The organism is Dyella sp. S184, from assembly GCF_009766065.1.
Lineage (GTDB): Bacteria > Pseudomonadota > Gammaproteobacteria > Xanthomonadales > Rhodanobacteraceae > Rhodanobacter.
This window is the reverse complement of sequence record NZ_LMUE01000009.1, coordinates 120,155-177,825: the sequence shown is the minus strand read 5'-3', so window position 1 is coordinate 177,825 and position 57,671 is coordinate 120,155. Positions and strand designations below refer to the sequence as shown.

Here is a 57,671-nt window from a genome sequence, read left to right as displayed (position 1 = left end):
ATACGGCATCATCCTCGCTGGCTGGGCCTCCAACTCGCGTTACGCGCTGCTGGGTGCGATGCGTTCGGCGGCGCAGGTGATCTCCTACGAACTGGCGATGGGCCTGTGCCTCGTCTGCGTACTGGTGCTTGCCGGCTCGTTGAACCTCACCGATATCGTGAATGCGCAGGCGGGTCACAAAGGCCTGTTCGACTGGTTCTGGCTGCCGTTGCTGCCGGTGTTCGTGATCTATTTCATCTCAGGTGTGGCCGAGACCAACCGTGCGCCGTTCGACGTGGCCGAGGGCGAGTCGGAGATCGTCGCCGGTTTCCACGTGGAATATTCCGGCTCGGCCTTCGCGATCTTCTTCCTGGCCGAATACGCCAACATGATCCTGGTCAGCTTCCTGGCCGCGATCCTGTTCATGGGTGGGTGGCTGTCGCCATTCCCCGATACGTGGGGCTTCATCGGTCAGGGTGGTTTCATCTGGCTGTTCATCAAGGCGTTCCTGTTCGCCTTCATGTTCCTGTGGTTCCGCGCCACCTTTCCGCGTTACCGCTATGACCAGATCATGCGGCTCGGCTGGAAGGTGCTTATCCCGATCGCCATCGTCTGGGTGCTGGTCGCCGGCTGCATGAAGTACTTCGGCTGGGTCAGCGTTGGCATGGGGGCATAAAGACATCCAATGAATCGCATATCCGCTTATTTCAAGAGTCTGCTGCTGATCGAACTGTTCCAGGGCATGGGGCTGACGCTGGGCTACATGTTCAAGCCGAAGTACACCGTGCGCTACCCGATGGAGCACATCCCCAAGTCGAACCGCTTCCGCGGCCTGCATGCGCTGCGCCGCTATGCGAACGGCGAGGAACGCTGCATCGCCTGCAAGCTGTGCGAGGCGGTGTGTCCGGCGCTGGCGATCACGATCGATTCGGCACCGCGCGAAAGCGATGGCCAGCGCCGTACCACGCGCTACGACATCGACCTGTTCAAGTGCATCTTCTGCGGCTTCTGCGAAGAGAGCTGCCCGGTCGATTCGATCGTCGAGACCAGCATCCACGAATACCACTTCGAGCATCGTGGCGAGAATGTGGTGACCAAGCAGCAGCTGCTGGCCATCGGTGATCGCTTCGAGCAGCAGATTGCCGCTGACCGCGCACAAGACGCGGCGTACCGCTGAGGCTGACGATGAATCCCCAACTGTTCCAACTCATCTGCTTCTACGCCTTCGGTTTCGTCACCGTGGCAGCAGCGCTGTCGGTGATCACCCTGAAGAACTCGGTGCATGCCGTGCTGGCGCTGGTGCTCACCTTCTTCAGCACCGCCTGCCTGTGGATGCTGGCCGATGCCGAGTTTCTCGCACTGGCGCTGATCGTGGTCTATGTCGGCGCGGTGATGGTGCTGTTCCTGTTCGTGGTGATGATGCTCGACATCGACCAGGAGAAGATGCGCGAGGGTTTCGTGAAGTTCCTGCCGATCGGACTGATCGTGGCGATCGTGATGCTGGTGGAGATGCTCGGGCTGATCGGCGTGCGCGCGATGCATGCACAGGTCATGGGCGCCGATCCGGCAGCCGCAGCGGGTACGTCCAACACCGCATGGCTGGGTCGCGCGTTGTATACGCAATACCTGTTGCCATTCGAGATTGCGGCGCTGATCCTCACCGTGGGTGTGGTGGCAGCCGTGGCGCTGACCCTGCGTCAGCGCAGCGATATGCGCCATGAGTCGGCCAGCCAGCAGGTCAGTGTGAACCCGCGTGATCGCATCCGTATCGTGAAGATGGCCGCCGAGCGTCCCGCAGGGGAATCGCCGGCCTCGCCGCAGGAGTCCAAACCATGATCACGCTATCGCACTACATCGTGCTCGGCGCGGTGCTGTTCTGCATTGCCGTCGCTGGCCTGTTCATCAATCGCAAGAACGTGATCGTGCTGCTGATGTCGATCGAGCTGATGCTGCTGGCGGTGAACACGAATTTCGTGGCGTTCTCGCGCTTCCTCGGCGACGTATCGGGGCAGGTCTTCGTGTTCTTCATTCTCACCGTGGCCGCGGCAGAAGCTGCCATCGGCCTGGCGATCCTGGTGCTGCTGTTCCGCAATCGCAGCACGATCAATATCGCCGACATCGACAGCATGAAGGGCTGATCACATGGGTCTTTCGACATCCATTCTGCTGACGATCGCACTGGCGCCGCTGGTCGGCTGCGTGCTGGCCGGCTTCCTGGGCAAGTTCCTTGGTCGCGCGGGCTCGCATAGCGTCACCATCCTCGGCGTGGCGATCTCCTGCGCGCTGTCGTTCTACGTGCTGTACCAGCTCACCCTTGGTGGGGCGGTTGAGTACAACCAGAACATCTACACCTGGTTCCAGATCGGCCACTTCAACGCCAGCGTCGGCTTCCTGATCGATCGCCTGACCGCGATGATGCTGGTGGTGGTGAGCTTCGTGTCGCTGCTGGTGCACGTGTACACCATCGGCTACATGGCCGACGACGAAGGCTACAAGCGCTTCTTCAGCTACATCTCGCTGTTCACCTTCTCGATGTTCATGCTGGTGATGAGCAACAACTTCATGCAGCTGTTCTTCGGTTGGGAAGCGGTGGGCCTGGTGTCGTACCTGCTGATCGGCTTCTGGTACAAGAAACCGACCGCGATCTTCGCGAACCTGAAGGCGTTCCTGGTCAACCGCGTGGGTGATTTCGGCTTCCTGCTCGGTATCGCGGCGGTGCTGTATTTCCTCGGCACGCTGGATTACGCAACTGCGTTTGGCTCGGCGCCTTCGCTGATCGGCAAGACCCTGCAGATCACCGCGGGCACGCGGTGGGATGCCGCCACGGTGATCTGCATCTGCCTGTTCATCGGTGCGATGGGCAAGTCGGCGCAGGTGCCGCTGCATGTGTGGCTGCCCGACTCGATGGAAGGCCCGACCCCGATCTCCGCGCTGATCCATGCGGCGACAATGGTGACTGCCGGCATTTTCATGGTGGCGCGCATGTCGCCGCTGTTCGAACTGTCGCAGAGCGCGCTCAGCTTCGTGATGGTGATCGGTGCCACCACCGCGCTGTTCACCGGCCTGATTGGCATCGTGCAGAACGACATCAAGCGCGTGGTGGCGTATTCCACGCTGTCGCAGCTGGGCTACATGACGGTGGCGCTCGGCGTGTCGGCGTACAGCGGCGCGGTGTATCACCTGATGACGCATGCGTTCTTCAAGGCGCTGCTGTTCCTCGGTGCCGGTTCGGTGATCATCGCGATGCATCACGAGCAGGACATGCGTTACATGGGTGGCCTGCGCAAGTACATGCCGATCACCTGGATCACCATGTGGATCGGTTCGCTGGCGCTGTGCGGCGTGCCGTTCTTCTCGGGTTTCTATTCGAAGGATGCGATCATCGAGGCGGTCGGCGAGTCGCATCGCTGGGGTTCGAGCTACGCTTATTTCTGCGTGATGGCTGGCGCGCTGGTGACCGGGCTGTACACGTTCCGCCAGATGTACCTGACCTTCCACGGCAAGGAGCGCTTCACCGTCGTCGCGCATCATGGCCACGCCCCCCATCAGGATGCGCATGACGATCACGGCCATCACGAGCCGGGCGTGCTGGAGCATGCGCCGAAGGAATCACCGTGGGTGGTGACGCTGCCGCTGGTGCTGCTGGCGATACCGTCGCTGCTGGTTGGTTTCTTCACGGTCGGACCGATGCTGTTCGGCAAATGGTTTGGCAGTGCGATTCATGTGGATGAAGCGAACGACGTGCTGGCCGAACTGGGTCGCAAGGATTTCCACGGTGCTTTTGGGATGGCACTGAACGGGTTTATCCAGTTGCCGTTCTTCCTGGTGCTGACGGCGTTCGTGATCACCACCTACATCTACCTGTTCAACCCGGCCATGGCTGGGAAGATCAAGTCGGCGTTGAAGCCGCTATGGACCGTGCTCGACCGCAAGTACTGGATCGACGACGTCTATTTCGCGGTGTTTGCCCGCGGTGGCGTCAAGCTCGGCCGCCTGTTCTGGAAGGCCGGTGACACGGCGGTGATCGACGACACCATGGTCAACGGCTCGGTGAGCATGATTCACCGTATCGCCGCCACGATGCGCCGTCTGCAGTCGGGTTATCTCTATCACTACGCCTTCGCGATGATTCTTGGCCTGATCCTGCTGCTAGGCGGGTACTGGTTCTTTGGTACCGGGCTGATCGGTTCCGGCCTGGTCGGGCAATAAGGGAAGCAAGCACACATGTTCACTCACTTGCTCAGCCTGCTTATCTGGCTCCCCGTCGCCGGCGCCATTCCGGTGCTGCTTGCCGGCTCCGGCCGGCCCAATCTGGCGCGCTGGCTATCGCTACTGGTGGCCGTGCTGACCTTCGTGGTCAGCCTGTTCCTGCTGGTGCAGTACCACCCTGACGCGGGCGGCATGCAGCTGACCGAAAGCTATCTGTGGATCGCCTCGTGGGGTGTCCATTACAGCCTGGCGGTCGACGGTATCTCGGTGGCGCTGATCCTGATGACCACCTTTGTCGGCATCCTGGTGATCGCCGGCGCGTGGGAAGTCATCCAGGACAAGCCGCACCAGTACATGGCTGCGATGCTGATCCTGGAAGGCCTGCTGATCGGTGTCTTCTGTGCAACCGACGCGCTGCTGTTCTACGCGCTGTTCGAGGCGATCCTGATCCCGATGTTCATCCTGATCGGTATCTGGGGTGGCCCGCGGCGGGTGTATGCGACGCTGAAGTTCTTCATCTACACGTTCTTCGGCTCGGTCTTCATGTTGATCGCGCTGCTGTACCTGTACCAGAAGGCCGGCACGTTCGACCTCGCCACGCTGGCGGCCTTGCCGCTGACGATGAAGGAACAGACGTGGATTTTCTTCGCGTTCCTGATTGCGTTCGCGATCAAGGTGCCGATGGTGCCGGTGCACACCTGGTTACCGGATGCCCACGTGGAGGCGCCGACCGGAGGCTCGGTGGTACTGGCGGCCGTGATGCTGAAGGTCGGTACCTACGGATTTATCCGTTTCATGCTGCCGATCGTGCCGGATGCGGGCGAACATTTTGCGTGGCTGGTGATCGTGCTGAGCCTGATCGCCATCGTCTACATCGGCTATGTCGCGCTGGTACAGGAGGACATGAAGAAGCTGGTGGCGTATTCCTCGGTGGCCCATATGGGCTTCGTCACGCTGGGTATCTTCATCGCGTTCCTGCTGGTGCGTGAGTCGGGCAATATCGACATGGCGCTGCTGGGCATGCAGGGCGCGATGGTGCAGATGATTTCGCACGGGTTCATCTCGGGCGCGATGTTTACCTGCATTGGCGTGATGTATGACCGCATGCACACACGACAGATCAAGGATTACGGCGGCGTCATCAACGTGATGCCGTGGTTCGGTTTCTTCTACGTGCTGTTCGCGATGGCGAACTGCGGCCTGCCGGGTACCAGTGGTTTCGTTGGCGAGTTCATGGTGATCCTGGCCAGCTTCAGCGCGAATCCATGGATCGCGGTGTTTGCCGCGTTCACCCTGATCATTGGTGCGGCGTACACGCTGTGGCTGGTCAAGCGCGTGCTGTGGGGTGACATCACCAATCCGCACGTGGCCGAGATGAAGGAAATCAACGGTCGCGAGACCTTCGTGCTGGTGGCCTTCGCTGCCGCCGTACTGGCGCTTGGCATCTGGCCGCAGCCGCTGGTCCATCTGATGGACAGCTCGGTGTCGCACCTGGTGCATCAGATCGTCATTCACAAGATTTGATCAGGACTGAATATGCCGAATCTCAATGACATCCTGATCATGTTGCCGGAGTTCTATCTGGTGGCGGCGGCGTGCTTGCTGTTGCTGATGGATGCCTTCATGAAACCGGAGCAGCGCCCCATGCTGCACTGGATTTCGATCGCCGTACTGCTGGTGGGAATCTACCTGCTGATTGTCGGCCAGCCGGAACAGGCGGTCACTGCGTTTGGCGGCATGTTCATACGGGACGAGGCATCCTTGATCCTCAAGATCTTTGCACTGGGCACCACCGTGCTGGTGATGGTGTATGCACGACCGTATCTGATCGACCGCAAACTGCTGATCGGCGAGTTCTACACGCTGATGATCTTCGCGGTGATCGGCATCATGCTGCTGGTGTCGGCTGGCAACCTGGTCACCATCTACCTGGGACTGGAGCTGCTGTCGCTGTCGTCGTATGCGTTGGTTGCATTGAACCGTGATGCAAGGTTGCCGTCCGAGGCGGCGATCAAGTACTTCGTGCTGGGCGCACTCGCCTCGGGCATGCTGCTGTACGGCATGTCGATGGTCTATGGTGCTTCAGGCATGGGCGGTACGCCGAGCCTTGATCTCGCGCAATTGCACAACGTGGCGTCCTACACCACGGCGCCGAATCTGTTGCTGTTCGGGTTGATCTTCATGATTGTCGGCATCGGCTTCAAGCTCGGTGCTGCTCCGTTCCACATGTGGATACCGGACGTCTATCAAGGTGCGCCGACTCCGGTCACTACCTTTATTGCTTCGGGTTCCAAGCTGGCTGCATTCGGCATGGCGTATCGCCTGCTCAGCTCGGGCATGGGCGACCTGTCGCAGCACTGGCAGCTGATGCTGGCGGTATTGGCGGTGGCATCGCTGGCGATCGGTAACCTCGTCGCGATCGTGCAGACCAATCTCAAGCGCATGCTGGCGTATTCGACCATCTCGCACATGGGTTATCTGCTGCTGGGTCTGGCAGCTGCAGGGCCGGAAGGCTATGCCGCGGCGATGTTCTACGCGATCTGTTATGCACTGATGAGCGTGGCTGCATTTGGCGTCATGCTGGCGTTGACTCGTGCCGGTTTCGAGTGCGAGGAAATTGCCGACCTGAAGGGGCTCAACCAGAAGTCGCCGTGGATGGCGTTCCTGATGCTGCTGGCGATGTTCTCGCTGGCCGGCGTGCCGCCATTGTTTGGTTTCTGGGCCAAGGCGCTGGTGCTGGAAGCTGCGATCCATGCGGGCATGCTATGGCTGGCCATCGTCGGCATCGTGTTCGCAATCATCGGCCTGTATTACTACCTGTACGTGATCAAGGTGATGTATTTCGACAAGCCGACAGAAGGCAGCGTGCTGCAGGCCAAACCGGATGTGTCCTTGCGCGTGGTGCTGTCCTTGAATGCGCTGTCGCTGCTGGTGCTTGGTCTTTACTGGGGGCCGCTGCTGAGCTGGTGCCGTCATGCGTTCGGACTCTGATCGATGGATACGCAAATCCAGGCGCATGGCGCGATGATTTGCTGCTTGAAGATGGATTCGTTGATGTTGAGGCTTGCAAGAAACTGGCCATCACGTTAGAATCTTCGGACTCTGATGCGGGGTGGAGCAGTCTGGCAGCTCGTCGGGCTCATAACCCGAAGGTCGCAGGTTCGAATCCTGCCCCCGCTACCAGATCTTTCTTGATGCAAGAAAGCCTCCTCGTGAGGCTTTTTTGTTGGGCGCACGGATGCGTCGCGCCGTGCCTCGGTTGATGGCTTCGGTGTCGGATGGAGCTGCAGGAGAGGGACATCGGCGAGATATGGAAATGGGCCGTCGGAGCCCATTTTTTGTTTCTGCTGTTCTGAAAGTGTGATCGGGTAAAGGTATATCGATGGATACACAGGCACTGGCACAACGCTTCACCGAGGTACTGGCCGATCTGGGCCTGGAATGCCTTGGCGTGGAGTTCACCCCGTCGCATGGTCAGAGTACCCTGCGCGTTTATCTGGACTTGCTTGATAAGAGCAGCACGGGCGAAGGTGAACGTCGCGAGGTCGGTATCGAGGATTGTGAGAGCGCCAGCCGCGAGCTGTCCGCGCTACTCGATGTGGAAGACCCGGTTCCGGGACATTACGTGCTGGAAGTTTCCTCGCCGGGAATCGATCGACCGCTGTTTACTGCAGCACAGTTTGCGCAGGTCAGCGGGCAGGAAGTGAAGTTGCTGCTGAAAGCTTCGCTGGAAGGGCGTCGCCGCCTGCGCGGCAAGCTGGTTCTGGTGGATGGCGAGCGGATCACGCTGGAAGCCGAAGGCAAGACATTCGAATTCGAGCACGCGCTGGTGGAAAGTGCGCGTGTGGTGCCGGACTGGGTGGCGCTGGGTTATGCGCCGCAGCCCAAGCGCGGCGGCAAGCCGGCCGGCAAGAACTAATTAGTGCGGCCATCCATGGCTGCGTTCCAGGTTTTGAGTTCCGGGATGAACTCAACAATTTAACCATCGGTATCCGGACGGGATGCCTACGGAGTTGCTGCAATGAGCAAAGAACTTTTGCTGGTCGTCGAGGCGGTTGCCAACGAAAAAGGCGTGCCGCTGGATGTGATTTTCGAGGCGATGGAGGCTGCATTGGCCTCGGCCGCGAAGAAGCGCTATCCGGAAGAAGAGCCGGACATCCGCGTGTCGATCGACCATGACACTGGCGAGTACCAGACTTTCCGTCGCTGGGAAGTCATTGCCGACGATGGCGAGATGGAATCGCCGTCCTACCAGCTGCGCCTGATGGATGCGCTGGACGAGCGCGCCGACGCCGAAGTCGGCGAGTACATCGAGCAGCAGGTCGAAAATGCCGAATTCGGACGCATTGCCGCGCAGGCCGCCAAACAGGTGATCGTGCAGCGCGTGCGCGAGGCCGAGCGCCAGCAGGTGGTCGATGCCTTCGCCGACCGCGTTGGCGAACTGGTCACCGGCATCGTCAAGCGCGTCGAGCGCGGCAACATCTACCTCGACCTGGGCAGCAATGCCGAGGCGTTCATTCCGCGCGACAAGACGATTCCACGTGAATCGGCCCGCGTCGGCGACCGCGTGCGCGGTTATCTTTACGAAGTGAAGTCGGAAGTGCGTGGCCCGCAGCTGTTCGTGTCGCGTGCCGCTCCGGAGTTCATGATCGAGCTGTTCAAGCTGGAAGTGCCGGAAGTCGGCCAGGGCCTGGTCGAGATCAAGGGTTGTGCCCGTGATCCGGGCGACCGCGCGAAGATCGCCGTGCTGGCACATGACAGCCGCACCGATCCGATCGGTGCCTGCATCGGCATGCGCGGTTCGCGCGTGCAGGCCGTCTCCAACGACCTCAACGGCGAGCGCGTCGACATCATCCTGTGGCACGAGAACCAGGCGCAGTTCGTCATCAATGCGATGGCGCCGGCGGAAGTGCAGTCCATCATCATGGACGAGGAAAAGCACTCGATGGACATCGCGGTGGCCGAGGACAAGCTGTCCCAGGCGATCGGTCGTGGTGGCCAGAACGTGCGCCTCGCCAGCAAGCTGACCGGCTGGCAGCTCAACGTGATGACCCAGGACCAGGTCACCGCCAAGAGCGAGTCCGAGCAGGAGTCCGCGCGCCAGCTGTTCATGGACAAGCTCGAAGTGGATCAGGAAATTGCTGTCATCCTCGTGCAGGAAGGTTTCTCCAGTATCGAGGAAATTGCCTACGTGCCGAGCGCCGAGCTGCTGGCAGTGGAGGGTTTCGACGAGGATATCGTCGAGGAACTGCGTGCCCGTGCCCGTGATGCGCTGCTGACCGAGGCACTGGCGGTGGAGGAGGGCGTCGAGGAGCATCAGCCGTCTGCGGAGCTGCTTGCGCTGGAAGGCATGGATGAGACGACGGCGTATGCGCTGGCGGCTCGCGAAGTGAGCACGGTTGACGATCTGGCCGATCTGGCGGTGGATGACCTGATCGATATCGAAGGTATGGACGAAGAGCGCGCTGCAGCACTGATCATGGCCGCGCGTGCGCCCATGATCGAGCGGCTGGAGAAAGGCGGCTAACCGCGGACGGCAGCACCCTGGATGGGTGCGCCGAGAAAGGCTTTACGGAGCCTTTCAGCAAGGATGGAGGTGGCGGCATGGATAATGTCGCACTGACGATAAGGGCCGAACAGGGGCCCAAGCGCGGGAACGGCGGAGCAAAGAACACGATGTCGGACGTCACGATCAAACAACTCGCCCAGGTGCTGGGCATGCCGGTCGACAAGCTGCTCACGCAGCTTGGCGAGGCGGGCATGAAATTCTCCGATCAGGAACAGGTCATCAGCAGCACCGAAAAGGTGAAGCTGCTGGGGTTCCTGCGCCGTACGCATGGGAAGACCGAAACTGCCGTTGAGGTCGATGACAGCGCACCGCGCCAGATCACCCTCAAACGACGCACGGTCGGCGAACTCAAAGTGGCCACCCCAGGTGGCCGCGGTGCAGCCGGCACGGCCAAGACGGTCAATGTCGAAGTCCGCGCCAAGCGTACCTACGTCAAGCGCAGCACGATTGCCGAGGAAGCGGGCGTCGATGGCGAGCGCGAGGATGCTGTGCGCAAGCTGCAGGAATCGCAGCTGCAGCGTGAACAGGAAGAGCAGGATCGCCTCGATGCCGAGCAGCGCCGCCATGAGGACGCGCAGCAGCGCGCCCAGGACGAGCAGCAGCGGCAGGAAGAACAGAAACAGCATGAGGCCGCCAAGGCAGCGGTACCAGCAGCAGCTGAAGCAGCTGCCGCCGCAGTGGCAGCGCCGGAACCGGCCCAGCCTGCTGAAGTCGTGTCGACCGACAAGGTCGAAGATGACTCCGCCACCGTCCAGCGGATGGATCAGCGCGACCTGGGCATGATCCTGCCCCGCATCCATGAGCCACGCAAACGCGAAAAGCTGGTCAAGCCGGTGGTTGCGCCCGTCGTGGCACCCGTGGCGCCAGTGGTGGCGCCCGTGAAGCCGGCAGCTCGCGTCAGCGCAGCAGCTGGCACCCCCGCAGCGGCGCCGGCACCCGCCAGCGACGCCCGCGGCAAGCCCAAGCATGCCCGTGAGCGCAGCGAGACCACGGGAAGCAAGGAAGAACGCGATGGCGGCAAGCGTTTTGCTGGTGGCCAGATGCATCTGAGCGAGGCTGATCGGGCCCGTCGTTCTTCCAGCAGCAACAAGCGTGGCAAGCCGGGTCGCGGCAATATCCGCGAGATGTCGCGCAGTAGCAGCAATGCCCCGACGGGTCCGCATGGTTTCTCGCGTCCCACCGCACCGGTGGTGCGCGAAGTGGTGGTGGCTGAGACCAACGTCGTCGCCGAGCTGGCGCAGAAGATGGCGGTCAAGGGCTCCGAGGTGGTCAAGGCGCTGTTCAAGATGGGCGTCATGGCGACCATCAACCAGACCATCGATCACGACACTGCAGTGCTGGTGGTCGAAGAACTCGGCCATACGCCGGTAGCCGACAGCCAGAACAATGCCGAGGAAACGCTGGCGGCACATACCCAGAACGTCGAACTGGAAGGCGAGAAGGTTACGCGCCCACCGGTGGTGACGATCATGGGCCATGTCGATCACGGCAAGACCTCGTTGCTCGATTACATCCGCCGCACCAAGGTCGCTTCCGGCGAAGCCGGTGGCATCACCCAGCATATCGGTGCGTATCACGTGGAAACGTCCAAGGGCGTCATCACGTTCCTGGATACCCCGGGCCACGCCGCGTTCACCTCGATGCGTGCCCGTGGCGCGCAGTCGACCGATATCGTGATCCTGGTCGTGGCTGCCGATGACGGCGTGATGCCGCAGACGGTGGAAGCGGTGAAGCATGCGCGCGCCGCCAAGGTGCCGCTGATCGTCGCGGTGAACAAGATGGACAAGGACGGCGCCAACCCGGACAACGTCAAGCAAGGCCTGGTGCAGTACGAAGTGGTGCCGGAAGACTGGGGCGGCGACGTCCAGTTCATCCCGGTATCGGCCAAGACCGGTGCTGGCGTCGAGGATCTGCTCGATGCGATCTCGGTGCAGGCTGAGGTGATGGAGCTCAGGGCTGTGGCCGATGGTCGCGCTTCGGGCGTGGTGATCGAATCCAGCCTGGATCGTGGCCGCGGTCCGGTAGCGACCGTGCTGGTGCAGCAGGGCACCTTGAAGAAGGGCGATTTCATCGTCTGCGGTATCGAATACGGCCGCATGCGCGCGCTGATCGACGAAACCGGCAAGCAGGTACTGGAAGCCGGCCCGTCGATTCCGGTGCAGGTGCTGGGTCTGTCCGGCGTACCGGAAACCGGTGACGACTTCGTCTGCGTCGAGGACGAGCGTCTCGCCCGCGAGGTTGCGCAGGAGCGTGAGCTCAAGCGTCGCGAAACACGCATGGTCAGCAAGAGCAACCGGCTCGAGGACATCATCGCGAAGATGGGTCAGGGCGTGGAGCAGCAGACGCTCAACATCCTGGTCAAGGGCGATGTGCAGGGCTCGGTCGAGGCATTGCGCGAGTCGCTCACCCAGATCGGCAACGAACGGGTCCGGGTCAACGTGGTTTCGTCCGGCGTCGGTGGCATCAACGAATCCGATGCCACCCTGGCGGCGGCTTCGAAGGCGCTGGTCATCGGCTTCAACGTGCGCGCCGATGCGTCGGCACGCAAGGTGATCGAGACCGCTGGCCTCGACGTGCGTTACTTCTCGATCATCTATGACGTGATCGATCAGGTGACCCAGGCTGCGACTGGCCTGCTGGGCATGGAAGTGCGCGAGGACATCATCGGTACCGCGCAGGTTCGCGATGTGTTCCGCAGCTCCAAGTTCGGTGCCGTGGCCGGTTGCATGGTCATCGAAGGTTCGGTCAAGCGCAGCAAGCCGATTCGTGTGCTGCGCGACAACGTGGTGATCTTCGAAGGCGAACTGGAATCGCTGCGTCGTTTCAAGGAGCTGGTCGACGAAGTGCGCAACGGCATGGAGTGCGGCATCGCGGTCAAGCAGTACAACGACGTGAAGCCGGGCGACCAGATCGAATGCTTCGAGCGCACGGAAGTAGCGCGGACCCTTTAAGCAGATACGAGTGCACAGGAGTGAGAAAAGAGTAATGGCCATGGCTTCCTCTCGTTTCTCACTTCTCTCAACTCACAACTCAGGTTTTTTTATGCCATCCCGTGATTTCAAACGCACCGACCGCATCGGTGCCGAGTTGCGTCGCGAACTGGGCCTGCTGGTGCATGCAGCCGTGCGTGATCACGGGCTGCCGTCGGTCTCCGTGTCGGACGTGGAAATCACCCGTGACCTGGACTGGGCCACGGTATGGGTGACCGCGATGCTGCCCGAGCAGGGTTTGCCGACCGTGAAGGCCCTGAACGAGATCGGTCACGAAATCCGTCATTCGCTGGCACACAGCGGCATGCGCATGCGCCGGGTGCCGGAATTGAAGTTCAAGTATGACGACTCGGTCGACAAGGGCGAGCGCATCGAGTCCTTGCTGCGCCAGCAGGCACGTGACCTGGTGCCGCTCAAGGACGACAAATCAACCGACGACAAGCAGGATTGAACCGGAACGTTGGGTAAGAGCCTGTTCCAAGTCCCCGGATACCCCGCGTTGTCATTGAGTGGCCGCCAGGTGGTAGTGCGTGGCGCAGCGCCTGGCTGGCCGTCAGGTCAAGCCGCGCGCTGCCGCATGGCGGCCACTCAATGGCAACCCTTCGGGCTGGGTCTGTTTGCCCGCATGCCGGCGTCATCGCTCAGTCGTGGGCGGACGTCCACTCCTTCGCTCTTCCTTGGCCTGCGCGCAAACAGCTCCCAGCGCGGGGTATCCGGGGACTTGGAACAGGCTCTGCACCGATGAGTCGTCTTCGTCTGCCGCGTATCAAGCACCGTGACCTGCACGGCATCGTGCTGCTCGACAAGCCGATCGGGCTGAGTTCCAACCAGGCGCTGCAAACCGTGCGGCGTCTGCTGCGCGCGTCCAAGGGCGGCCATACAGGTGCACTCGATCCGCTGGCCACCGGCCTGTTGCCGCTGTGCTTCGGCGAGGCGACCAAACTGGCCGGCAGCCTGCTCGGCGCGCGCAAGGCTTATGTGGCCGATTGCCGGCTGGGCATCACCACCGACTCGGCCGATTGTGAAGGCGACATCGTGCAGCAGCGTGCGGTGCCACTGCTTGACGATGCGCGCATCGAAGCGGCGCTGGCCAAATTGCGTGGTCGCATCACCCAGGTGCCACCGGTGTATTCGGCAATCAAGCAGGACGGTGAGCGGCTATATGCCAAAGCGCGTCGTGGCGAAACCATCGACGTGCCGCCGCGCGAGGTGGACGTGCACCGGCTCGACCTGCTGTCGCGCGATGCTGAAACATTACAGCTGTACGTGGAGTGCGGTTCCGGCACCTATGTACGCTCACTGGCCGTGGATATCGGCGAGGATCTGGGCTGTGGCGCCCATCTGACGGCACTACGGCGCCTGTGGGTGGAACCGTTCCGCGGACCACGCATGGTGACGCTGGACGCGCTGCAGCAGGCGGCTGAACAGGGTGACGAAGCCTTGCTGGGGCACCTGTTGCCAATATCGGCGGGTTTGTCCGATCTGCCGGCCGTACAGCTCGATGAACCGCAAAGCATGGCGATTTCACGCGGGCAGCCGATCCAGTTGATTCCCTCGCCGCCGGCTGGCCGCTGCGCGGCGTATGCCAGCGATGGAGCCCTGCTGGCGCTTCTTGAACTCGATGTCGAAGGGCGTACACGCATCCTGCGCGGCTTCAACCTGCCGCCGGACGATAAATTTGTACTGATGGACCACGGCGCACTTGTTGAAACACCACGCCCATCAGTAGAATAGACAGGTTATTTCAACGCTTTCATTCATCTAGGCGAAGCTTGCGCAACGTCATCGTGGTGACGTTGCGCAAGCTTCGCATCGCCTTTTAAGGAAACGATACTCATGTCCCTCACTGCAGAACAAACCGGCAAGATCATTGCTGATTTCGGCCGCGTGCCGAACGATACCGGCTCGTCGGAAGTCCAGGTCGCCCTGTTGTCCGCCCGCATCGACCATCTCACCGGCCACTTCAAGGAACACAAGCAGGATCACCACTCCCGCCGTGGCCTGCTGAAGCTGGTCAACCAGCGCAAGCGTCTGCTCAGCTACCTGAAAGATCGCGATCTTGCGCGCTACCAGACCCTGATCGAACGCCTCGGCCTGCGCCGTTAATCCACCGGACGAGGAGTAGAACAACGTGGCAAAAGTAACCAAGTCATTCCAGTACGGTAGTCACGAAGTCACGCTGGAGACGGGCGAAATTGCCCGCCAGGCGTCCGGCGCGGTGATGGCCAGCATGGGCGGCACCGTGGTGCTGGTCACCGCCGTGGCGGCCACCAAGCAGAAGGAAGGGCAGGACTTCTTCCCGCTCACCGTCGACTACGTGGAAAAGTTCTACTCCGCCGGCCGTATCCCGGGCGGCTTTTTCAAGCGCGAAGGCCGTCCGACCGAGAAGGAGACGCTGACCTCGCGTCTGATCGATCGTCCGGTGCGCCCGCTGTTCCCGGAAGACTTCAAGAACGAAGTACAGGTCATCGCGCAGGTCGTCTCGCTGAACCCGGAAGTTGACGGCGACATCGTTGCGCTGCTCGGCGCTTCCGCGGCACTGAGTTTGGCCGGTATCCCGTTCAAGGGTCCGATCGGCGCTGCCCGCGTCGGTTACGCCAACGGCCAGTACCTGCTGAACCCGACGGCCACCGAGCTGAAGACTTCGCAGCTGGACCTGGTCGTCGCCGGTACCGCCGGTGCGGTGCTGATGGTGGAATCCGAAGCCCAGCTGCTGTCCGAGGACGTAATGCTCGGCGCAGTGATGTTCGGTCACCAGCAGATGCAGACCGCGATCCGTGCGATCGCCGAACTGGCTGCCGAAGCCGCCAAGCCGTCATGGGACTGGAAGGCACCGGCGCGCAATGAGTCGCTGGTCGCTGCGCTCAAGGGCGCCGTTGGCAGCAAGCTGGACGAAGCGTTCCAGGTGCGCGACAAGCTGCAGCGCCGCGACGCGATTTCCGCGATCAAGGCCGACGTGCTGGGTGAGCTGAAGGCGCAGGCCGAGGCGAACGGCTGGGCATCTGCCGAGCTGTCGAAGGAATTCGGCGAGCTTGAATACCACACCATGCGCGACAGCGTGCTGAAGACCAAGGTACGTATCGACGGCCGTCAGCTCGACGACGTCCGCGCGATCACCGCACGCGTCGGCGTGCTGCCGCGTACCCACGGCTCGGCACTGTTCACCCGTGGCGAGACGCAGGCCCTGGTCGTCATCACGCTGGGCACCACGCGTGACGCCCAGATCATCGATGCGCCGGGTGGCGAGTCGAAGGATCCGTTCCTGTTCCATTACAACTTCCCCCCGTTCTCGGTGGGTGAGGCTGGTCGTTTCGGTGCGCCGAAGCGTCGCGAGATCGGCCACGGCCGCCTCGCCAAGCGCGGTGTGCAGGCAGTGAAGCCGACGATCGAGGAATTCCCGTACGTGGTGCGCGTGGTCTCGGAAATCACCGAGTCCAACGGTTCCTCGTCAATGGCCTCGGTGTGCGGTTCCTCGCTGGCGATGATGGATGCGGGCATTCCGCTGAAGGCACCGGTGGCCGGTATCGCGATGGGCCTGGTCAAGGAAGGTAGCGACTTCGTCGTGCTGTCCGATATCCTGGGCGACGAGGATCACCTCGGCGACATGGACTTCAAGGTGGCCGGCAGCGCCGATGGCATCTCCGCATTGCAGATGGACATCAAGATCGACGGCATCACCGAAGAGATCATGAAGGTGGCGCTGGCCCAGGCCAAGCGTGGTCGTCTGCACATCCTCGGCGAGATGGCCAAGGCGCTCACCACCGCCCGCACGGAAATGAGCGAGTTCGCCCCGCGCCTGATCACCATCAAGATCCATCCGGACAAGATCCGTGAAGTGATCGGCAAGGGTGGCGCCACGATCCGTTCGATCACCGAAGAGACCGGCACCACGATCGACATCAGCGACGACGGCACCATCATCATCGGTTCGGTCAATCGTGAAGCAGGCGAAGCGGCGAAGAAGCGCATCGAGCAGATCACTTCTGACGTCGAGCCGGGTCGCATCTACGAAGGCAAGGTCGCCAAGCTGATGGACTTCGGTGCATTCGTCACGATCATGCCGGGCAAGGATGGTCTGGTGCACGTGTCGCAGATCTCCGATGAGCGTGTCGAGAAGGTTTCCGACAAGCTCAAGGAAGGCGACATCGTCAAGGTCAAGGTGCTCGAAGTGGACAAGCAGGGCCGCATCCGCCTGTCGATGAAGGCTGTGACTGAAGACGAGCGCGCCAACGGCGCCACCGCCTGAGTTTCGATGTAACGTGATTCCACAAGGCCCGGCTCATGCCGGGCCTTGTGCGTTTTGAAGCCGATGATTTTGTGCAACAGGCTTTTGCTAGGATGCAGGGAACATTGCACGAGGATGCACCCATGGCTGACCCGGCAAACGATTTCATCAGGGACTATCAGGCACTCGCACAACAGTCCTGGGATGCCTGGGCACGGCAGTTGCAGCAGCAACAGCCTCAGCCTGCCGTCAATCCGTTTTTCACGCCGCCGGCAGCTCCCACTTCCAGCAGCGACACACTCGAACGCACCCTGGCCGGCCTGAAGGGTTATTTCGACTGGATGCAGGGCGCAGCCGCCGGCGGTGCCGCGGCCCAGCCAACCGATTGGCGCCAGCAGCTGCAGCAGATGTTCGGCGGCGCCAGCCAGCCGTTTGCGCAGGCGTTTGGCGGTATCGATAGCGCCGGCGCAGAGGGGTTTTCCCGGCAATGGCAGTCGTGGATGCAGGCGGCGCAGCACAGTGGCTTTGGCGATCTGCCGGGCACGCATGGGCCGACACCGGCCTTCGGCCTGAACCGCGAGCAGCAGATGCAGCAGCAGGCGACGGCAGCGGCGATCATGGAATCGCTGCAGGCTTCGGCGCGCTATCAGGCCCTGATCCAGCGCGCCAACAAGCAGGGCATGGAACGCTTGCAGGACAAACTTGCGCAACATACCGATCTTGGTCGTCAGATCGATTCGCTGAAGGCGTTGTACGATCTGTGGGTGGATTCGGCCGAGGAAGCCTATGCCGAGATCGCGCTGTCGGACGAGTTTCGCGATGCCTACGGCGACATGGTCAACAAGCAGATGCACGTGCGCCAGTTGCAGCAACAGCAGACCGAACAGATGTGCCAGCAGCTGGGTGTGCCGAGCCGCAGCGAGGTGTCGAGTCTCGGTGAACGATTGCAGGCATTGCGGCGCGAGCTACGCGCGAACCAGGTGCCTTCGCCGGAAAACCATTCCGATGAGATTGCGACGTTGCGACGCGAACTGGCTGCACTCAAGCATCAGTTTGCCAGTAGCCCGACACCAGCAGCGCCCGCAGCGAAGAAGCGCGCGACTGCGAAACCGGATGCTGTGGCAGTAAAGAAGGCCATCGCCAAGGCTCCGGTTGTGGCGCCGCGCAAGACCGTCAGCAGCAAGGCTGCTCCCGCCGGTACCAACCCGCGCAAGCGTAAGTAAGGAGACCTCGTCATGCATACGCCATTGCGCATCGATCCGGCCAAGGCCCTGGGCGACATTGCCACCTTCCAGCGCAAGCTTGCCGCCGGCATGGGCCACCTGCGCAGCATGCGCGAGCCCGAATACGCGAATACGCCGCGCAAACTGGTCTATAGCGAGGACAAGCTGAAGGTATGGCACTTCGAGGGCCACAGCAGGCCCACCGCGAAGACGCCGTTGCTGATCGTCTATGCGCTGGTCAACACGGTGTGGATGACCGACCTGCAGGCCGACCGCTCGATGGTGCGCAACCTGCTGGAGCAGGGCGAGGATGTCTATCTGATCGACTGGGGTTATCCCGATGGTGCCGATCGCTGGCTGACCCTGGATGATTACATCAACGGTTATCTCGATCGTTGCGTCGATGTCGTGCGCCAGCGGCACGGACTGGATGCGATCAACCTGCTCGGCATCTGCCAGGGTGGTGCATTCTCGTTGAGCTACACCGCGCTGCATGCGGACAAGGTGAAGAACCTGATCACCATGGTCACGCCGGTGGACTTCCACACGCCGGACAACATGCTGTCGCACTGGTGCCGCAACATGGATGTGGACCTGTTTGTCGACACCATGGGCAATATCCCCGCCGGGCTGATGAACTACGTCTACCTCACGCTGAAGCCGGTGCGACTGAACCAGCAGAAGTACATCGGCATGGTCGACATCCTCGACAACCCGACCGAGCTGGAGAATTTCCTGCGCATGGAGCGCTGGATCTTCGATTCGCCTGATCAGGCAGGTGAAGCGTTCCGCCAGTTCATCAAGGATTTCTACCAGGGCAACAAACTGGTCAAAGGCACGCTGGAGATCGGCGGCAAACTGGTGGATCTGGGCAAGGTGACCCACCCGGTGCTGAACATCTTCGCCGAGCAGGATCATCTGGTGCCACCGGATGCCTCGCGTGCGATGGGCAAGCATGTTGGCACCACCGACTACACCCAGCTGGCGTTCAAGGGTGGCCACATCGGCATCTATGTGTCCGGCCGTGCGCAGCGCGAGGTACCACCGGCTATCCATCAATGGCTGAGTGCGCGAGACTGACGCCTTTCCCGCGGAGATCGTCGATATGGAGAAGCGTTTATACCGCTCACGCAATGACAGAAAACTCGCCGGTGTCTGCGGTGGGATTGCCGAATATTACGGCTGGGACCCGACCCTGGTGCGGGTTGCCTGGATCGTGCTGACCCTGCTGGGTGGGTCGGGCATCCTCATTTACCTGATCATGTGGCTGGTCATGCCTGAGGCGCCGTGAGCACTCATGCTGGGGCAAGCCCTGATCTGATTCGTTTGACTGAATAGCTAAAGACATATCCATGGATTACGACCGTTACGACCGCATCCGTGCCGTGCAATGGCAGGGTGACCATCTGCGACTGCTCGATCAGCGCCTGCTGCCGCGCGAGGAGCGCTGGATCGACTGTGCTGACGCCAATCAGATCACACAGGCGATCAGGGATTTGGCCGTGCGTGGTGCGCCGGCGATCGGGATTGCTGCCGCGTGGGGCGTGGCACTGGCAGCGAAACAGGGCGAGCCGCTCGACGAGGTGCTCGCCACATTGCGTGCAGCGCGGCCCACCGCGGTGAACCTGATGTGGGCGCTGGACCGGATGAAAAGGCGCATCGTCGCCGGCGCTGATGCGGATGCGCTGGTACGTGAGGCGCAGGCAATCCAGGACGAGGATCTGGCCGCCAATCGCAAAATGGGCGAGTTGGGCGCTGCGTTGATCCGAGCACATTCCGGCGTACTGACCCATTGCAACACCGGCTCACTGGCCACGGCCGGCTTTGGCACCGCGCTGGGCGTGATCCGTGCCGGCGTGGCCATGGGTCGGGTCGACCATGTCTATGCCGGCGAAACCCGCCCATGGCAGCAGGGTGCACGCCTCACCATGTGGGAGCTGGTGCGCGATGGCATTCCGGCGCAGCTGATTGCCGACTCCGCGGCGGCACACCTGATGAAATCCTGTGCCGTGCAATGGGTGATCGTCGGTGCGGACCGTATTGCCGCGAACGGTGATACGGCGAACAAGATCGGCACGTACCAGCTGGCGATCACCGCGAAGTATCACGGTGTGAAATTCATGGTGGTGGCGCCGTCATCGACGGTTGACATGGCCACCGGCACCGGTGAGGAAATCGAGATCGAGCTGCGCGACCCGGCCGAGTTGCTCAGCACCGGCGGCCAGCGCACGGTCGTCGAAGGTGCACAGGCATGGAACCCGGTATTCGACGTGACACCGGCCGAACTAATCGACGCGATCGTGACCGAACGCGGCGTGATCGAGCGACCGAACAGCATCGCGATGCAGGCGATGTTCGGATGGTGAAGCTGTCGCGTGAAATCACGCTGTTCGCGATCGGTGGTGTCGGCGGCCTGGTGGTCGACACGGGCATCGTGCAGTTGCTGGTGGGCTTGGCAAACTGGAATCCCTATCTGGCGCGTGTGCCTTCATTCCTGCTGGCGGCCACATTCACCTGGTGGTGGAATCGTCAATACACCTTCGCTGCGCGCCGCAGCGACCGTGCTGCACATGCCGAGTGGCTGCATTGGATAGGGCTGATGAGCTTCGGTGCGGTGATCAATTACGGGATTTATGCGTTGTTGCTGATGGGCTTTCCCGCCCTGCATCCCTGGCCAGCGGTGCCCGCCGCCGCCGGTTCGGTGGTCGCCGCGCTGGTCAATTTTTCGACAGCCCGCGGAATGCTTTTCAAGAGCCCCAAGACGCCAGCGTAAGTTGTTGATTGAGAACAACTAAATCCTGACGTTTTGATGTCATTCGTGCTACACTTCGCAGGTTGATTTCGGGTCGCTCGCGCATGCGCTGGAGGCGCGGTGCCAGCGTCCTTTTTTTGTTATCAAGGAAGCCGATTCATGGCAGAACTCGCCAAAGAAATCATTCGCGTCAACATCGAAGACGAGATGCGCCAGAGCTACCTCGATTACGCCATGAGCGTGATCGTGGGCCGCGCCCTCCCGGATGTCCGTGATGGTCTGAAACCGGTGCATCGTCGCGTGCTGTTCGCGATGAATGAACTCGGTAACGTCTGGAACAAACCGTACAAGAAGTCGGCCCGCGTGGTCGGTGACGTGATCGGTAAATACCATCCGCATGGTGATCAGTCGGTCTATGACGCGATCGTGCGCATGGCGCAGCCGTTCTCGCTGCGTTACCTGTTGGTCGATGGCCAAGGCAACTTCGGCTCGGTCGATGGCGACAACGCCGCCGCGATGCGATACACCGAGGTGCGCATGTCGCGGCTCACGCATGAGCTACTGGCCGACATCGACAAGGAAACCGTCGACTTCGGCCCGAACTATGACGAGAGCGAACACGAGCCGCTGGTCTTGCCGGCGCGCGTGCCGAACCTGCTGATCAACGGTTCGGCTGGTATCGCCGTCGGCATGGCCACCAACATCCCGCCGCACAACCTCAACGAGGTGATCGCGGCGACGATGGCGCTGATCGATGAGCCGACGCTCTCGATCGACGACCTGATGCACTACATCCCGGGGCCGGATTTCCCGACCTACGGCATCATCAACGGTTCGTCCGGCATCATCGAGGCTTACCGCACCGGCCGCGGTCGCATCCTGGTGCGCGCGCGGGCCGAGATCGAAACCGAGCCGAATGGCCGCGAGACGATCATCGTCCACGAGCTGCCGTACCAGGTGAACAAGGCGCGGCTGATCGAAAAGATCGCCGAGCTGGTCAAGGAAAAGAAGCTCGAAGGCATCAGCGAGCTGCGCGACGAGTCCGACAAGGACGGCATGCGCGTCGTCATCGAGATCCGCAAGGATGCGATGGGCGACGTAGTGCTGAACAACCTGTTCCAGCAGACTCAGCTGCAGGTGACGTTCGGCATCAACATGGTGGCGTTGCTGGATGGTCAGCCGAAGCTGCTGAACCTCAAGGACATCCTCGAGGCATTCATCCGTCACCGCCGTGAGGTAGTTACCCGCCGCACGATCTTCGAGCTGCGCAAGGCGCGTGCCCGTGCGCATATCCTCGAAGGCCTGACCGTCGCGCTGGCCAACATCGACGAGATGATCGAGCTGATCAAGACCTCGGCCTCGCCGGCCGAAGCGCGCGAGCGCATGGTCTCCCGACACTGGGAAGCCGGCATGGTGCGCGCGCTGCTTTCGGCTACCGGTGCGCATGCGTCGCGGCCGGAAGAGATGGACCCGCGCGACGGTCTGAAGGATGACGGTTACCAGTTGTCCGAAGCGCAGGCGCTGGAAATCCTGGCGATGCGCCTGCATCGCCTGACCGGGCTGGAGCAGGAAAAGCTGTCCGACGAATACCGGCAGATCCTGGAAACCATCCGCGGCCTGATCGATATCCTGGAAAATCCCGAGCGTTTGCTCGAGGTGATCCGTGGCGAACTGGAAGCGGTCAAGGCCGAGTTTGGCGATGCCCGTCGCACCGAAATTCAGCATTCGCAGGAAGATCTCAACGTCCTCGACCTGATCGCCCCGGAAGACGTGGTGGTCACGCTGTCGCACACTGGCTACATCAAGCGTCAGCCGGCCAGCACCTACCGTGCGCAGAAGCGTGGCGGCAAGGGCCGCTCGGCCTCGGCGCTGAAGGACGAGGATTTCGTCGAGCAGCTGTGGGTGGTCAACACACATGACACCTTGCTCACCTTCACCAGCACCGGTCGCGTGTACTGGCTCAAGGTCTATCAGATGCCGGACGCCGGCCCCGGTGCGCGTGGCAAGCCGATCATCAACCTATTGCCGCTGGGCGCAGGCGAGAAGGTGCAGGCGGTAGTGCCGGTACGTGAGTACCGCGACGACAGCTTCGTATTCTTCGCGACGAAACACGGCACGGTGAAGAAGACGCCGCTGACCGAGTTCGCGTTCCAGCTGCAGAAGGGCAAGATCGCGATCAAGCTCGACGAGAACGATGCGCTGGTCAATGTCGAGCTCACCGATGGCAACAGCGACATCCTGCTGTTCGCCTCGAACGGCAAGGTCAATCGCTTCGACGAGAACACCGTGCGCTCGATGGGCCGTACCGCCACCGGGGTGCGCGGCATGCGGCTGGCCGAAGGCGCACAGGTCGTTTCGCTGATCGTGGCCGCCGAAGGTGACATTCTCACAGCGACGGAACGCGGTTATGGCAAGCGCACCCAGCTAGTCGAGTTCACCAAGAAAGGCCGCGGCACCCAAGGCGTGATCGGCATCCAGTGCTCCGAGCGCAATGGCGCGCTGGTTGGCGCCGTGCAGGTCACCGAGGCACACGAGTTGATGCTGATCTCCAACCAGGGCACGCTGGTGCGTACCCGCGTGGCGGAAGTCTCGCAGCTCAGCCGCAATACCCAAGGTGTCACCCTGATCAAGCTGCCGGCTGATGAAAAACTTGTCAGCGTGATGCGGCTGGATGCGGATGAGGACAACGGCGAGGAAGGTATGGTCGCCGATATCCCGGCACCGGTTGATGGCGAAGGCTCGGACGCGATTGAGCCGACAGCCACGGAAGAATGAGCCTGATGTTGTTTTGAACGAAAAACCCCGGCGCTGCCGGGGTTTTTCTTTGAGGCCTTGGGTGTATTCCTCAATGTCTGCTTTCGGCCAGAGGCGGACATGGCTTCTACTCCGTTTCCTCAGTCTGTTTCTTCGCCTTGGGCGCCCGTGGAAGTCTCGGCTCGTTAAACATCCTCAGCGCAAGGATGAAGAAGTCACCGAGACCAACGAAATCCGATAGTGGCTTGCCATGATCTTCCCTGAATATTTTCAGGCCGTCGAGTTCGGCGCCACCACTTTTCTTGGAGGCGATCTGCAAGCCATGGGCACAGGAATCCCGGATAACCATGGCCATCTGCGCCAGTTCGTGGTTACGTCGACGCGCCCGCTGCTGGTGTTGTTCGAAAAACTCCACAAAGCCGGCCGCCACTGTAAGCCACATCCAGCGGCGAATACCTATTGCCCACCCGTCGTTCTTTCCTGACTCTTTGCGCCACACAAGACTCACTTGTATCCACGGAGGATCTCCCGCGGGCTGTTCCTTAACGTGCTTGACCATGCCATATGCAGGAAGTTGAACCGTGAGGTCGTGCGCCTTGCAAGCTAGGCTGAGGTAGCCGTCAGTGGGGATCGGTTGGTTTTCGATCGCGAAGACTGCGATTGCCATCGCGTTGATCGACAGGCCCATGTGCCAAATGAACTGATACGCAGGGTGAGTCGGATACACCTCGTAGGACTCCATGCCTACCATGCTGTATTCGCGCGTGAACTCGTCCGCCTTCTGCTCTAGATTCAACGGCATGCCACCTCCCGCTTTGGGTCGAAAGCCGACAGTTTCGTCATTGATCAAGCTTAATGCCGACCCGTTTTCAAGTCCCGTTCGGAGAGGCATAGCGAGTCAGCTTCACAAGAACATCGGCTGGCAACCTAGCGTTGATTTGCTCACCTAGTGATGTCAGCACAGCTAGTCTGAGATACGGTTTGCAGCCGAAACGACTTGGAACGAGAACTTCCTCTGCGAATGCCTTGAGCCATTTATCCCAACCATCTGGTGCGACCCAAAACGTTGCGTACTCAGAGGATTCGACTTTACAAGGCAATGGCCAGCCATCAGTCATGTTCTGCGACTTAGTTACGCGAGAGAAGAATCTGCCGACCTTCCAGCCAACTGCTGTCAAGAACACCGGTCGCTGCCCGTGGTTGGCGACTTGAATTTTCAGGGCAGGCAACATCACTGTGGCATCGCCATAAACGTCAGGGCGGCCCCCGTGCTCCGACAAAACGACATTGAGCCTGAGCCTTGATCTTGTCGCGAGACGCGTTTGTATCAAGGAATAGATTACCGCTGCAGAAGTCGCCACGGCGGCACAGCATGTACCAATCGCAATTACCAATTGTATCTTTTGGTCGAGTGTCAAAGCGGTGCCTCGCCAGAGGAGTAGAGCGGCCACACTCTAAGTCGCGCCCGTTATGTTGATAAGTGGAATGTCCGCTTCGGGTGGCGGACGTTACGCATCAAAGTGAGAAGCGCTTGCGTGTTAGTGGAGAGTCCATTAGCAGGTCTTCACCCAACGTACGCGCCAGTTCAGTGACGCGATCAGTCCAGCCAACATTCTCATCACTTGGAAGAGCGTACTCGGTGAAAAGGACATGTTCGCCATCAGGCATGATCCGAAAGATACGGATGCAGCCACTGACTACGTCGACTGTGACGAGATGATCATGGGCCTTCTGCATTCCTTAGCTCTCCTAGATCGCAGTTGTTCACTCGTTCGCTTTAGATCAAAACGGACGTTAGTCAATCATCTTCAACATATCGGCACACGTACCTCAATGCCCGATCGCCGCCAGCATCGCCTCGGCACTGGAAACACGTAGCTCGCCCGGCGCCTCGACCTGCAGCACGCGCACCACGCCATCTTCCGCATACAGCGCAAAGCGGCGCGTGCGCAGACCCATGCCGAATGCGGTGCCATCCAGTTCCAGTCCAAGTGCGCGGGTGAAGCTGGCGTTGCCGTCGGCAAGCATCAGCAGGCCGGCGGGGACCTGTTGTGCGGCGGCCCAGGCCTGCATCACGTAGGCGTCGTTGACGGCGAGGCACATCACGCTGATGTTGCGTTGCTGGAATTCGGCGTAATTATTGATATAGCCGGGCAGGTGCTTGTTCGAGCAGGTCGGGGTGAACGCGCCGGGCAGGCCGAACAGCAGGACTTTCCGTCCAGCGAACAGCTCGCCGGTATGGCCAGGCCTTATCCCGCCGTCGATGACCTGAATGGTGGTATCGGGAATCGTGTTGCCAGGCTGGATGGTCATGCGGGTCTCGGGATGGGAGGGAAGCTCTGCCATGCTAAATCGCCCGGTGGCGGGCTGTCGCCTTGAATCGTCGGCAGCCGGACCTATTTCTTGTGACAAGTGGTGATTGAGCGCAATCGATTCGCGGCGATAGCTGGTGAAGAAAGCGCCGGCGACGCCGGGACGCATTACCATCGGCAGTAGTCACTGAGTCAGATGTAGGGCTTGCCCGCGGCGGAGTCGATCCACCGCGGTTTTGCGTGAGTTGGGGAGTGTTGGTGGAATTCAAAGACTATTACGAGATCCTGGGTGTGAAGCTCGATGCCAGCGAAGCCGAGATCAAGGCGGCGTATCGGAAGCTCGCGCGCAAATACCATCCGGACAAGAACAAGGAAGCCGGTGCCGAGGAGAAGTTCAAGTCGGTCAACGAGGCTAACGAAGTACTGAAGGACGCCGAGAAGCGGCGCTCCTACGACCAGCTGCGCGCTGGCGGCTATCGGCAGGGCGAGCAGTTCCGGCCGCCGCCGGGCTGGCAGGGGCAGCAGGGCTTCGGTGGCGGAGACGAGGGCGATTTCAGCGATTTCTTCGAGAGCCTGTTTGGTCGCGGTGCGGCTGGCGGTGGTCAGCGTGGCCAGCCGCGCCCACGCCGCGGCCAGGACGTTCAGGCGTCGGTGCGAATCGACCTGCAGACGGCGTTCGACGGCGGCCGTACGCGGTTGGCGATGCATGATCCGGCCGGTGGCGAGCGCGTGCTGGAAGTGAAGATTCCAGCCGGCATCAACCCCGGACAGGTGATCCGCCTTTCCGGGCAGGGCCAGCCAGGCATGGCTGGCGGCCCGAATGGCGACCTGCTGCTGGAAGTGGGCATTCACGACGATGCGCGTTTCCGCCTGGACGGCCGCAACGTGGTGCATGTGTTGCCGATCACGCCGTGGGAAGCAGCACTCGGTACCACGGTGCCGGTGCCGACCCTGGCCGGCACGGTGGATCTGCGCATCCCGGCGGGGTCGCAGTCGGGGCGCAAGCTGCGCCTGAAGGGCCGTGGCATGCCCGGCACGCATCCGGGCGATCAGATGGTGGAACTGTCGATCCGAGTGCCAGTGGCAGACAACGACGATCAGCGCGCGGCCTACGAAGCGCTGCATGAGCACTTCAAGGATTTCGATCCACGCCGGTAATCAGGGTGTCAGTTGGCCAATGAAAAACGGCGCCGAAAGGCGCCGTTTGCATCTGCGTGATGAGTTGCCGGACCAAGGTCAGTGCGGCAGGAACTCGTTCAGCGCCTTGACCAGTTCCTCTTCCTTGATCGGCTTGGTCACATAGGCCTTGGCGCCCTGGCGCATGCCCCAGACCTTGTCGGTTTCCTGATCCTTGGTGGTCACCAGGATGATCGGGATATGCGCGGTGTCGGCATTCTTGCTGATCGTGCGCGTCGCCTGGAAGCCGTTGAGATTGGGCATCACCACGTCCATCAGGATCAGGTCGGGTTTTTCCAGCTTGGCGACTTCGACACCAGCGGCGCCATCTTCGGCGGAAAGAGTCTCATGCCCGAGTTTTTCGACGATCCGCTTGATGCCCAGCAATTGGGACGGGGAGTCATCGACGATCAGAATACGTGCCATAAGGTGATAGTCCCCAGCGAGTTTCGGTGATTCTAAGCCGTGGCGGCCTTTCTTCCAAGCACGGTTTCGTCAAACCGTGTCGCCGATGCGTACCAGTGTGCGGCCAAACGAGTTGCCAGCGAGCATGGGCGCAAATACTTCGGGCAGTTCGTCGAGGCTGATTTCGTGCGTGGCAATGCGCTCGAGGTGCTGCGGCTTCCAGTCGCTGGCCAGATGCTGCCAGACCTCGTCACGGATGTCGCGTGCGGTACCGGCCGAGGCGATACCAAGCAACGAGGCGCCGCGGATGATGAACGGCATCACGGTGCTGTCGAACGCGATGCCGCCGGCATTGCCGCAGATCGCCACGTTGCCGTAAGGCGTGATCAGCGGCAGCAGGCCGGCCAGCATCGCGCCACCGACGTTGTCCAGCGCGCCACCGAAACGAACCGAATCCATCGGCTTGCCACTGAAGGCGAGAGCATGGCGGTCGACGCACGATGTTGCGCCCAGACTGCGCAGGAAGTCGAAGTGATCAGCCTTGCCGCTGATCGCGTGCACTTCGTAACCGGCGCGGGTGAAGATATCGATCGCGAGCTGGCCGACGCCACCACTGGCCCCGGTCACGGCAAGTGGCCCGAGTGCTGGCGTCTGTCGGTTGTCTTGCATGCGCAGCAACGCCAGCGCGGCGGTGAAGCCGGCGGTGCCGAGAATCATGCTTTCGCGCAGGCTCAGGCCTGCTGGCAGCGGAATCGTCCAGCGCGCATCCAGTCGCGCGTATTCGCCGTAGCCGCCGTCGCGCGTCTCGGATAGGCCTGAGCCAGTGCACAGCACTGCGTCGCCTTCCTTGAACGCCGGATCGGTGGAGGCGACTACGTGGCCAGCCACGTCGATGCCGCCGTTCAGCGGGTACTCGCGGAGGATCTTGCCCTTGCCAGTACCAGCCAGCGCATCCTTGTAGTTGACCGAGGAATACGCCGTCCTGATCAGCACTTCGCCTGCCGAGAGTGCATCGGTGGAGATCGTTTCGATGCCGGCGCGATAGCCAGCGTCATCGTTGTGGATGCGAAAGGCGCGGAACGTGGTCATCTCGAATCTCCGGTTTCAGGCCTTGATGCTGGACGGGCCGATCACGCGGGACGCGTTGCCGCCGTCGTAACTGCCCATCCAGTCGAACAGTGCGGTCATCGAGTCGCCGAACCAGACGCTGTCGCGCTGGCCGGCTTTCACGAAGCCTTCGTCGACCATGTGATCCATCATCGTGCGCAGGCCATCGTAATAACCACGCACATCAAGGAACGCACACGGATAGCGATGCAGGCCGAGCTGCGCCCAGGTCAGCATCTCGAACATCTCATCCATCGTGCCGAAACCACCGGGCAGGGCGACGAAGGCGTCGGACAGTTCATACATGCGCGTCTTGCGCTGATGCATGGTCTCGACCACCTGCAGCTCGCTCAGCCCTGGGTGCGCCACCTCGAGTTCCACCAGCTGGCGCGGAATCACGCCGAAGACCTTGCCACCGCCAGCCAGCACGGCATCAGCCACGGTACCCATCAGGCCAACCTTGCCGCCGCCGTAGACCAGGGCGATGCCCCGCCGGGCCATTTCGGCGCCGAACGCGCGGACCTGCTCGGTGTATTCAGGATACTTGCCACTGCTGGAGCCGCAGTAGACGCAGAGCGATTTTACTTCAGCCATTCCTTACCTCCAGAAACGCGAAACCCGTCCTTGGGAGACGGGTCGCGTGTGATCGTCTGTGGACCTGGATCCCGGATCGACGCACATCCATGTGCTATCCGGGATGAAGCCATCCTGGCCTCAATTGCCTTTGTGGATCGCGCGCTTGTCGACCGACAGCGCGGCTTCGTGCACGGCCTCGGACAGCGTCGGATGCGCGTGGACGATGCGGGCCAGATCCTCGGACGAGCCCTTGAACTCCATCGCGACGACGCACTCGGCGATCAGCTCGGAGACGCCGGGGCCAACCATGTGCACGCCGAGGATGCGATCGGTCTCGGCATGGGCAAGCATTTTCACCTGGCCGACGGCCTCGTTCATCGCGACGGCACGGCCGATCGCGGCGAACGGGAAGCTGCCGACCTTGTACGGGATGCCGGCGTCCTTCAATTCCTTTTCGGTCTTGCCGGCCCAGGCGATTTCCGGCTCGGTGTAGATCACCCAGGGCACCGTGTCGTAGTTGACGTGGCCGGCCTTGCCGGCGATCCACTCGGCTACCGCCACGCCTTCTTCGGAACCCTTGTGCGCGAGCATCGGGCCGCGCACCGCATCGCCGATCGCCCACACACCGTCGACGCCGGTGTGGCAGTGCTCGTCGACCACGATGCGACCGCGCTCGTCCAGCTTCACGCCGGTGTCGTCAGCCAGCAGGCCAGCGGTGTAGGCGCGACGGCCCACGGCGACCAGCAGCTTGTCGACGACGAGATTCTGCTCGCCATCCTTGTCGGTGTAGGTGAGGTGCACGCCATCCTTCTTCACCTCGGCCTTGTTGAGCTTGGCGTTGAGCTTGATGGTCAGACCCTGCTTGGCGAATTCCCGGGCGGCCACCTTGGCCACGTCGGCATCGGCGACAGCAAGGAACTCCGGCAGCGCTTCGATGATGGTGACTTCGGCGCCGAGACGGCTCCACACGCTGCCAAGCTCGAGGCCGATCACGCCAGCGCCGATCACGCCCAGGCGCTTCGGCACTTCGGTGAAGTCCAGCGCACCAGCATTGTCGACGATCGCCTTGCCGTCGAACTTCGCGAACGGCAGTTCGATCGGCACCGAGCCGGAGGCGAGGATCACGTTGGTCGCGCTGATCGTCTGCTTGGCGCCATCGGCACCGGTGATCTCGACGTTGTTGCCTTTGAGCAGCTTGCCGGTACCGAAGTACGGCGTGATCTTGTTCGCCTTGAACAGCTGCGCCACGCCGCCAGTGAACTGCTTGACGATCTTGTCCTTGCGACCGACGAAGGTGGGCACGTCGATCTTCGCGTTGTCGGCGGTGATGCCGTGCACGCCGAAGTTGTGCGTGAGGTTGTGGAACTGGCGCGAGGAATCGAGCAGCGCCTTGGACGGGATGCAACCCACGTTGAGGCAGGTGCCACCCAGTGCCTGCTTGCCGTCCTTGCCGGCGAAGGCATCCACGCAGGCGGTCTTCAGGCCCAGCTGGGCGGCGCGGATCGCGGCCACATAGCCGGCCGGGCCGGCGCCGATGACGATGACGTCGTAGTGTTCGCTCATTTCATTCGCTCACGGGAATAGGGAAAGGGGAATAGGGAATCGGAAGAGCAGAGCGGGCGGCGCTTTCAACCATTCCCGACTCCCCATTCCCGATTCCCGGTTGCTCGGCCTAAAGGCCGAGCAACATGCGCTGCGGATTCTCCAGCTGGTTCTTGATATCGACCAGGAACAGCACCGCGTCCTTGCCGTCGATGATGCGATGGTCATACGACAGCGCGATGTACATCATCGGCGCGGCGATGATCTGGCCGTTCTCGACGATGGCGCGGTCCTTGATCGTGTGCATGCCCAGGATCGCGCTCTGCGGCGGGTTAACGATCGGGGTGGACAGCAGCGAACCGAAGGTGCCACCGTTGGTGATGGTGAACGTGCCGCCCTGCAGGTCATCGAGCGACAGCTTGTTCGCGCGCGCCTTGACGGCATAGTCGGCGATGCCTTTCTCGACGTCGGCGAAGCTCATGTCCTGCACGTCGCGCAGCACCGGGGTGACCAGACCCTTGTCGGTGGACACGGCGATCGAGATGTCCTGGTAGCCGTGATAGATCACGTCGTTGCCGTCGACCGAGGCGTTGACGAACGGATAGCGCTTCAGCGCTTCGGCCGCGGCCTTGACGAAGAAGCTCATGAAGCCGAGCTTGACGCCGTGTTCCTTCTGGAACGCCTCGCCCAGCGACTTGCGCATCTTCGTCACCTCGGCCAGGTTCACTTCGTTGAACGAGGTGAGCATGGCGATCGAGTTCTTCGACTGCATCAGGCGTTCGGCGATGCGCAGGCGCATGCGGGTCATCGGCACACGCTCTTCCGGACGAGAGCCCGGGGTCGGCTTCGCGGCAGGTGCGGCGGCGGCCGGAGCGGGCGCGCCCTTGCCGTAGTTGACCAGGTCTTCCTTGGTCACGCGGCCATCGCGGCCGGTGCCGGCGACCTTGGACGGATCGATCTTTTCTTCGGTGGCCACGCGCAGGCCGGCCGGGGACAGATCCTCGGCTCCCTTGGCTGCAGCCTTCGGTGCGGCAGCGGCCGGTGCAGCAGCAGCGGCCTTCGGCGCTTCTGCCGGTGCGGCGGCAACCGCGCCTTCCTCGATGATCGCGATGATCTGCTGGCTGTTGACCGTGTCACCCACCTGCTGGCGGATTTCCTTCAGCACGCCGTCGACCGGCGAGGGCACTTCCAGCACCACCTTGTCGGTTTCGAGATCGACCAGGTTCTCGTCGCGCTTTACCGCGTCGCCGGCCTTCTTGTGCCAGCTGGCGATGGTGGCGTCGGAGACGGACTCGGGCAGAACGGGGACTTTGACTTCGATGGACATCGGATTTCCTTAATTAGTGCGTTCATCCCTGAACGCCAAGGTCAAAAAGCGGCCATCCATGGCCGCACTCTTTAAGTTTTTTTATTCTACCGAGTGATCGGTGCCGACCGCTGCAACCAGCGCCTGCTCGACGAGCGCTGCCTGTTCGGCGACATGGGTATTGAGGTGACCGGCAGCCGGTGCCGGCGAACGCGCGCGTCCTGCGTACGAGAGACTTTGCTTGCTGCCGATGCAGGCCTGCAGGTGATGACGGATCTGGAACCAGGCGCCCTGGTTCATCGGCTCTTCCTGGCACCAGATCACTTCCTTCACGGAGGGATACTTGTCCAGTTCGGCGGTGACTTCGGTGCGCGGGAACGGATACAACTGCTCGACGCGCACGATCGCCACGTCGGTCAGGTTGCGCTTGTCGGCTTCTTCCAGCAGGTCGTAGTAAACCTTGCCCGAGCACAGCACGACGCGCTTGACCTTCTTCGCCGGCAGCTCGCGATGCTCACCGATCACCAGCTGGAAGCTGCCGTTGGCCAGCTCATCCAGTGTCGACACCGCCAGTTTGTGGCGCAGCAGCGATTTCGGCGTCATCACGATCAGCGGCTTGCGCACCGGGCGCAGCATCTGGCGGCGGATCATGTGGAAATCCTGCGCCGGCGTGGTTGGCACGCAGACCTGCATGTTTTCCAGCGCACACATCTGCAGAAAGCGTTCGAGACGCGCCGACGAATGCTCCGGGCCCTGGCCTTCATAGCCGTGCGGAAGGAACAGCGACAGACCGCACAAGCGGTTCCACTTCGACTCGCCGGAACTGATGAACTGGTCGATCACCACCTGGGCGCCATTGGCGAAATCGCCGAACTGAGCCTCCCAGATATGCAGCGTGTCCGGGTCGGTGGTGGCATGGCCGTACTCGAAGGCCATCACGGCCTCTTCGCTGAGCAGCGAATCGATCACTTCGACGTCGGCACCGCCGCGGATCGTCGCCAGCGGCATGTAGGTGTGGCCGTCCTTCTGGTCGTGCAGCACCGCATGGCGATGGAAGAACGTACCGCGGCCGGAGTCCTGGCCGACCAGACGCAGGTTGTGGCCGGCGTCGATCAAGGTGGCGTAGGCGAGGTTCTCGGCAAAGCCCCAGTCGCCCGGTTGCTCGCCGGCAGCCATCTTGCGGCGGTCGTCGTAGATCTTCGCCACACGTGCCTGCAGGGTGATGTCTTTCGGCAGGTCGAGGATCTTCGCCGCCAGATCGAGCAGCTTCTGTTTCGGCACCGTGGTGTCCACCGGTGTCGCCAGCTTGTTGCCGAGGAAGCGCGTCCAGTCGATTTCGGAGTCACGGACTGGCGATGGATTCAGGTCGGCCATCGGCTCGCCGGCTTCGAGCCGGTTGCGGTAGGTTTCGAACTGCTTCTGCGCCTCGCCCTCGGCCAGCACGCCTTCCTTCACCAACTTCTGCTGATAGAGATCGCGCGTGGTCGGGAGCTTGCGGATGACCTGGTACATCACTGGCTGCGTCGCGGCCGGTTCGTCGGCCTCGTTGTGGCCGTGGCGGCGATAGCAGACCAAGTCGATCACCACATCCTTGCGGAACTGCTTGCGGAACTCATAGGCGAGCCGGGTGACGGCAATCACTGCTTCCGGATCGTCGCCGTTCACATGTAGCACCGGTGCATTGACCATCTTGGCGAGGTCGGTGCAGTACATGGTGGAGCGGGCGTCTTGCGGATTGGACGTGGTGAAGCCGACCTGGTTGTTGATCACGATGTGCATGCTGCCGCCGATCTTGAAACCGCGGGCCTGCGACATGTTGAACAGCTCCATGTTTACGCCCTGGCCGGCCAGCGCGGCGTCGCCATGGATCACCACGGCCATCGACTGCGTATGCAGGGTGTCGTGGCGACGGGTCTGTCGCGCATGCACCGAACCGGTCACCACCGGATTGACGATCTCAAGGTGCGACGGATTGAACGCCAGCGCCACGTGCACGGCGCCCTTGGGCGTCTTGACGTCGGCGGAGAAGCCCATGTGGTACTTCACGTCGCCTGAGTGGGCCGGGTCGTCCGGATGCTCGAACTTGCCCTCGAATTCATCGAACAGGGTCTTCGGTGGCTTGCCGAGGATGTTGACCAGCATGTTGAGGCGGCCACGATGGGCCATGCCGATCACCAGCTCCTTGATGCCGTTGTCGCCGGCAGCACGCACGACGTCATCGATCATCGGGATCATGCTGTCGCCGCCTTCCAGCGAGAAGCGCTTCTGGCCCACGTATTTCGTGTGCAGGTAGCGCTCCAGGCCCTCGGCTGCGGTCAGGCCATCCAGCACACGCTGCTTGCCGGCCTTGTCCAGGGTGCTCTTGCCGGCGGCCTGCTCGAGGCGGCTGTAGATCCAGTGGCGCTGCTCGTGGTTGCTGATGTGCATGAACTCCGCGCCGATCGTGCTGGCGTAGGTCTTCTGCAAACGGCTCAGCAGGTCGCGCAATTTCAGGCGCTGGCCGCCACCAGCGTAGTTGCCGGTGTCGAATTCGGTATCCAGGTCGGCATCGGAGAGGCCATGGAAGGCAAGGCCGAGATCCGGGGCCGACATCTTCTCGGTGAGGCCGAGCGGGTCGAGATCGGCGGCGAGATGACCACGCGAGCGGTAGGCGGTAAGCAGGCGCAGCACGCCAGCCTGCTTGCGCGCATGCTCGTCACTCACCGGTGCGGCGGCAATGCCGTTACCCGAATGGCGCTGCTTCTGCGCGGCCTCGATACGGGCAATGGCCGGGACATGCGAGACATCCCCTGAATCGCGACCCTTGAAGGTCTCGAAATATTTGCTCCACTCGGCGGGTACCGACGAGGCGTCGGTCAGCCAGGTGTCATAAAGCGATTCAACATAGTCGGCGTTACCGCCAGCGAGTTGGGAGGACTCGAAGAACTCGCGAATCAGGTTTGTAGTCACGTCACCACCGGCAGGGAAGGGATGCTTGCGGCCATCCGTGTGACCTTGAAGTCGAGGTTTTCCGTCGGTATTCAAGCCCGACAGACCCTTCAAGCGGATGACTGGAGAGAATCCGGACAATTATAGCCTTTGCCTGCTGCGACGCGACAACCTACAAGTGACCCGAAACGGGTTGTTGGCGGGTATTTTTATCGAGGACTCGCCGATTTTTTCGTCGCAGGCGACGATCTGGCGTGTTTTGACGGCGCGCTCGGCGATCGGCAGCTGAAATCGTCGGGCCAGCTGGTGTTCAGCCGGTTCCGTCATGACGGCTAGATATCCAGTGCCTGCAGGGCGCTGGCGCGCTCGGCGCGCTCCCATATTTCATCGAAATGCTGTTGCAGTGGCGCCTGGGCGGCGCGGTCATGGCGGGCTGCGCGACCTTGCGGACGATTCGCCTCGGGCAGGAACAGGTAACCGCCGACGTCGTTGAGCAGATAGGCCGAGACATAGGCCAGGTCGGCTTCCTCCACGGGCATGCGGATCTGCATCGAACTTGGCAGGCGCTGTGCCAGCGCAATCAGGCGATGGTCGTTGCGCAGGGCTGCGGCTGGATCGTGCAGCAGGATGCGGATTTGCGCGCCGCGGCCGGAGATCGCCAGACGCCGCAGCTCAGCCAGCTCTTCCACGCTGGCGTAGCTGTCATTGCCGAGCAGTGGCAGGTAAATGGCCAGGCGATGGCGTGCATCGACCAACAACTGCAGTCGGGCGGCGGCGGTTTCGCTGCGCGTGGTGGCAGGCAGTGCACCGGTATCGCGCGAGGGTGTCTCGTCTTCGACGTTAGCCGACAAGGCCATGCGCATGGCCCGATGCGGCAGGCCGGCGTCCTCGAACTCCTCGCCATACGCAGTGAAACCTTCGCGTTCGTAGAAGCCGAGGGCACTGACCTGTGCATCCAGCGCCACGTCCGGCCAGCCTTGCGTGCGGGCACGTCCGATCAGCTCACGCAGCAAGGCTACGCCGACGCCGTTGCCACGCCATTCCGGCAACACCGCCATGCGGCCGATCTTGTGGGCTGGCGTGAGCCGGCCGCAGCCGATCGGTTGCCCGGTATCGTCACGTGCCAGCACGTGCCAGCAATCCACATCGAGTCCATCCCGTTCGCGTTCCTCAGGTACACCCTGTTCCTGAATAAACACCGTGCTACGCAGGTCGAGCAAGGCCGCACGCTGATCCTCGCGCGACCACTCGGCGATTTCGACGTGGAAGTTCTGCAACTTCATCGGCGGCGGGATTTTCTCGGCAGGAGGTGGCCGTCATTGATCAACGCCAGCAGCAGGGCGCGTTCGGTAGCGTTCGGTTTGCCGGCAAGGCTGAGTGCGCGCTGCTCACACAGCTGCTGCGCCAGCGCGGGTGTGGCCGGATAGGCATGGCCGCTGACATATAGCGTGCAGCCGGATTTGCCCTGACTCCAGGCCAGCCGTGACCAAGGATGGCGCAGCAGTTGCGCACCCGCAGCGAGCTGTTTGGCCAGTGCTGCCTCATTCAGGAGTTTTTCCAGCGGCGCCGGCACCTGCGCGTTGCGGTAGCGGGTGATGAAGCGACCGAACCAGTCGTGCAGCATGTCGTCGCGCAGCACCGCCGCAAACGGCAGCGCCATCTTCAGGCGTTCGATGGCGGCGCGGTCGATCTCGCCGGTGGCCTTGGCCGGTTTCAGGTCCGGATCGGCATAACGCAGCTCTTCCGGCAGGTGCTCGGCGATATGGTCAGCCAGGTCACCGGTCAGTTCGGCTTGCGAGGGTGCGCGCATGCCGATCGAAAACGTCATGCACGGGCCGCCGAAGGCAACGCCGTCGTGCGGGACGCCCGGCGGCAGGTACAGCATGTCGCCCGGTTCCAGCAGCCATTCGTGGGTCGACTCGAAGTGGGCAAGCTGTTTCAGTTCAACATCGTGGCGGAATTCCTTCGGCGCCATCGGATCATCGCTGATCGCCCAGTGGCGCTGACCAAGCCCCTGTAGGAGAAACACGTCGTACTGGTCGACATGGGCGCCGACGCCGCCGCCCGGTTCGGCGTAGGAGACCATGATGTCGTCCAGGCGCCAGCTCGGCAGGAAGCTGAAGTGATCGAGCAGCCCGGCAACGTCCGCATCCCACTTGTCCACATCCTGCACCAACAAGGTCCAGTTGGTGCTTGGAGTCTTGGCGAAATCGGCCTCGCTCAGCGGGCCGGGATTGACGTGCCAGCGGTCACGCTTCTCGTCATGCACGATCAGCCGGGCCAGTGCACCGTCCTCGCAGGCGAGGCCGGCCAGGTCGTCGGGTTGCAACGGCGGCTGGAAATCGGCGAACGCGCCACGGATCAGTAGCGGTCGTTTCTGCCAGTAATCGCGCAGGAAGTGGGCTGGGCTCATGCCCAGTGGGCGGCTGATGCTGCCGCGGACTTCGATCGGGAGGTGCTTGGTTGGGCTCATCGGCCCATTGTAGTGACGGCGGGCGGGTTTGGATCGGTCTCAGCCGAACATGCGGACCGCATTGTTGATACCCAGCGCGAGCACGGCGAAGCCGGCCAGCATCGTCGCGGCCCGCGCCGGGATGCGACGGATGAACAGTGCGCCGAACGGTGCGGCAAGCACGCCGCCGATGATCAGGCCGATCACGGCGAAGCCATGGCTGGTGCCGATAGTGAGCAGGAAACTCATGCTGGCGGCGATGCTTACCACGCATTTGGCCAGGTGCACGCTGCCAATGACCACGCGTGGCGGCAGCCCGCGCGCGAGCAGGATGGTGACGGTCAGTGCGCTCCAGCCGCCACCGCCGATCGCGTCGACAAAGGCGGCCAGCAGCCCCATCAACCCGGTGCCACGGGGTACATCGGTACGCTGTCCTGGCTGGTGGCTGCGGCGGAAGAGCAGAAACAGGCCCATGCCCAGCAGATACGGGGTCAAGGCGATGCGCATCCACTGCGGTGGCACGTTGACCGCCACCAGCACACCGAGCAGGGCACCCAGTACGCCAGGTATCACCAGCGCAAGAAACAGTGGGCGCCGCACATTGCCGGCCAGCAGGTGGCTGATGCCGGAGGCGCCACAGGTGAAGGTCTCGGCGTAATGCACGCTGGCACTGGCGGCGACCGGGGGCATGCCCAGGCCCATCAGCAACCCGGCGGAGGTCACGCCATAGGCCATGCCCAGCGCGCCGTCGATCAGCTGGGCAAAGGCACCGACGGCAATGAATGTAAGCAGCTCAGTCAAGTCTGGCACGTCAATCGAAGTGGTTGTCGCGGGAGAGTATCAGTCCTGTACCGAGACGTATAGAAATGAACGGCTGGCATAACGACATTCCAACATATGCTTTCTGATGCGGACACAAGGCTTATTAACATGGACGTCAAGACGTAAAGACGTCCAAAAGGAAGAGCATGTGAATGCCGCACTGAAATCGCCACAGCTTGACTCGACACTTGATGCCGACAAGCTGGCGCAGCTTGCCAGGCTGACGAGCGGTCTGTCACCGGCGGACCTCTACTGGATTGCAGCATACAGTGCAGCTCTTGCGGCGCGCTTGCCGGCATATGCCGGGCTGGCGGTGGTCGGCGAGCCGTCGGCAGTGCCAGCCGGGCAGGCTGGCGAGCGACTCAGCATCGTCTATGGCAGCCAGACCGGCAACTCGCGGCGTGTAGCCGAACAACTGGCAGGCAACGCAGAAGCAGCGGGGCTGCTGGTTCGCCTGCTGCGTGCCGGGGCCTATCCTTTGCGCGAGCTGGCGCAGGAGCACCATCTCGTGGTGGTGATCAGCAGCCAGGGCGATGGCGATCCGCCGGATGATGCGATCGGCTTCATCGAGTTCATTTCCGGCAAGCGCGCCCCCAGGCTGCCGCAGCTGAAGTTCGCCGTGCTGGGGCTGGGCGACTCGAGCTATCCGAAGTTCTGCGCGGTCAGCCGTGAGCTTGATGCGCGCCTGATCGAGTTGGGCGCCAGCCGTTTTAGTACGCTTGGTGAGGCAGATGTGGATTTCGACTCGACTGCCGCCGAGTGGTCGGCTGGCGTTTTGGAGACGGCACGCGAGGTCCTGAGCGTTCCCGCAGCTTCGGCACGCCATGCCAGTCCGCTGCATGCGGTCAGTGCACCGCCGCAGCATTCGCGGGACAACCCGTTTCCGGCAGCGGTTCTGGAAAACCAGCGCATCGTGTCGCGAAACAGTGATCGCGACGTGCGCCATATCGAGCTGTCGCTTGAAGGTTCGGGCCTGCGCTATGAGCCGGGCGATGCGGTTGGCGTGTGGCCGCAGAACCCGCCAGCGCTGGTCGAACAGTGGCTGTCGACGTTGAAACTCGATGGCGCGAACGAGGTCGAGCATGACGGCAGGCGCTTGCCGCTGGCGCGCTGGCTGAGCCATGAGCGTGAACTCACCCGGTTGACCCGGTCGCTGGTGGTGGCGCAGGCCACTGCGACCGGACATGGCGACCTGCAGCGAGTGCTTGAGCCGGGGCAGCAGGCTGCCTTCGCGCGATTGCTGGAAAGCCACCAGCCGATCGACCTGTTGCGCGAATTTCCGACGAGCTGGGATGCTGCACAACTGATCGCTGCGCTGCGCCCGTTGACACCGAGGCTGTACTCGATCGCGTCCAGCGCCAGGGTAGTGGGGCATGATGAGGTGCATCTGACAGTCGGCGTGGTGGAGTACGCCGCGCATGGCAGCGTCCACTACGGCGCCGCCTCAGCCTTTCTCGCCGCTACCGGTGATGACACGCGGGTGCCGGTATTTGTCGAGAAGAACGAGCGCTTCCGGCTGCCTGCCGATAGCAGTCGTGACGTGATCATGATCGGCCCCGGCACCGGCATCGCGCCATTCCGCGCCTTCGTGCAGGAGCGTCAGGCGACGGCCACCAGTGGCCGCAACTGGCTGTTCTTCGGCAATCGCCATTTCGCGCAGGACTTCCTCTATCAGGTGGAGTGGCAGGAGGCTCTGCGCAGCGGCGCATTGCACCGCCTCGACCTGGCGTTCTCAAGAGATTCCGCCCAGAAAATCTACGTGCAGCAACGTATCCGCGAGCACGGCCGCGAGTTGTACGCGTGGCTGCGCGAGGGGGCGCATCTATATGTCTGCGGGGATTCCGCGCATATGGCGAAGGATGTGCATGAGGCGCTGCTGGAAATCATTACCGTACACGGACGCCAGTCTGCGGCAGACGCCAAGGCGTGGCTGGCCGAGTTGCTGCAACAGGGGCGTTACGCCCGCGATGTCTATTGATCCGAGTCAGCCCATGCCTTCCCATTTCGAAACAGTCAAACAAGAAAGTCGCTTCCTGCGCGGGGGCATCGCCGAAGGGTTGGCTGACCCGGTCACCGGTGCGATCAGCGAGGATGACAACAAGCTGCTCAAGTTCCACGGCAGCTACCTGCAGGATGATCGCGACATCCGCGACGAGCGTCGCCGCCAGAAGCTCGAGCCGGCGTATGCCTTCATGGTGCGCGCGCGCCTGCCCGGCGGGGTGATGACGACGGCACAATGGCTGGCGTTCGACAAGATCGCCGGCGATTACGCCAGCAGTGGTCTGCGCATTACCACGCGGCAGACCTTCCAGTGGCACGGCATCATCAAGCGCGACCTGAAGCCAACCATCGCGGCGATCGACGCGGCCATGGCCAGCACGATCGCCGCTTGCGGCGACGTGAACCGCAACGTGGTATGCAATGCCAATCCGGTCGAGTCGCAGGCACACGAGCATGCGTATGCGTGGGCGGTGCGCCTGTCCGAGCATCTCGAGCCGAAGACCCGCGCTTATCACGAGCTGTGGCTCGACGGCGAAAAGCTGGTCGGCGAAGAGGAGGTTGAGCCGCTGTACGGACCGACGTACCTGCCGCGCAAGTTCAAGATCGGACTGGCGATCCCTCCGCTCAACGATATCGACGTATTTGCCCAGGACCTGGGCCTGATCGCGATCGTCGAGGAGGATGGTCGGCTGGCCGGCTTCAATGTAGCCATCGGCGGCGGCATGGGTGCCAGCCACGGCGATCCGTCGACCTATCCGCGGCTGGCCGATGTGATCGGCTTCGTGCTGCCGGAGCAACTGCTGGCGCTGGCCGAAACCGTGATTGCGGTGCAACGCGACTGGGGCGATCGCGAGGAGCGCAAACATGCCCGCCTGAAATACACCATCGATCGGCATGGGCTGGCCGCATTCAAGGCCGAGCTGGAACAGCGCCTCGGCTTTGCACTGCAGGCGGAGCGCGCGTTTCGCTTCGACCACAACGGCGATCGTTACGGCTGGATCGAAGGCCATGCCGGTCGCTGGCACCTGACCCTGCAGGTCGAGTCTGGCCGCCTGCTCGATAATGAGGCGCACACCTGGCTCAGCGGCATGCGCGAGCTGGCGGCGATACACAAAGGCGACATCCGCCTGACCTGCAACCAGAACCTGATCATCGCCAACGTGGTGGCTGCGGATCGCGCTGCCATCGATGAACTGGTCGCCCGTCACGGCATGGACGGTTACCGGAAGCACAGCGCCATCCGGCAGCACGCGATTGCGTGCGTGGCGTTGCCCACATGCGGACTGGCGATGGCCGAAAGCGAGCGCTATCTGCCGCTGCTGTTGCCTAAGCTGGAAGCGTTACTGGATCGCCACGGGCTGATCGATGCACCGATCCTGCTGCGCCTGTCCGGCTGCCCGAATGGCTGCTCGCGCCCATACCTGGGCGAGATCGCCCTGATCGGACGTGCCCCTGGTCGTTACGACCTGCGCCTTGGCGCGGATTTTCGTGGCCAGCGCTTGAATCAGCTCTACCGCGAAAATGTCGACGAGGCCGCCCTGCTTGATGTTCTCGACCAGCTGTTTGCCCGCTTTGCCGGTGAACGTGCGGCGGGAGAACACTTCGGCGATTTCCTGCTGCGCGCGGCTGTATTGAGTCAGCCGCGGCTGATTCCGCTCAAGGTCAGTGCATGAGCGCGATCGAATTGCCACGCAACCCACGTGATCGGCGCGCGTTGGCCAGATTGAATGACTGGTTGGCTGGCCAGACGGCCGAGCAGCGCGTGGCGTGGGCGTTGCAACACACTCCCGGCAGGCACGCACTGTCGTCGAGCTTCGGTGCGCAGGCAGCCGTCTCGCTGCATCTGCTGACTCGCCAGCAGCCGGATATCCCGGTGATCCTGATCGATACCGGTTATCTGTTTCCCGAAACCTATCAATTCGTCGATACGCTGGCTGAGCGCCTCGAGCTTAATCTCAAGGTCTACCGGCCAATGATCGGTCGGGCCTGGGCCGAGGCGCGTTATGGGCGGCTATGGGAGCAGGGCGTCGAGGGCATCGATCGCTACAACAGCATCCGCAAGGTCGAGCCGATGCAGCGCGCCCTGACTGATCTTGGCGTGCAGAGCTGGTTTGCGGGGCTGCGGCGCAGCCAGTCGAGGAGCCGTCAAGACATCGCGTTTGTCGAGTGGAATCGCAACCGCTGGAAATTCCATCCGATCGCCGACTGGAGCGACCGCGACGTGGGCATGTATCTGCAACGTCACGGTTTGCCGTATCACCCGCTGTGGGATCAAGGCTACATCTCGATCGGCGATACCCACACCACCCGCCGCTGGGAACCCGGCATGGAAGAGGAGGACACCCGTTTCTTCGGACTCAAGCGTGAATGCGGGTTGCACGGCCCGGGTTGATGCCGGGCCGGGGTTGGCTGATGGATCAGGCGGCGTCGGTCAGCGCTGCCTGCGACCGTTCCCGCCAGTGCGGCACGGCCGGCCAGTCACCAGCCGCATCGGCGGCCAGCGCGCGCGCCACTTCGCGGCGATGCAGATGTGGCGCAAACAGGCTGATGAACTCCAGCACATAAGCACGCAGCACGCGTTCGCGACGCAGCACGATCCAGGTCGTGCATGACGGAAACAGGTGGTCGGCCGGCAACACCTGCAGGTCGGTGTCCGTGGGCAACATCGCCATCTCGGCCAGCACGCCGATGCCCAGGCCGACACGTACATACGTCTTGATCAGGTCGGCGTCACTGGCGGTCATCGCGATCTGCGGCGTCAGGTCGGCAGCGTCGAACGCCCGACGCAGCGATGACTCCGCCTTCTGTGAGGAGTCGTAGCTGATCAGCGGCAGGGCCGCCAATTGCTCCAGCGTTACCGGTTGCTTGTGCTTGGCCAGCGGGTGGTTCCGTGGCACCACGATCACCCGCTGCCAGTGGTAGGCAGGTAATGCGATGCCATTCGCTGGCGGTGCGCCGGTGCTGCTGACCACGGCCAGGTCGACCCGGCCAGCCTCCAGCTGTGCCAGCACCTCGGCGTCGCGAACTGGCTGCAGGTGCACGCTGACCTGTGGATAGTCGGCATTGAGCGCGCCGATTGCCGCGGGCAGGGCAAAACGTGCCTGGGTATGGGTGGTGGCGATGCGCAGTTCGCCGTGAGCCTCGTTGCGCAGGTTCGCGGCGATCGAACGGATATTGCCGGCCTCGGCGAGGATCGTGCGTGCGCGCTCCAGCACCTGGGCGCCGGCCGGGGTTACCGAGTCGAGGCTCTTGCCCTTGCGCACGAACAACTGGAAACCGAGTTCGTCCTCAAGCTGCCGCAGCTGCTTGCTCAGCCCGGGCTGGGTGGCATGCACGCGCTCGGCGGCAAGCGTGATGTTGAGGCCGGAGTCGGCGATGGCGATGAGATAGCGCAATTGTGTAAGCGTCATGACGATGGATCCGTAGGCGGTCGTGGTCGATGGATTGAGGCGCGAGCGAAGTACAGATACATCGCATGGAGCAGGTCGACATCGTGGATGGCATGGCGATGGCAGCGACGCCAGGGTCGCTGAGGATGCTTGCTCGATGATGGATTGTGCCGGTCATTGTTAGACGTCTATACGGCTATTTAACAAATAAGTCAACAATTTTTATGGGCGGCCATAACCCGATGGCATATGTGTGCCAGCACAAATCATTTGCCGGACGGGCGTCCCGTTCGTAGCGTGGCCCTGTATCCACCCGTGCAAGGCAGGTTCATCGCATCATGAAGCTCTATCCGCTGTTCGCTGATCTGTCCCACCGTGCCGTACTGGTGGTAGGTGGCGGCGCGGTCGCCGAACGCAAGATCGCCGCGTTGCTCGGCGCCCAGGCACAGGTGACGGTGAACGCGCCGGTGCTGACGCCGCAGCTGCGGCGCTGGGTCAGCGAAGGACGCATTGCGCATCGTGCTGATGCTTTCCAGGAAGGCTGGCTCGAGCGGATCTGGCTGGTGGTGGCGGCCACCTCTGATCGTGAGACGAACGCCCTGGTCGCCACGCTGGCAGGGCTGCGGCGGATTTTCGTCAACGTGGTCGACGACGCGACGCTATCGAGTTTCCACGTGCCGGCCGTGGTTGATCGTGCACCGCTGATGATCGCGATCTCCAGTGGCGGCGAGGCACCGATGCTGGCGCGGTTGCTGCGCGAACGGCTGGAGACCTTGCTTGACCATTCGCTGGGCGCGCTGGCGACGCTGGCCGCCCGGTTGCGTAGTCGGATTCGGGCGCGACTGCCGGACATGGCGGCGCGGCGGCAGTTCTACGAAACCCTGTTTGCCGGCCCGGTCGCGACGCTGCTGCGCCAAGGGAAGTCGAAGGAGGCAGGGCAGGCGGCGGAGCAGGCACTGGCATCGGCGTCACCGGCGCACCCGGGATCGGTCGTGCTGGTGGGCGCCGGCCCCGGCGATCCGGGCCTGCTGACGCTGCGCGCCTTGCGTGCACTGAACGAGGCGGACGTGATCCTGCACGACCGGTTGGTCAGTACCGAAGTACTGGAACTGGCGCGGCGCGATGCCGAGCGCATCGAGGTTGGCAAGCAGGCGGGCAATCATCACACCACCCAGGATGGCATCCATGCCTTGCTGCTGGAGCATGCGTGCGCGGGTCGACGGGTGGTGCGGCTGAAGGGTGGCGATCCGTTCGTGTTCGGCCGTGGCGGCGAGGAGCTGGAGTTCCTGCGCAGCCACGAGATTCCCTACGAGGTGGTGCCGGGCATTACCGCTGCAGTGGCTTGCGCAGCCTATGCCGGCATACCGTTGACGCATCGCGATCATGCCCAGTCGGTACGTTTCGTCACCGCGCATTGCCGCAATTCGCTCGACACGCTGGACTGGCTGGCGCTGGCACAAGAGCAGCAGACGCTGGCGGTGTACATGGGCGTGGGTGGACTGGCGTCGCTGCAGGCGCGGTTGATCGAACACGGTCGCGCGGCCACGACCCCGTTTGCGTTGATCGAGAACGGCTCGCGCGCGGAACAGCGGGTGGTGATCGGCACCTTGGCGAACCTGGCCGAGCGTGCGTCTGCTCACGCCGTGGGCTCGCCGGCGCTGCTGATCCTGGGTGAAGTCGCGGCACTGGCGCAATCCTTGGCCTGGTTCGGTCAGCCGCCACTGGGTGCGACGGTGCACGATATTCGCGCGGCCGCCACGGGTAGGCGTAGCAGCATCCCGCCAGCGCCGGTGCATGCCGATCTGCTGGCCGCAATCCACCGTGGCTGACGATAGTTTTACCTGTGTGGGCGCATCATCGCCGACGCTGTTTTCCCGCCGGTTCCCATGGAGTGACCCATGATCTACAACAGCATCCTCGACACCATTGGCAATACGCCGATCATCAAGCTCCACCGCCTGGCTCCGAAGCACGTCGAGCTTTACGTGAAGGTAGAGGCATTCAATCCGGCCGGCTCGGTGAAGGACCGCCTGGCGCTGGCGATCATCCTCGATGCCGAGCAACGCGGCACGCTCAAACCCGGCCAGACGGTGGTCGAAGCCACCTCGGGCAACACCGGCGTGGCCCTGGCAGCGGTGTGCGCTGCACGCGGCTATCCGTTTGTCGCGGTGATGACCGAGACCTTCTCGATCGAGCGACGCAAACTAATCCGCGCCTATGGCGGCAAGGTGCTGCTGACGCCGGCCGCTGCGCGCGGCACCGGCATGGTGCAGAAGGCGGCAGAGCTGGCGCAGAAACACGGCTGGTTCCTGGCCCGCCAATTCGAGAATCCGGCGAACCCGGCCTATCACCGCCAGACCACGGCGCCAGAGATCCTGCGCGACTTCGCCGGTCGTCGGCTGGACTATTTCGTCAGCGGCTGGGGTACCGGTGGCACCATTACCGGCGTCGGCGAGGTGCTGAAGGTGGCGCGGCCGGAGGTGAAGATCATCGCCTCCGAGCCAGCTGGCGCGGCGCTGCTGTCAGGCAAGGATTGGCAGCCGCACAAGATCCAGGGCTGGACGCCGGACTTCGTGCCGGCCGTTCTCAACCGTTACGTGGTTGACGAGATCCTGCCGGTCGACGATGTGCTGGCCCGCGATACCTCCAGGGCACTGGCGCAGCAGGAGGGCATCTTCGTCGGGATATCGTCCGGCGCCACGCTCGCCGCAGCACTGCAGGTGGCGGCCGATGCACCGCATGGCTCGGTCCTGCTGGCGATGCTGCCGGACACCGGCGAACGCTACCTGTCGACCTTCCTGTTCGAAGGCGTCAACGAGGGTTCGGACGAGATCGAATGACAACAAAAGGCCCGCATCTGCGGGCCTTTTGTTGTGTGACTCAGACGTCTTTCGCCAGCGTCTCGGCGAGTCCGATATAGCTGGCGGGCGTCAGTTCGAGCAGGCGCTGTTTCGCCTCGGCTGGGAGCTCAAGGCTGGTAATGAAGGTGCGCATCGAGTCGCGGGTGATGCCCTGGCCACGAGTCAATGCCTTGAGCTGTTCGTACGGCTCGGGCAGGCCATAGCGGCGCATCACGGTCTGCACGGCTTCGGCGAGCACTTCCCAGCTGGCGTCGAGGTCGGTGGCGAGGCGGTCGGCATTGACGGTGAGCTTGCCGAGACCCTTCTTCAGCGATTCCAGCGCCACCAGGGTGTGGCCGAACGCGGTGCCCAGCGCACGCAACACGGTGGAGTCGGTGAGGTCGCGCTGCCAGCGGCTGATCGGCAGTTTCTCGGCGAAATGACCAAGCAATGCATTCGCGAGCCCGAAGTTGCCTTCGGCATTCTCGAAGTCGATCGGGTTAACCTTGTGCGGCATGGTCGACGAGCCGACTTCGCCGGCTTTCAGCGACTGCTTGAAGTAGCCCAGCGAGATGTAGCCCCAAATGTCGCGGGCCAGGTCGATCAGGATGACGTTGGCGCGGCGCACCGCATCGCAGTATTCGGCGACGCCATCATGCGGTTCGATCTGGGTGGTGTAGGCGTTGTAGCCGAGGCCGAGGCTTTCCACGAAACGCTGCGAGAAGCCCTGCCAGTCGACTTCCGGATAAGTGATGGCATGCGCGTTGTAATTGCCGACCGCGCCGTTGATTTTTCCGGAAATATCCACTGCGGCGAGCTGCTTTCGCTGGCGTTCGAGACGCGCGACCACGTTGGCGATTTCCTTGCCCAGCGTGCTGGGCGAGGCGGTCTGGCCGTGCGTGCGCGAGAGCATCGGCAATGCGGCATTGGCGTGCGCCAGTGCGCGCAGCTGGGCGATCACGGCGTCGAACATCGGCAGCAGCACCTGTTCGCGTGCATCACGCAGCATCAGGGCGTAGGACAGGTTGTTGATGTCCTCGCTGGTGCAGGCGAAGTGCACGAATTCCTTCGCTTGGGCCAGGCCGGCATCGGCACCGATGCGTTCCTTGATGAAGTACTCGACCGCTTTCACGTCGTGGTTAGTGGTCCCCTCGATCGCCTTGATCCGGTTGCCGTCTTCCACGCTGAAGCGGGTGGCGATCGCCTTCAACATGTCGATCTGCCCGGCATTGAATGCCGGCAATTCGACGATGCGCGGATCGGCGGCCAGCGCCAGCAGCCACTCGATCTCCACCTGCACGCGGCGGTGCATCAGGCCGAACTCGCTGAAGATCGGGCGCAGCGCTTCGACCTTGCTGGCGTAGCGGCCGTCCAGTGGCGACAGGGCGGTCAGGGCGTGGGTGGACATCGCGGGTATTCCGGTATGGGGAAACACCCATTTTACATTGCCAGCGGCTTCATGCCCGGCGGCTTATAGTCAGCCGGTATTTCCCAGCCAGGATCCGGCCATGAGCGGTTTTCGCATCGAACACGACAGTATGGGTGAGCTGAAGGTGCCGGCAGACGCGCTATATGGCGCCCAGACCCAGCGCGCGATCGACAATTTCCCGATTTCCGGCCTGCACCTGCCGCGCCCGTTCATCCGTGCGTTGGGCTTGATCAAGGCGGCGGCGGCCGAGGTTAACCTGTCGATGGGCTATCTCAAGAAGAATCAGGCCGCGGCGATCCGCAAGGCGGCGCTGGCGGTGGCGGATGGCCAGTACGACGCACAGTTCCCGATCGACATCTTCCAGACCGGCTCGGGTACCAGCACCAATATGAATGCGAATGAGGTGATCGCGCATCTGGCGGTGAAGGGCGGTACCAAGGTGCATCCGAACGATCACGTCAATTACGGGCAGAGTTCGAACGACGTCATCCCCACCGTGATCCACGTCAGCGCCACGCTTACCACCAGCGAACAATTGCTGCCGGCGCTCAAGCATCTGCAGAAGACCATCGACAAGCGCGCTCGCGAGCTGCGGAATATACCGAAGACCGGCCGCACGCATCTGATGGACGCGATGCCGATCACCTTCGGCCAGGAGTTGTCCGGCTGGTCGGCGCAGATCGGTTCGGCGATCGAGCGCATCGAGGATGCCTTGAAGCGCATGCGCCGGTTGCCGCAGGGTGGCACTGCCGTGGGCACCGGCATCAACGCCGATCCGAAATTCGGTTCGGCAGTGGCAGTGCAGCTTAAGAAACTGACGGGTGTGAAGTTCGAGTCGGCGGAAAACTATTTCGAGGGCATGGCCTCGCAGGACGCGGCGGTAGAACTGTCCGGTCAGTTGAAGACGCTGGCGGTGGCGCTGATGAAGATCGCCAACGACTTGCGCTGGATGAATTCAGGCCCGCTGGCCGGCTTGGGCGAGATTGAACTGCCGGCGTTGCAGCCGGGTTCGTCGATCATGCCGGGCAAGGTCAACCCGGTGATTCCGGAGGCCACCGCGATGGTGGCAGCGCAGGTGATCGGCAACGATGCCAGCATCACGATTGCTGGTCAGTCCGGCAACTTCCAACTCAACGTGATGCTGCCGCTGATCGCGCACAACCTGCTGCAGTCGATCGGGATCCTGAGCAACGTCAGCGTGCTGCTGGCCGACAAGTCGATCGCCGGTTTCAAGGTCAATACCGCGCGGGTCAATCAGGCGCTGGCGATGAACCCGATCCTGGTCACCGCGCTGAACCCGGTGATCGGTTACGAGAAGGGCGCGGCCACCGCCAAGCAGGCGTACAAGGAGCATCGGCCGATCATGGACGTGGCGCTGGAAACCACCGGACTGTCGAAGGACGAGTTGAAGAAGCTGCTTGATCCGCTGACCCTGACCAAGGGCGGTATCCACGGTGGGGGTGGTGGCGGTTGAATGCGCCCACGGCCCTCATTGCATCGTGCATGAGGGCCGTGGTTGCCTGGATCAATCCGAGAACACGGCGAAGCCTTTCTTGCCGTTCTTGTCAGCCATGTCCTTGCCGCAATCATCGACGTCCTTTTGCTGCATGGTTGCGTAGGGCCTGAACTCGGGCATCGCTGCCGCCAGTTTCTGCTGCGTGGACAACAGGTCAGGCAGTCGCTGGCACAGCTTTGCAGCGGCGGCCTCGATCTTGTCGGTTTGTGGCTTGATGCTCGCTTCGATCTCCTTGTCGCTCTTGCCGCTGAGCGCACCCCAGATCGCCTGCTTGGCCGCGGTGACGCCGATGTCCGCGCCGCTGGCGCCGATGTCCATGCCAGCCTCGGCGATGCCGATGATCTGCTGGCGGTAATCCACCAGCATGGTGTGCTGTTCCGGCGTGGCCTGCACCGGCTTGCCGGCGATCACCAGCTCGCCTTGCGGGGTGATTACCGCCTTGACACGGGTATCGTCGTGGTGATGCGAGCCGTTGCCGACGTGGACGTCACTCACGCTGATGTCCTTGGTGACCAGCTCCCGTTTGGCCTGCTCGATTCCCTTGCGGACCTCGTCGGCAATCATCGACGAAGAGGTCTGCTCCTGGACTTCCTTCGCTGCCTGAGTCGTGTCGCTGGCGGCGCCTGATGGGTTGTTGCCCTGGCCTGATTGGCTGCAGGCGGTCAGCGGCAGCAGCAGAGCCGATGCAAGGATGCCGATGGTGATCGCGTTGGTTTTCATCGATGTTCTCCCCGTTGAAGTTCGGTCGGATGTCAGCTGTCGTCGCGCCAGCGGCGGAACCAGATGGCACCGGCCAGCAGTCCTGAGCCGATCACCACGCCAATCCACAGGTTCGGCGAAGCCAGCAAATGGTAGGTATTCGTGAGATCCATGAAGTCCATGCTTGGATTGCCGGCGACGCTGTGTGCGATAGAGTCTCCGTTAGTGCCGAACAGGCTGCCTGTGCCGGGGAATGTGCTGAACAAGCCGCGCTGTACGACGTTCTTCCAGAACCAGGTGGCTGGCAGATTGAACAGTCCCATCAGGCCAAACCAGCTGATCACCAGACCGGTGGCCACCGGCAACGCTACTGCCCAGAGGAACGGCTTGTTGCGTGCCCATGCCGAGCAGAGCAGCAGCCAGCCAATCGAAGGAAGAGCCCAGAGCACGTACAGCGGGATATAGCCGATCAGGTTGACCATGATGCGGAAGGGGTGGGCCATGAGAAGCAAATGCCACACATTCAAGCCATGGAAGGACAGTGTGATCGCGAGTATCAACAGCTGCAGCATGCCGACGACGATACCCACGATGACGGCGATAACCGGAGCAAGTACGGTGGCACTGACGATCTTGGACAACACGGTGCTGGCATCGGAGATTGGCAGCGATTTCCAGAACAGGATGCTGCGATCGCGGCGGTCGTCATACAGCGCGCCGAGGCAATAGAAGAACACTACGAAGCCGAGCACCACGGCAAGAAGTCCCATCGCCGAGTACATCGCGAGATCGAGGGCGAACCCGACATTGCTCATGTCACCCGCATCCATGTCGGTCATGACGCTATGCAAACCACTGCTGGCTCCGAAATGGATCCCATGGCTGGCACCCAGCACCTCGGCGGTGATGATGCCCATGATGTTCAGCAGCAGGAATACGCCGCCAGTGATGACCGGCGCCCAGAAGAAGCCACCCCGGTGTTCCCAGAACTCGCGCTTCACGAGCCAATAGAAGGTTTTCATGCGTAGGTTCCCTTCATGGTGGCGACGAACAGGTCGCTGATGGATGGCCGGCGGGTTTCGCCCAGCTGTTCCAGCACCGAGCGATTCACGCCGTCAAACAGAAAAATGCTCTTGCCGAAGACCTGGCGCTCGTCCAGTGGTTTCAACTGGCGGGCGGCGTCGGCCTTGTCGCCGTTCACCATGACTTCGATAAAGCGTTCGCCAACTGCGTCCATGTCCGCATCCAGCACGATCTTGCCGTCGCGGATGAACATCAGGTCGGTGAGGATGTGTTCGACTTCCTCCACCTGGTGCGTCGTCACGATGATTGTCTTGTTCTCGTCGAAGTAGTCTTCCAGCAGGTTCTGGTAGAACTGCTTGCGATAGAGGATGTCCAGACCCAGCGTCGGTTCGTCCAGGATCAGCAACTTGGCGTCGATCGCCATCACCAGTGCCAGGTGCAACTGCACGATCATGCCCTTGGACATCTGCCGCACGCGCTGGCCAGGTTGCAGCTTGGTACGGGCCAGGAATGCCTCGCACTTCTTGCGATCGAAGCGTGGGTGCACGTTGGCGACAAAGTCGACCACCTCACTTACGCGGATCCAGCGCGGCAGCACCGCGACGTCGGCGATGAAGCAGACTTCACCCATCAGCCGGTCACGCTGCTTGCGTGGGTCGAAGCCGAGCACATTCAGCTCGCCGGTGAAGTCGGTAAGGCCAAGGATCGCCTTCAGTGCAGTGGTCTTGCCGGCGCCATTCGGGCCGATCAGGCCGACGATGCGGCCGGGCGCGATCTGGAAGCTGATGTTGTCCAGCGCCAGCGACGACTTGTAACGCTTGCTCAGGCCGCTGGCCGTGATCACCGCGCTCATGATTGTTCTCCCTTGGCGGACTCGGCCTCGCGCAGCAACGTCTTGAGATCCAGTCCCAGTCGTTGCAGCCGGGCAAACAACATTGGCCATTCTTCGCGCAGGAACCGCTCGCGTTCGGATTTCAGCAGCGCCTCACGGGCGCCTTCGATGACGAACATGCCTAATCCCCTCCTTTTTTCAACCAGTTGTTCGTCGACCAGTTCCTGATACGCCTTCGATACGGTCAGCGGGTTGATCTGGTAATCCGCTGCCACTTGACGTACCGACGGCAGCGGGTCGCCCTCGTTCAAGGCGCCGTCCAGGATCATCGCCACCACACGTTGCTGCAGTTGACGATAGATCGGGACGCTGTCGTTCCAGGTAATGGTCATGTTTTATTCCTTGCTGATGCGACCGAACTTGTTGCCAAACGAATAGTAGGGCATGGCCAATTGCGATCCGATCAGGCTGAACTGCTCTGCACCGCTGGCTCCGCCCAGGTGACCGAAGGCGGGAATCGTGGCGATGCCGGCCATCCCCACGTCGGCAAGCAGGGCGGCGGCGCGCCGTTCGGCAGCGCTGGGGTAGACATTGACCGGCGCCAGATTGATGACCTTGCTGCCGTTGATTTCAGTGTTCGACGCTTGGTAGCTGTCGACGTTGTAATTCAGGGCGCCAAGAGTTGCAGTGGTGAACAGGACGGCGGCGACGCTGGCGATGAGGTTGTTTGCTTTCATGACGTGTCTCCTTAGTGATCTCGTTGGCCGGTGTTGTAGTGAACTATAACACCATGTTTCGAGCTGTCAATAAAAAAGTGCGATTTCGCAACATGACTGATGGCCTATAAGCGCAAACCGTTGCCCAACAACGAAAAAGCCAGCGCAATGGCTGGCTTTTCGTGGTGCGGGACAGGATCTGACGCGATCAATCGTGTGCGGCGTACACTTGTTTGCCGCCTACCCAAGTCTGCAATACCCGGGTTTTCCAAAGGTCTTGCGGCGCATTCTTGAAGATGTCGCGGTCGATCAGGATGAAGTCGGCCCACTTGCCCGGCTCCAGCGTGCCGAGGCTTTGCTCGTGGTAGCTGGCCCACGCGGCATCGAGCGTATACGCTCGAAATGCCTGCAGCAGGGTCATGTCCTGAGCCGGGTACCAGCCGCCGGCGGGCAGGTTATGGTGATCCTGCCGGGTGACTGCGGCATGCAGGCCGTCGAACGGGTTGTCGGCATCGAACGGAAAGTCCGAGCCGCCCACGATCATCGTGCCCTGCTTGAGGAAGCGTTGCCACGCGTAGGCACCGAGGATGCGCTGGCGGCCAATGCGCTCCTCGGCCATGTTCATGTCCGAGGTGGCATGTACCGGCTGCATCGAGGCGATCAGGTGCAGCGACACGAAGCGCGGGAAATCCTGCGGCGAGACGATCTGCGCATGCTCGACGCGGTTGCGAAGGTTCTCGCCGCCATGCTGTTTGTAGGCTGCTTCAAAGCCATCCAGTACCTCGCGGTTGGCGCGATCGCCGATCGCGTGGATCGCCACCTGATAGCCCTTGCCCAATGCCTTGCCGATCATCGCGGTCAGTTCGGCTGGCGTCTGGAACAATGTGCCGCTGTTGGCGGGATCGTCGGAGTAGGGCGCCAGCATCGCGGCACCACGACTGCCCAGTGCGCCATCGGCAAACAGCTTGACCCCGCGCACGGTAAGAAAATCGCCGCCATAGCCGATCAGCGGCCCGTGCTGGCTGACGGTGTCGAAGTCCGCGCCGGTGTTATGGATCAACGCGTAGATGCGCGCGGTGAGTTTGTGTGCGTCGGCGTACTGGCGATACAGCTGGTAGGTGGCCAGATCGATGCCGGGATCATCGACACTGGTGATGCCTAGCCGGGCCAATTCAGCCAGCGCGGTATCCAGTGCGGCGGCCTGCTCGCTGGCGGTAGGCAGGGGAATCTTGCTGTCGATCAACGCGGCAGCCGCATCGACAAACACGCCGGTGGGCTTGCCTGCCGCATCGCGTTCGATGCGGCCGCCGGGCGGATCCCTGGTTTCCCTGGTGATGCCAGCGCGCTTCATCGCCGCGCTATTGGCCCAGCCGGAATGGCCGTCGATGCGCTCCAGCCACACCGGGCGATTCGCCACGGCGGTGTCGAGTTCCTGTGCGGTTGGAAAGCGGCCGAGCTTCCACAACTCCTGGTTCCAGCCGCCACCACGAATCCAGGCGGTATCCGGCTGCGCGTTTGCATAGACCTTCACCGCGGCCAGTGCCTGCGCCAATGACGAGGTCTGGCTGAGGTCGATCTGATTGCGGATCCGACCCAGCTGCATGACATGGCCATGCGAGTCGGTCAGTCCGGGGAGCAGGGTATCGCCGTGCCCATCGACCACCCTTGCGTTACCAGCGCGCTTCGCCAGTTCAGCAACGTTGCCGGTGGCTACCACCTTGCCTTGGTCGACCAGCAGCGCCTGGAAGTGTTGCAGCTGGCCGTGGCGATCCAGCGTGTAGCCGTTGACGTTGCGCACCAGCAGGTCGGCGCCCCGGACACCGGGCGTCGTCGCCAGCAGCGCGATCAGCAGCAGGACGCGCGGAAAGAAAGGCATGCGTGGGAGCCTTGGAAAGTGAATCAAGGCAGCAGTGTGTCGCGCTGCCAAGCGCATTGCCAGCCACGCTGCCGGGCTTTCCTCGACGGGAAACGCAAACGGCCCCGCAGGGCCGTCGCGAACAACAGTCGTACTGGAACTCAGGCGACCTTGGCCGCCGGTGCGACCAGCGAACCAATCGCCGCCCGCGCCAATTGCAATGCCTGTGCTTTCGGCTCGTCGCCCATGTTGAGCCCTTCGGCACGCACGAATTCAACGTTGGTGATGCCGATGAATCCAAATACGGTACGCAGATAGGACTCCTGGAAATCCATCACGGCGGCCGGGCCGCTGGCATACATGCCACCGCGGCTGGAGGCGATGATTACCCGCTTGCCGCCGGCCAGTCCCTCGGGGCCGTTGGCGCCGTAGCGAAAGGTCTTGCCGGCGACCGCGATGCGGTCGATCCAGGCCTTGAGCTGGCTCGGGATACCGAAGTTGTACATCGGCGCACCGATAACCACGATGTCAGCAGCGAGAAAGTCTTCCAGCATCTGGTTACCCAGAGCGACGGCGGGGTCGCTGGCATCGGCCACCGGCGACCAATGCGGCAGCGGTTCGGCGGTCAGATCGTGGTAATGGGCCTGGATGCCGGCAGCCTGGCGCTTCAGCTCGGCTACGATGTCGGCGGTGAGCTGGCGCGACACTGAATGGGCACCCAGAGCGCTGGAGTCGATATGCAACAGTTTCATGGTGAGGTTCCTGCTCGAGCCGACGAATCGGCGATGGAAACAGGATATATTTAGAACAATATGGCGATTAGATGGCAATTTTCGGACGTATAGTCCGTTCAAGGAAACGATCATGACGGTATTGAGCGGCGCGCTGCAGGACCTCAACGATCTGTACTTTTTTGCGGCCGTGGTTGAACACGGCGGTTTTTCCGCGGCCGGCCGTGCGCTGGGCGTGCCGAAATCGCGGCTGAGCAAGCGCGTGGCGCAGCTGGAGGAACGGCTCGGTGTGCGCCTGCTGCAGCGAACCACGCGACGCTTCGTGGTGACCGAGGTTGGCGAACGTTTCTATGCGCACTGTCGTGCCGTGCTGGAAGAGGCGCAGGCGGCTCAGGATGCGGTGGATGAACTACGCGCCGAACCGCGCGGTGTAGTGCGCCTGAGCTGCCCGGAATCGCTGGCGCAGACGGTGATGGCGTACTTGCTGCCGGATTTCCTCATGCTGTATCCAAAGATGCAGGTGCGGTTGCTTGCCAGCAATCGCCGCGTCGACGTGATCGGCGAAGGCTACGACCTGGCGATCCGGGTGCGCAACAAGCTGGACAGCGATGCGAACCTGGTGATGCGCAGCTTCGGCCAGTCAAGCACCAAGCTGGTGGCCAGTCCCGCCCTGCTGAAAGCACAGGGGCGTCCGACCACACCTGAGGAACTGGCCAAGCTGCCGGCGCTGTCGATGCGCGAGCACGAAGGCGCGCAGGTGTGGGAACTGATTGGCGCGAACGGCGAACAGATCAATGTGGAGGTGCAGGCGCGCCTGATCACCGGCGATTTTGCGGTACTGCTGGAATCAGCCCGCCGTGGCATGGGCGTGACGCTGTTGCCGGAGTTCGTCTGTGCCCCGGCGATTGCCCGCGGCGAACTGGAGGTGGTGCTGCCGGACTGGAGCGCGCCCGAAGGCACCATGCACTTCGTCTATCCCAGCCGGCGCGGCATGCTGCCGGGCGTACGCGCGCTGGTCGATTTCCTGGCCGAGCGGCTGCCGGCCACGACACTGCTGAAACATGAGCAATGCAAGCTGCGTCCGCTGGAGGATTTGCCCGGATCCTGACGGATGCGGTGTGATGCGCACGATACCTCGCATGCGGTACGCTGCATGTTTTATAGACATCCATACGGCCGAATGATGATAGCTACCAAACTTCCGAAAGTCGGCACCACCATCTTCAGCGTGATGAGCCAGCTGGCGCTGGAACACAAGGCCGTCAACCTGGGGCAGGGCTTTCCCGACTTCGAACCACCGCAACCATTGCGCGATGCGTTGACCCGTGCGATGAACGAAGGCCGAAACCAGTACGCGCCAATGCACGGCGCGGCAGCCTTGCGCGAGCAGATCGCGCTGAAGACCGAACAGCTGTATGGCCGCAAGCTCAATGTCGACACTGACATTACGGTCACATCCGGCGCCACAGAGGCGATCTTTGCGGCGATCGCCGCGGTGGTGCGTGCCGGTGAGGAAGTGATCGTGTTCGACCCGGCCTACGACTGTTACGAGCCGGCGATCGATCTGCAGGGCGCGCGTGCGGTACACATCCCGTTGACCTTGCCGGCATTCGCGATCGACTGGCAGCGCGTACGCGATGCGGTGACACCGAAGACCCGGATGATCCTGATCAACAGCCCGCACAACCCGTCCGGCGCAGTACTGTCGGCGGCGGACCTGGAAGAACTGGCGGCGATCGTGCGCGACACGGCCATCGTGGTGCTGTCCGACGAGGTGTACGAACACATCGTGTATGACGGCGCACAGCATGAGAGCGTGCTGCGTCACCCGGAACTGGCCGAGCGCAGCATCGTGGTCTCTTCGTTTGGCAAGACCTATCACTGCACTGGCTGGAAGGTTGGCTATGCGGTGGCACCGGCGGCACTGTCGGCCGAGTTCCGCAAGGTGCACCAGTACCTCACGTTCTGCACCTTCCATCCGGCACAGGTGGCGTTCGGCGAATTCATGGCTAGTCATCCGGAGCATTACCTGGAGCTGCCGGCGTTCTACCAGGCCAAGCGAGATCGTTTCCGTGCGCTGTTGGCGCCGTCGCGCCTCAAGCTGCTCGACGTACCAGGCGGTTATTTCCAGCTGGTCGACTACTCGTCGATCCGCGACGAGGATGACCTCGCTTTCAGTCGTTGGCTGGTGCAACACGCTGGCGTAGCGGCGATTCCGCTGACGCCGTTCTATGAAACCGCACCGGGCACACGCCTGCTGCGACTGTGCTTCGCCAAGAGCGATGCGACGATGGATGCAGCGGCGGAGCGGCT

General features: G+C 62.3%; 51 protein-coding genes and 1 tRNA gene (2 of these 52 running past the window's edge). 30 read left to right on the top strand and 22 right to left on the bottom strand.

Going from position 1 to position 57,671, the window contains the following annotated elements:
* From nuoH to gyrA, 21 genes are all read left to right on the top strand, one after another.
* Positions 1–655 carry the 3' portion of an NADH-quinone oxidoreductase subunit NuoH gene (gene nuoH, locus GSQ75_RS12910; protein WP_158755288.1) on the top strand. The gene continues 374 nt to the left of window position 1, outside the view, so 655 of the gene's 1,029 nt are visible here — the last part of the coding sequence; its start codon lies beyond the left edge, outside the window; it ends in the stop codon at positions 653–655.
* A gap of 9 nt (positions 656–664) precedes the next feature.
* Positions 665–1,156 (top strand): NADH-quinone oxidoreductase subunit NuoI, encoded by a 492-nt coding sequence (gene nuoI / locus GSQ75_RS12905; RefSeq protein WP_158755287.1) that lies wholly within the window; start codon positions 665–667, stop codon positions 1,154–1,156.
* Positions 1,157–1,164: 8 nt separating this feature from the next.
* Positions 1,165–1,815 carry an NADH-quinone oxidoreductase subunit J gene (locus GSQ75_RS12900; RefSeq protein ID WP_158755286.1) on the top strand — a complete coding sequence of 217 codons (651 nt, stop codon included), beginning with the start codon at positions 1,165–1,167 and terminating at the stop codon, positions 1,813–1,815.
* Complete coding sequence (gene nuoK, locus GSQ75_RS12895; RefSeq protein ID WP_158755285.1) at positions 1,812–2,117, top strand: NADH-quinone oxidoreductase subunit NuoK; 306 nt, start codon at positions 1,812–1,814, stop codon at positions 2,115–2,117. The genes GSQ75_RS12900 and nuoK overlap by 4 nt, the downstream gene beginning before the upstream one ends.
* Positions 2,118–2,121: 4 nt before the next feature.
* A complete protein-coding gene (gene nuoL / locus GSQ75_RS12890) occupies positions 2,122–4,188 on the top strand; it encodes an NADH-quinone oxidoreductase subunit L (protein WP_158755284.1) in 2,067 nt (688 codons plus the stop codon).
* A gap of 15 nt (positions 4,189–4,203) precedes the next feature.
* Positions 4,204–5,712, top strand: a complete 1,509-nt coding sequence (locus tag GSQ75_RS12885; protein ID WP_158755283.1) for an NADH-quinone oxidoreductase subunit M — start codon at positions 4,204–4,206, stop codon at positions 5,710–5,712.
* 12 nt (positions 5,713–5,724) lie between these two features.
* The gene (gene nuoN / locus GSQ75_RS12880) at positions 5,725–7,179 is read left to right on the top strand and encodes an NADH-quinone oxidoreductase subunit NuoN (RefSeq protein ID WP_158755282.1); all 1,455 of its coding nucleotides are present in this window, start codon (positions 5,725–5,727) and stop codon (positions 7,177–7,179) included.
* 115 nt (positions 7,180–7,294) lie between these two features.
* A tRNA-Met gene (locus GSQ75_RS12875) sits at positions 7,295–7,371 on the top strand.
* Between the two features lie 199 nt (positions 7,372–7,570).
* Positions 7,571–8,107, top strand: a complete 537-nt coding sequence (rimP, locus tag GSQ75_RS12870; protein WP_158755281.1) for a ribosome maturation factor RimP — start codon at positions 7,571–7,573, stop codon at positions 8,105–8,107.
* Between the two features lie 102 nt (positions 8,108–8,209).
* Positions 8,210–9,715, top strand: a complete 1,506-nt coding sequence (nusA, locus tag GSQ75_RS12865; RefSeq protein ID WP_158755280.1) for a transcription termination factor NusA — start codon at positions 8,210–8,212, stop codon at positions 9,713–9,715.
* 149 nt (positions 9,716–9,864) lie between these two features.
* Complete coding sequence (gene infB, locus GSQ75_RS12860) at positions 9,865–12,708, top strand: translation initiation factor IF-2 (RefSeq protein WP_158755763.1); 2,844 nt, start codon at positions 9,865–9,867, stop codon at positions 12,706–12,708.
* Between the two features lie 91 nt (positions 12,709–12,799).
* The gene (gene rbfA, locus GSQ75_RS12855; protein WP_158755279.1) at positions 12,800–13,198 is read left to right on the top strand and encodes a 30S ribosome-binding factor RbfA; all 399 of its coding nucleotides are present in this window, start codon (positions 12,800–12,802) and stop codon (positions 13,196–13,198) included.
* A gap of 290 nt (positions 13,199–13,488) precedes the next feature.
* Positions 13,489–14,481 (top strand): tRNA pseudouridine(55) synthase TruB, encoded by a 993-nt coding sequence (gene truB / locus GSQ75_RS12850; protein WP_158755278.1) that lies wholly within the window; start codon positions 13,489–13,491, stop codon positions 14,479–14,481.
* 102 nt (positions 14,482–14,583) lie between these two features.
* On the top strand, positions 14,584–14,853 hold the full coding sequence (gene rpsO, locus GSQ75_RS12845; RefSeq protein ID WP_077518183.1) for a 30S ribosomal protein S15: 270 nt from the start codon (positions 14,584–14,586) through the stop codon (positions 14,851–14,853).
* 25 nt (positions 14,854–14,878) lie between these two features.
* The gene (pnp, locus tag GSQ75_RS12840; RefSeq protein ID WP_158755277.1) at positions 14,879–16,993 is read left to right on the top strand and encodes a polyribonucleotide nucleotidyltransferase; all 2,115 of its coding nucleotides are present in this window, start codon (positions 14,879–14,881) and stop codon (positions 16,991–16,993) included.
* A gap of 122 nt (positions 16,994–17,115) precedes the next feature.
* On the top strand, positions 17,116–18,195 hold the full coding sequence (locus GSQ75_RS12835; protein ID WP_158755276.1) for a poly(R)-hydroxyalkanoic acid synthase subunit PhaE: 1,080 nt from the start codon (positions 17,116–17,118) through the stop codon (positions 18,193–18,195).
* A 12-nt stretch (positions 18,196–18,207) separates the two neighbouring features.
* Entirely contained in the window at positions 18,208–19,275 is a 1,068-nt protein-coding gene (gene phaC / locus GSQ75_RS12830) for a class III poly(R)-hydroxyalkanoic acid synthase subunit PhaC (RefSeq protein WP_158755275.1), read from the top strand.
* A gap of 25 nt (positions 19,276–19,300) precedes the next feature.
* Entirely contained in the window at positions 19,301–19,486 is a 186-nt protein-coding gene (locus GSQ75_RS12825) for a PspC domain-containing protein (protein ID WP_158755274.1), read from the top strand.
* 61 nt (positions 19,487–19,547) lie between these two features.
* Positions 19,548–20,561, top strand: a complete 1,014-nt coding sequence (mtnA, locus tag GSQ75_RS12820) for an S-methyl-5-thioribose-1-phosphate isomerase (RefSeq protein WP_158755273.1) — start codon at positions 19,548–19,550, stop codon at positions 20,559–20,561.
* Positions 20,555–20,968 carry a GtrA family protein gene (locus GSQ75_RS12815; protein ID WP_158755272.1) on the top strand — a complete coding sequence of 138 codons (414 nt, stop codon included), beginning with the start codon at positions 20,555–20,557 and terminating at the stop codon, positions 20,966–20,968. The genes mtnA and GSQ75_RS12815 overlap by 7 nt, the downstream gene beginning before the upstream one ends.
* 138 nt (positions 20,969–21,106) lie before the next feature.
* Positions 21,107–23,722, top strand: a complete 2,616-nt coding sequence (gyrA, locus tag GSQ75_RS12810) for a DNA gyrase subunit A (protein ID WP_158755271.1) — start codon at positions 21,107–21,109, stop codon at positions 23,720–23,722.
* Between the two features lie 106 nt (positions 23,723–23,828).
* On the opposite strand, the gene GSQ75_RS12805 is transcribed toward gyrA, so the two are convergent.
* The 4 genes from GSQ75_RS12805 to GSQ75_RS12790 all read right to left on the bottom strand — a co-directional run bounded on the left by GSQ75_RS12805 (position 23,829) and on the right by GSQ75_RS12790 (position 26,014).
* On the bottom strand, positions 23,829–24,551 hold the full coding sequence (locus GSQ75_RS12805; protein WP_158755270.1) for a hypothetical protein: 723 nt from the start codon (positions 24,549–24,551) through the stop codon (positions 23,829–23,831).
* Positions 24,552–24,570: 19 nt separating this feature from the next.
* Positions 24,571–24,933 carry a hypothetical protein gene (locus GSQ75_RS12800; protein ID WP_158755269.1) on the bottom strand — a complete coding sequence of 121 codons (363 nt, stop codon included), beginning with the start codon at positions 24,931–24,933 and terminating at the stop codon, positions 24,571–24,573.
* A 283-nt stretch (positions 24,934–25,216) separates the two neighbouring features.
* Entirely contained in the window at positions 25,217–25,438 is a 222-nt protein-coding gene (locus GSQ75_RS12795; protein ID WP_158755268.1) for a hypothetical protein, read from the bottom strand.
* A 93-nt stretch (positions 25,439–25,531) separates the two neighbouring features.
* Positions 25,532–26,014 carry a peroxiredoxin gene (locus GSQ75_RS12790; RefSeq protein WP_158755267.1) on the bottom strand — a complete coding sequence of 161 codons (483 nt, stop codon included), beginning with the start codon at positions 26,012–26,014 and terminating at the stop codon, positions 25,532–25,534.
* A 257-nt stretch (positions 26,015–26,271) separates the two neighbouring features.
* Between GSQ75_RS12790 and GSQ75_RS12785 the strand changes: the two genes are divergently transcribed.
* The gene (locus tag GSQ75_RS12785) at positions 26,272–27,171 is read left to right on the top strand and encodes a DnaJ C-terminal domain-containing protein (RefSeq protein WP_158755266.1); all 900 of its coding nucleotides are present in this window, start codon (positions 26,272–26,274) and stop codon (positions 27,169–27,171) included.
* A gap of 78 nt (positions 27,172–27,249) precedes the next feature.
* Here GSQ75_RS12785 and GSQ75_RS12780 read toward each other — a convergent pair whose 3' ends face one another.
* The 9 genes from GSQ75_RS12780 to GSQ75_RS12740 form a co-directional block, all read right to left on the bottom strand.
* Positions 27,250–27,615, bottom strand: a complete 366-nt coding sequence (locus tag GSQ75_RS12780) for a response regulator (protein WP_158755265.1) — start codon at positions 27,613–27,615, stop codon at positions 27,250–27,252.
* A gap of 69 nt (positions 27,616–27,684) precedes the next feature.
* Positions 27,685–28,683 (bottom strand): YhdH/YhfP family quinone oxidoreductase, encoded by a 999-nt coding sequence (locus tag GSQ75_RS12775; RefSeq protein ID WP_158755264.1) that lies wholly within the window; start codon positions 28,681–28,683, stop codon positions 27,685–27,687.
* A 15-nt stretch (positions 28,684–28,698) separates the two neighbouring features.
* On the bottom strand, positions 28,699–29,295 hold the full coding sequence (locus tag GSQ75_RS12770) for a TIGR00730 family Rossman fold protein (protein ID WP_158755263.1): 597 nt from the start codon (positions 29,293–29,295) through the stop codon (positions 28,699–28,701).
* A gap of 120 nt (positions 29,296–29,415) precedes the next feature.
* Entirely contained in the window at positions 29,416–30,840 is a 1,425-nt protein-coding gene (gene lpdA / locus GSQ75_RS12765; protein ID WP_158755262.1) for a dihydrolipoyl dehydrogenase, read from the bottom strand.
* Between the two features lie 109 nt (positions 30,841–30,949).
* A complete protein-coding gene (odhB, locus tag GSQ75_RS12760; RefSeq protein WP_158755261.1) occupies positions 30,950–32,146 on the bottom strand; it encodes a 2-oxoglutarate dehydrogenase complex dihydrolipoyllysine-residue succinyltransferase in 1,197 nt (398 codons plus the stop codon).
* Positions 32,147–32,227: 81 nt separating this feature from the next.
* The gene (locus tag GSQ75_RS12755; RefSeq protein ID WP_158755260.1) at positions 32,228–35,074 is read right to left on the bottom strand and encodes a 2-oxoglutarate dehydrogenase E1 component; all 2,847 of its coding nucleotides are present in this window, start codon (positions 35,072–35,074) and stop codon (positions 32,228–32,230) included.
* Positions 35,075–35,385: 311 nt separating this feature from the next.
* Positions 35,386–36,336 (bottom strand): GNAT family N-acetyltransferase, encoded by a 951-nt coding sequence (locus tag GSQ75_RS12750; RefSeq protein ID WP_158755259.1) that lies wholly within the window; start codon positions 36,334–36,336, stop codon positions 35,386–35,388.
* Positions 36,333–37,526, bottom strand: a complete 1,194-nt coding sequence (locus GSQ75_RS12745; RefSeq protein ID WP_158755258.1) for a cupin domain-containing protein — start codon at positions 37,524–37,526, stop codon at positions 36,333–36,335. The genes GSQ75_RS12750 and GSQ75_RS12745 overlap by 4 nt, the downstream gene beginning before the upstream one ends.
* Positions 37,527–37,565: 39 nt before the next feature.
* Complete coding sequence (locus GSQ75_RS12740) at positions 37,566–38,315, bottom strand: sulfite exporter TauE/SafE family protein (RefSeq protein ID WP_158755257.1); 750 nt, start codon at positions 38,313–38,315, stop codon at positions 37,566–37,568.
* 160 nt (positions 38,316–38,475) lie between these two features.
* Here GSQ75_RS12740 and GSQ75_RS12735 point away from each other — a divergent pair, with 160 nt between their 5' ends.
* From GSQ75_RS12735 to GSQ75_RS12725, 3 genes are read left to right on the top strand one after another with little or no spacing between them, the layout of a single operon-like run.
* Positions 38,476–40,305 carry an assimilatory sulfite reductase (NADPH) flavoprotein subunit gene (locus GSQ75_RS12735; protein WP_254058570.1) on the top strand — a complete coding sequence of 610 codons (1,830 nt, stop codon included), beginning with the start codon at positions 38,476–38,478 and terminating at the stop codon, positions 40,303–40,305.
* A 13-nt stretch (positions 40,306–40,318) separates the two neighbouring features.
* The gene (gene cysI / locus GSQ75_RS12730) at positions 40,319–42,001 is read left to right on the top strand and encodes an assimilatory sulfite reductase (NADPH) hemoprotein subunit (protein WP_158755255.1); all 1,683 of its coding nucleotides are present in this window, start codon (positions 40,319–40,321) and stop codon (positions 41,999–42,001) included.
* The gene (locus tag GSQ75_RS12725) at positions 41,998–42,720 is read left to right on the top strand and encodes a phosphoadenylyl-sulfate reductase (RefSeq protein WP_158755254.1); all 723 of its coding nucleotides are present in this window, start codon (positions 41,998–42,000) and stop codon (positions 42,718–42,720) included. Before cysI ends, GSQ75_RS12725 begins: the two co-directional genes overlap by 4 nt.
* 25 nt (positions 42,721–42,745) lie before the next feature.
* Here GSQ75_RS12725 and GSQ75_RS12720 read toward each other — a convergent pair whose 3' ends face one another.
* A complete protein-coding gene (locus tag GSQ75_RS12720; protein ID WP_158755253.1) occupies positions 42,746–43,738 on the bottom strand; it encodes a LysR substrate-binding domain-containing protein in 993 nt (330 codons plus the stop codon).
* A 317-nt stretch (positions 43,739–44,055) separates the two neighbouring features.
* Here GSQ75_RS12720 and cysG point away from each other — a divergent pair, with 317 nt between their 5' ends.
* Positions 44,056–45,546, top strand: coding sequence for a siroheme synthase CysG (gene cysG, locus GSQ75_RS12715; RefSeq protein WP_158755252.1), 1,491 nt, complete (start codon positions 44,056–44,058; stop codon positions 45,544–45,546).
* Positions 45,547–45,615: 69 nt separating this feature from the next.
* Positions 45,616–46,557 (top strand): cysteine synthase A, encoded by a 942-nt coding sequence (gene cysK / locus GSQ75_RS12710; protein WP_158755251.1) that lies wholly within the window; start codon positions 45,616–45,618, stop codon positions 46,555–46,557.
* A 40-nt stretch (positions 46,558–46,597) separates the two neighbouring features.
* Here cysK and purB read toward each other — a convergent pair whose 3' ends face one another.
* On the bottom strand, positions 46,598–47,965 hold the full coding sequence (gene purB, locus GSQ75_RS12705; protein WP_158755250.1) for an adenylosuccinate lyase: 1,368 nt from the start codon (positions 47,963–47,965) through the stop codon (positions 46,598–46,600).
* Positions 47,966–48,065: 100 nt separating this feature from the next.
* Here purB and GSQ75_RS12700 point away from each other — a divergent pair, with 100 nt between their 5' ends.
* A complete protein-coding gene (locus GSQ75_RS12700; protein WP_158755249.1) occupies positions 48,066–49,460 on the top strand; it encodes a class II fumarate hydratase in 1,395 nt (464 codons plus the stop codon).
* Between the two features lie 51 nt (positions 49,461–49,511).
* On the opposite strand, the gene GSQ75_RS12695 is transcribed toward GSQ75_RS12700, so the two are convergent.
* The 7 genes from GSQ75_RS12695 to GSQ75_RS12665 all read right to left on the bottom strand — a co-directional run bounded on the left by GSQ75_RS12695 (position 49,512) and on the right by GSQ75_RS12665 (position 55,379).
* Positions 49,512–50,222: a hypothetical protein gene (locus GSQ75_RS12695; protein ID WP_158755248.1), complete on the bottom strand. Its 711-nt coding sequence runs from the start codon at positions 50,220–50,222 to the stop codon at positions 49,512–49,514.
* A 32-nt stretch (positions 50,223–50,254) separates the two neighbouring features.
* Complete coding sequence (locus GSQ75_RS12690) at positions 50,255–51,223, bottom strand: hypothetical protein (RefSeq protein WP_158755247.1); 969 nt, start codon at positions 51,221–51,223, stop codon at positions 50,255–50,257.
* Positions 51,220–52,077, bottom strand: a complete 858-nt coding sequence (locus tag GSQ75_RS12685) for an ABC transporter ATP-binding protein (RefSeq protein ID WP_158755246.1) — start codon at positions 52,075–52,077, stop codon at positions 51,220–51,222. The genes GSQ75_RS12690 and GSQ75_RS12685 overlap by 4 nt, the downstream gene beginning before the upstream one ends.
* Positions 52,074–52,448, bottom strand: a complete 375-nt coding sequence (locus GSQ75_RS12680) for a GntR family transcriptional regulator (protein ID WP_158755245.1) — start codon at positions 52,446–52,448, stop codon at positions 52,074–52,076. The genes GSQ75_RS12685 and GSQ75_RS12680 overlap by 4 nt, the downstream gene beginning before the upstream one ends.
* A 3-nt stretch (positions 52,449–52,451) precedes the next feature.
* Entirely contained in the window at positions 52,452–52,793 is a 342-nt protein-coding gene (locus GSQ75_RS12675) for a hypothetical protein (protein WP_158755244.1), read from the bottom strand.
* 187 nt (positions 52,794–52,980) lie between these two features.
* Positions 52,981–54,648, bottom strand: coding sequence for an amidohydrolase (locus GSQ75_RS12670; RefSeq protein WP_158755243.1), 1,668 nt, complete (start codon positions 54,646–54,648; stop codon positions 52,981–52,983).
* A gap of 140 nt (positions 54,649–54,788) precedes the next feature.
* Positions 54,789–55,379 (bottom strand): FMN-dependent NADH-azoreductase, encoded by a 591-nt coding sequence (locus GSQ75_RS12665; protein WP_158755242.1) that lies wholly within the window; start codon positions 55,377–55,379, stop codon positions 54,789–54,791.
* A gap of 112 nt (positions 55,380–55,491) precedes the next feature.
* Here GSQ75_RS12665 and GSQ75_RS12660 point away from each other — a divergent pair, with 112 nt between their 5' ends.
* The gene (locus tag GSQ75_RS12660) at positions 55,492–56,466 is read left to right on the top strand and encodes a LysR substrate-binding domain-containing protein (RefSeq protein ID WP_158755241.1); all 975 of its coding nucleotides are present in this window, start codon (positions 55,492–55,494) and stop codon (positions 56,464–56,466) included.
* Positions 56,467–56,541: 75 nt separating this feature from the next.
* Positions 56,542–57,671, top strand: the 5' portion of a protein-coding gene (locus GSQ75_RS12655) for a pyridoxal phosphate-dependent aminotransferase (protein WP_158755240.1). Its footprint extends 13 nt past the window's final position; only the first 1,130 of its 1,143 coding nucleotides appear in the window; the start codon lies at positions 56,542–56,544; the stop codon falls past the right edge of the window.

Bases quoted from the DNA above. Each gene is read 5' to 3' on its own strand.
- nuoI (WP_158755287.1), top strand. From the start codon at position 665: ATGAATCGCATATCCGCTTATTTCAAGAGTCTGCTGCTGATCGAACTG.
- GSQ75_RS12900 (WP_158755286.1), top strand. From the start codon at position 1,165: ATGAATCCCCAACTGTTCCAACTCATCTGCTTCTACGCCTTCGGTTTC.
- nuoK (WP_158755285.1), top strand. From the start codon at position 1,812: ATGATCACGCTATCGCACTACATCGTGCTCGGCGCGGTGCTGTTCTGC.
- nuoL (WP_158755284.1), top strand. From the start codon at position 2,122: ATGGGTCTTTCGACATCCATTCTGCTGACGATCGCACTGGCGCCGCTG.
- GSQ75_RS12885 (WP_158755283.1), top strand. From the start codon at position 4,204: ATGTTCACTCACTTGCTCAGCCTGCTTATCTGGCTCCCCGTCGCCGGC.
- nuoN (WP_158755282.1), top strand. From the start codon at position 5,725: ATGCCGAATCTCAATGACATCCTGATCATGTTGCCGGAGTTCTATCTG.
- rimP (WP_158755281.1), top strand. From the start codon at position 7,571: ATGGATACACAGGCACTGGCACAACGCTTCACCGAGGTACTGGCCGAT.
- nusA (WP_158755280.1), top strand. From the start codon at position 8,210: ATGAGCAAAGAACTTTTGCTGGTCGTCGAGGCGGTTGCCAACGAAAAA.
- infB (WP_158755763.1), top strand. From the start codon at position 9,865: ATGTCGGACGTCACGATCAAACAACTCGCCCAGGTGCTGGGCATGCCG.
- rbfA (WP_158755279.1), top strand. From the start codon at position 12,800: ATGCCATCCCGTGATTTCAAACGCACCGACCGCATCGGTGCCGAGTTG.
- truB (WP_158755278.1), top strand. From the start codon at position 13,489: ATGAGTCGTCTTCGTCTGCCGCGTATCAAGCACCGTGACCTGCACGGC.
- rpsO (WP_077518183.1), top strand. From the start codon at position 14,584: ATGTCCCTCACTGCAGAACAAACCGGCAAGATCATTGCTGATTTCGGC.
- GSQ75_RS12835 (WP_158755276.1), top strand. From the start codon at position 17,116: ATGGCTGACCCGGCAAACGATTTCATCAGGGACTATCAGGCACTCGCA.
- phaC (WP_158755275.1), top strand. From the start codon at position 18,208: ATGCATACGCCATTGCGCATCGATCCGGCCAAGGCCCTGGGCGACATT.
- GSQ75_RS12825 (WP_158755274.1), top strand. From the start codon at position 19,301: ATGGAGAAGCGTTTATACCGCTCACGCAATGACAGAAAACTCGCCGGT.
- mtnA (WP_158755273.1), top strand. From the start codon at position 19,548: ATGGATTACGACCGTTACGACCGCATCCGTGCCGTGCAATGGCAGGGT.
- GSQ75_RS12815 (WP_158755272.1), top strand. From the start codon at position 20,555: ATGGTGAAGCTGTCGCGTGAAATCACGCTGTTCGCGATCGGTGGTGTC.
- gyrA (WP_158755271.1), top strand. From the start codon at position 21,107: ATGGCAGAACTCGCCAAAGAAATCATTCGCGTCAACATCGAAGACGAG.
- GSQ75_RS12800 (WP_158755269.1), bottom strand. From the start codon at position 24,933: ATGTTGCCTGCCCTGAAAATTCAAGTCGCCAACCACGGGCAGCGACCG.
- GSQ75_RS12795 (WP_158755268.1), bottom strand. From the start codon at position 25,438: ATGCAGAAGGCCCATGATCATCTCGTCACAGTCGACGTAGTCAGTGGC.
- GSQ75_RS12790 (WP_158755267.1), bottom strand. From the start codon at position 26,014: ATGACCATCCAGCCTGGCAACACGATTCCCGATACCACCATTCAGGTC.
- GSQ75_RS12780 (WP_158755265.1), bottom strand. From the start codon at position 27,615: ATGGCACGTATTCTGATCGTCGATGACTCCCCGTCCCAATTGCTGGGC.
- GSQ75_RS12775 (WP_158755264.1), bottom strand. From the start codon at position 28,683: ATGACCACGTTCCGCGCCTTTCGCATCCACAACGATGACGCTGGCTAT.
- GSQ75_RS12770 (WP_158755263.1), bottom strand. From the start codon at position 29,295: ATGGCTGAAGTAAAATCGCTCTGCGTCTACTGCGGCTCCAGCAGTGGC.
- lpdA (WP_158755262.1), bottom strand. From the start codon at position 30,840: ATGAGCGAACACTACGACGTCATCGTCATCGGCGCCGGCCCGGCCGGC.
- odhB (WP_158755261.1), bottom strand. From the start codon at position 32,146: ATGTCCATCGAAGTCAAAGTCCCCGTTCTGCCCGAGTCCGTCTCCGAC.
- GSQ75_RS12750 (WP_158755259.1), bottom strand. From the start codon at position 36,336: ATGAAGTTGCAGAACTTCCACGTCGAAATCGCCGAGTGGTCGCGCGAG.
- GSQ75_RS12745 (WP_158755258.1), bottom strand. From the start codon at position 37,526: ATGAGCCCAACCAAGCACCTCCCGATCGAAGTCCGCGGCAGCATCAGC.
- cysI (WP_158755255.1), top strand. From the start codon at position 40,319: ATGCCTTCCCATTTCGAAACAGTCAAACAAGAAAGTCGCTTCCTGCGC.
- GSQ75_RS12725 (WP_158755254.1), top strand. From the start codon at position 41,998: ATGAGCGCGATCGAATTGCCACGCAACCCACGTGATCGGCGCGCGTTG.
- GSQ75_RS12720 (WP_158755253.1), bottom strand. From the start codon at position 43,738: ATGACGCTTACACAATTGCGCTATCTCATCGCCATCGCCGACTCCGGC.
- cysG (WP_158755252.1), top strand. From the start codon at position 44,056: ATGAAGCTCTATCCGCTGTTCGCTGATCTGTCCCACCGTGCCGTACTG.
- cysK (WP_158755251.1), top strand. From the start codon at position 45,616: ATGATCTACAACAGCATCCTCGACACCATTGGCAATACGCCGATCATC.
- purB (WP_158755250.1), bottom strand. From the start codon at position 47,965: ATGTCCACCCACGCCCTGACCGCCCTGTCGCCACTGGACGGCCGCTAC.
- GSQ75_RS12700 (WP_158755249.1), top strand. From the start codon at position 48,066: ATGAGCGGTTTTCGCATCGAACACGACAGTATGGGTGAGCTGAAGGTG.
- GSQ75_RS12695 (WP_158755248.1), bottom strand. From the start codon at position 50,222: ATGAAAACCAACGCGATCACCATCGGCATCCTTGCATCGGCTCTGCTG.
- GSQ75_RS12690 (WP_158755247.1), bottom strand. From the start codon at position 51,223: ATGAAAACCTTCTATTGGCTCGTGAAGCGCGAGTTCTGGGAACACCGG.
- GSQ75_RS12685 (WP_158755246.1), bottom strand. From the start codon at position 52,077: ATGAGCGCGGTGATCACGGCCAGCGGCCTGAGCAAGCGTTACAAGTCG.
- GSQ75_RS12680 (WP_158755245.1), bottom strand. From the start codon at position 52,448: ATGACCATTACCTGGAACGACAGCGTCCCGATCTATCGTCAACTGCAG.
- GSQ75_RS12675 (WP_158755244.1), bottom strand. From the start codon at position 52,793: ATGAAAGCAAACAACCTCATCGCCAGCGTCGCCGCCGTCCTGTTCACC.
- GSQ75_RS12670 (WP_158755243.1), bottom strand. From the start codon at position 54,648: ATGCCTTTCTTTCCGCGCGTCCTGCTGCTGATCGCGCTGCTGGCGACG.
- GSQ75_RS12665 (WP_158755242.1), bottom strand. From the start codon at position 55,379: ATGAAACTGTTGCATATCGACTCCAGCGCTCTGGGTGCCCATTCAGTG.
- GSQ75_RS12660 (WP_158755241.1), top strand. From the start codon at position 55,492: ATGACGGTATTGAGCGGCGCGCTGCAGGACCTCAACGATCTGTACTTT.